This is a genomic window from Pseudomonas viridiflava (assembly GCF_001642795.1).
Taxonomy (GTDB): domain Bacteria; phylum Pseudomonadota; class Gammaproteobacteria; order Pseudomonadales; family Pseudomonadaceae; genus Aquipseudomonas; species Aquipseudomonas viridiflava.
Map to the genome: position 1 here is coordinate 379,769 of NZ_LKEH01000026.1, position 51,483 is coordinate 431,251.

The following is a 51,483-nucleotide window of genomic DNA, read 5'->3' on the forward strand; positions in this document are numbered from 1 at the left end:
CTGATCTTGTCGACAGAATCCACCGCGACGATAAAGCAGTCGAAGACCTGCTCGATATCATTAGCGAAGAGGCGTAGTTCCTCCCAACTGAACACCCATCCTTTTTCGAGGACCCGCAGCTGCTCCTCAAAGTCAGGCATAGCCAACCCTGCCGGAGCGATGCCGACACCATAAAACTCAAGCACTGCCCAGATCCATTTGTTTTCGGGTACAAGCGCTGTGACATCCTTGAGATTGGCTATACACCTCAGTCCTGGCGATGCCGATATCTGTAGCGATTTCAAAACAGATTCTTCCTATGCCCAGTTTTACGCCGTCCATTCCTACGAAAAACTAGCGCCGGCATAAAGTCACCCATACCTCATCCAGATCATCTTCCAGCAGAAGTATGGCTTCTGAGCCGGACGCTGGAAACTGCTGGTCAAGCTTATCATTCCAGCACTTACATATTACCGCACCTATTTCAGCCGCATCTTCATAACTGATATCACCCAACAAACTGGCAATCTCAACCATGTTGATCCAGTAAGAAACATCAGGGGCATCCACACCACTTTGCAGAAACTCCTGATACTTTAACTCCGTATAATTTTCCCCAACAAAATAACCTCCCTCCTTATAAAACAGCGTGGGATTAAACAAGGCAGCGAAGCTGACGATGAAGTCACTGCGTAGATCCTTCTTTTCTCTGACCATATAGAAATAGTCAAACCGGGAAAGACTTTCATCATTAACAGCTAGATAATCTGAATAACAATCTTTGGGCGCGGAGCCACTCATTTCGAACACTCGTGGCTGCCCTCCAAGCAGAGAGCGTATCTCGAGCTTTTCCGCATAAAGCGTACGTGGCGGCTGATTTTCCCAGGTGTGTTCGGGTGGCCGTGGCTCCGGCGGGGGTTTGGCAGGTCCGTTCGGCCGGCAAACACCCGGCGTCGGCGAATAGTTGCCTCTGGTGTCGTAAACACCCATGGCGGTGAACTCCTTGTATCAATGATCACGCGTCCATGCGCTGGGGCGGTGCAGTTCAGTCGGTCGTGAAACCCTGGCTGAACGTAAGCAGATGAAAAACAGCCGGCGAGTTTAAGCGCTGGCGCAAGGTCGTCCAGCGTCAAAAAGTATCGGGAAATTTCGGAAGCGAAAGCTGAAACGTATTCAGCAAAATGCCGCCCATGAATAGCGGCATCTGTCAGCAGAGCGTGTCAAAACGTATCGAAAAATGAATCAGCGGACCGCTTCGAACTCATGCCCACAGGCCAGACAGTGGCTCAGCCATTCGCCCAGAAACAGATTGAGCTGGGCCTTTTCGTCCGGCTGGTGCATGTCGGCGTTGGGATACGGATAGATCCCCCGGAAGCGACGGGCGTGTTCGGCGCCGATGACTTCGGCCATGCGTGCGTCGTGGTAGACCTGTACTTCCAGACTGGGTATCGGCAGCCATGGCAGGCTGTGTTCCTGGCGCACCTGCAGGGTGGTGGTGTACGGGCAGTCGAGCAGAACCTCGACTGCCAGCACGCCCAGCATCTGGTCACCCTGGGTCACCGCAACGCGCCGTGAGCGCTGTTCGTTGCGCATGTCCGGCAACAAACGCATCAAGCGCGCGTAGTTGGCCTCGCAGGCAGCCTGCAGCCCGGCAAGATCAACACGGTAGCGCTCGCGCAGTAGATTCACGACCATAACCCCCTTATTTCAGCGCGGTTCAACGCCAGCCATTGCAAGGCGATGATCGTTGCCGCGTTCATGATTCTTCCATCAGCCACGGCCTGCATCGCATCGTCGAACGACCAGACTGTCACGCGGATGTCTTCGCCTTCGGATTCAAGCCCGTGCAGGCCGCCCGCCCCCTGACTGTCGCACTGCCCCATGAACAGGTGAACGAATTCGTCACTGCCGCCCGGCGAAGGAAAGTATTTGGTGATCGGCCATAGCGCGCCGAACACAAGCCCAGCTTCCTCTTCTGCCTCACGATGAGCAACTTCTTCCGGGTGCTCGTCCTTGTCGATCAGGCCGGCCACCAGTTCGATCAGCCAGGGGTTGCCAGTCTTCTCGACGGCACCTACGCGAAACTGCTCGATCAACACCACTTCGTCACGTTTGGCGTCATAAGGCAGCACGCAGACAGCGTCGTGGCGAACGAACAGCTCGCGGCTGATTTCTTTGCTGGTGCCGCCATCGAACAGCTCGTGTTGCAGGTACAGTTTGTCCAGTCTGTAAAAACCTTTGAAGCAGTTTTCCCGCCGGGTAATCTCGAAAGCCGTCGGTACTGATCGGGTGGTCTGAGTCATGGGTTTCTCGCTTGCGGCTATCTTGAACTTCCAACCATCCTAACGCGCATCGACCACTGGATGCAGCCCCCTTAAATAAGCAGGGTAGACGGCCGCTACGTAAAACAATTCTAATCCGCCCAGCGGCGAACCGAACCGGGCCTTTGCAGTCCAACCTGCCTGCATACGCACAACACGACCGCCTTTACTGACTCTGCCAAGGATCAACATGTCGTTACTGAGGATCACTTCACTGGCCTGCCTGGCTCTTTTGCTGGGCGCCTGCCAAAGCCTCTTCACGCCCAACATGCGCGCACCGCTGCAGGTTCAGCGTGATGCTTCCGAGCTGATAAAGCCAGGTTGCACCACTGCCGACTGCCCGCTGGTGAACATCGATACCGTGCATTTTCCTGACGAGCCAAAGCTGGACGCCATCGTCCAGAAGACGCTGCTGCAACTCACTGTCGCTGACAGCAGCACGCCGCCGCCCGCGTCGATCAAGGCTTATCAGGAGCAGTTCCTGAACCGTGCCCAGGGCCGCAACAGCAGCTACCTGCAAGCCAAGGTACGCGAGCAGCATGACGGTATCGTGGTCGTCGAGCTGTCCAGTTACCTGGATAACGGCGGCGCTCATGGCAACCCTGGCCGGGCATTCATCAATTATTCACGCCAACAGCAGAAGGTGCTGACGCTGGCCGACATGGTAATTCCAGGCAAGGAGCAGGAGTTCTGGCAGAAAGCCGAACTGGCTCATCAGGGCTGGCTGGTGTCGAGCAAGATGAACGAAGACGCTGCATTCGTGCAGACCTGGCCGTTCAAGCGCACGCCGCACATTGCCCTGACCTACGGCGCTGTGATCCTCAAGTATCCGGTGGAAACCATCGCGCCCTACTCCATGGGCCACATCGAGCTGAAGATTCCTTACCCTCAGCTCAATGGCATCATCAAGTCGGAACTGTTTCCCGGCCGCGGCTGATCGCACGACCGATCAACAGTTGCAGCACGCCAGCGACGATGAGCGCTGGCAGTGTTGCGCCGACATCCGGATACAGGTTTGCCAACAGGTGGTACGTGCTGATACCGCCCAGCCAGGCCAGCAGACTCATCCAGCGCAAGCCACTCGCCGCGACCTGACCGCCGCGACGACGCAGGATGAAGTGATCCACCAGCACCACGCCGAACAGCGGCGCGAACACCGAACCGATCAATAACAGAAAATTCTGGTACTGCGCCAACGGTGCGAGACACGCGATCAGCGTGCAGACGATGCCGATGAACAGCGCCAGATGCTCGACCGTGATCCGAGTCAGCAACGCGGTGGACACCGCCGCCGAGTGAATATCGGCAAAAGCGTTTTCCGACTCGTCCAGCAGAATCAACAGCAACGGAATCCCCAGACCCGCGCCGGCCAGTGCCAGCAGCAGCGCATTCGTTTCGCCGCTCGGCGCGAACGCCAGGGTGTAGGCGACGCCCAGCCCCATCAGCCAGAAGTTGCCGATAAAGAAGCCCACAGCGGTGCCACCGAACACGTTGCGTGCACGCTGGCCGAATCGGGAGTAGTCGGCGATCAGCGGCAGCCAGGAAAGCGGCATGGCGATGGCGATGTCGAAACCCACGGCAAACGGCATCGACCCGTCACCGGTGCGCTCCCAGAGTGCGGCGAGGTCAGCCTTGGTCAACAGGTTCCAGGTCAGCCACAGGCAGGCGGCAAGTAACAGCCAGATACCCCAGCGGCGCAGGATCTGACGCACAAAGGTCAACGGCCCGCCGACGGCCAGCAGGGTCGCCAACGCACCGAAGAACAACGTCCAGAGCAGCGGATTGGCCCACAGGCTGCCTTCGGCAAAGGCACGTGCGCCCAGCAGGCTGGCGGCATCGCGCATGACGATGATCTCAAACGAACCCCAGCCGATCAGTTGGAGCAGGTTCAGCACGGCAGGCAACGACGCCCCCTTGCTGCCGAGGCTGAGTTTGAGCGCGGCCATGGACGACAGGCCTGTGTCCGTGCCGATCACCGCCACGCTGGCCAGCAGCAGGACGCCGACCAGGGTGCCGAAAAGTATCGCCAGCAATGCGCCGGACATGCCCAGCCCCGGCGCCAGCAAGGCACCGGTCTGCAGCACCATCAGGCCAATGCCCAACGAGAACCACAGGGAAAACAGATCGCGCCCGCCGAATACCCGCTGACTGGCAGCGATGGGTGTGTCGGGGGAATAAGTGCCGGGTGTATTCACGGTTCTGGCTCGTTAGGAAATGAGTGATGTATCGTCTTGCGGTTCGGACGCGGAGCGTCCTGAGCGGCATTCCCACGCAGGAGTGAAGTGGGAATGATCGCCTCAACACTGATCCTGCCCATGCTCCGCGTGGGCATGCCGCCCGTGACGCTCCGTGTCACATCACGGAGCGCACACTGACAGCAGGCGTGTCAGACCTTTTTATAGAGCTGACTGCCTTCCTGTTTGAAACGCTCGGCCTGCTCCGCCAACCCTTGGGCGACGTCTACATCGACGGCCTCGATCCGCTGATTGGCTGCGTACTCGCGCACTTCCTGGGTGATTTTCATCGAACAGAATTTCGGGCCGCACATGGAGCAGAAGTGCGCGACCTTGGCCGAATCCTTGGGCAGGGTTTCGTCGTGATACGAGCGCGCGGTGTCCGGGTCCAGGCCCAGGTTGAACTGGTCTTCCCAGCGGAATTCGAAGCGGGCCTTGCTCAAGGCGTTGTCGCGAATCTGCGCGCCCGGATGCCCTTTGGCGAGATCCGCTGCGTGAGCGGCGATCTTGTAGGTGATGATCCCGGTTTTCACGTCATCCTTGTTCGGCAGACCCAAATGCTCTTTCGGCGTGACGTAGCAGAGCATGGCGCAACCGAACCAGCCGATCATCGCCGCGCCGATGCCCGAGGTGATGTGGTCGTAACCCGGCGCGATATCCGTGGTCAGCGGGCCAAGGGTGTAGAACGGTGCTTCGTCACAGCACTCCAGCTGCTTGTCCATGTTCTCCTTGATCAACTGCATCGGCACATGGCCCGGGCCTTCGATCATGGTCTGCACGTCGTGCTTCCAGGCGATCTTGGTCAACTCACCCAGAGTCTCCAGCTCGCCGAACTGGGCCGCGTCGTTGGCGTCGGCAATCGAGCCCGGACGCAGGCCATCGCCCAGCGAGAAGCTGACGTCGTAGGCCTTCATGATTTCGCAGATGTCTTCGAAATGGGTGTAGAGGAAGTTCTCCTTGTGATGCGCCAGGCACCACTTGGCCATGATCGAACCGCCACGACTGACGATGCCGGTCACGCGCTTGGCCGTCAGGGGCACGTAGCGCAGCAGCACTCCGGCGTGGATGGTGAAGTAATCGACGCCCTGCTCGGCCTGTTCGATCAGCGTGTCGCGGAACAACTCCCAGGTCAGGTCCTCGGCCGCACCGCCGACCTTTTCCAGCGCCTGATAGATCGGCACCGTGCCGATAGGGACCGGCGAGTTGCGGATGATCCACTCCCGGGTTTCATGAATATGCTTGCCGGTGGACAGGTCCATGACCGTGTCCGACCCCCAGCGAATGCCCCACGTCAGCTTGGCGACTTCTTCTTCGATGGAAGAACCCAGCGCACTGTTGCCGATGTTGCCGTTGATCTTCACCAGGAAGTTGCGACCGATGATCATCGGCTCCAACTCGACATGGTTGATGTTGGCCGGAATGATCGCGCGACCGCGGGCGATCTCTTCGCGCACGAACTCGGCAGTGATTTCTTTCGGGATGCTCGCGCCGAAGCTGTGCCCGGCGTGCTGCTGAGTCAGCAGGCCGGCGGCACGCGCTTCCTGAAGCTTCATGTTTTCGCGGATGGCGACGTATTCCATCTCGGCGGTGATGATGCCCTGACGCGCATAGTGCATCTGGCTGACGTTCGCGCCTGCCTTGGCCCGGCGCGGATTGCGCACGTGGGCAAAGCGCAGCGCGGTCAGCTCGGCGTCGCTCAGGCGCTGCTGGCCGAAGTTCGAGCTCAGGCCCGGCAGACGCTCGGTGTCGTTACGTGAGTCGATCCACGGCGAACGCACATCGGCCAGGCCTTTGCGCACGTCGATGATCACGTTGGGGTCGGTATAGGGACCGGAAGTGTCGTAGACCGTGACCGGGGCGTTGATCTCGCCACCGAAGTCGGTCGGTGTGATATCCAGAGTGACCTCGCGCATGGGCACGCGAATGTCCGGCCGCGAGCCCTGGACGTAGATCTTCTGCGAACGGGTAAACGGCTGTACCGATCCGGAATCGACCTGCGCCGACTCGCTCAAGTGGGGTGCGTTTTTTGGTTTTATGCTCATCACGGTCTCTCCAGACATCCACTGTGGATTTATTGTCGGAGTAACCTGATCGGGACGGACGGGTGCACTGAAGAAGTGCTGAGTATCGAGAGAGGCGCGCTGTTCATTGATTGAACGATCGACCCCGGACGACACTCAAGAGGACTCGCCGGGTGACGAGAAATCTTGTTCCCTACGCAGGCGCTAACCTGATCAGGTTCAACGGGATCCGGTTTAACCGATCTCAGCCTCACAGCAAGGCACCCCGACAAGAACGGCATCAGTCTATGCCGCGTCGAGGCTGTAAAGCCAGCGCAATTGCGTGGGCATCGATAAATGGCTGAAATGGCCGATTGTTGCGTTCTGCGTCTGGCTCTACACTCGCTATCCCGGTTTTTTCCATCGAACCGTGACTATTTTCTTCATGAACAGGGAACGCCTCATGTTGCGCAAACTTTCGTTGGTCGTGGCTGTTTCATTTGCGTCCAACGGACTGAGCTGGGCAGCCGATATGCCGCTGCCGACCAAGACGGGTCTGGTGAACGTCTATGAGCAGGCGGTGGACAACAACGCCGATCTGGCCGCTGCACGCGCCGATTACGCTGCGCGCAAGGAGGCCGTGCCTCAGGCGCGTGCCGGTCTGCTGCCCAATCTTTCCGGCAGCGCTCAGGCCAACAACACCCGCACCAGCATTGATCAGCCCAGCAGAATTGCAACCCGCAGTGGTACGGTCTATCAGGCGACCCTGAGCCAGCCGATCTTTCGTGCCGACCGCTGGTTCCAGCTCCAGGCCGCCGAAGCGGTCAACGAACAGGCCGCGCTCGAGCTGTCGGCCACTGAACAGAACCTGATCCTGCAATCGGCGCAGAGCTACTTCAGTGTGCTGCGTGCCCAGGACAGTCTGGCAGCGACCAAGGCCGAGGAATCGGCATTCAGGCGCCAGCTGGATCAGGCCAGGGAGCGCTTCGATGTCGGTCTTTCAGACAAAACCGACGTGCTGCAGGCGCAGGCCAGCTATGACACCTCGCGCGCCAGCCGCATTCTCGCCCAGCGTCAGGTAGACGATGCGTTTCAGGCGCTGGTAACCCTGACCAATCGCGAATACAACTCCATCGAAGGCATCGTCCACACCCTGCCGGTGCTGGCGCCGACGCCAAACGATGCCAAGGCCTGGGTCGACACCGCAGCCCAGCAGAACCTCAACCTGCTGGCCAGCAACTACGCAGTCAACGCCGCCGAAGAAACCCTGCGTCAACGCAAGGCCGGACACGCGCCGACGCTGGATGCCGTCGCAACCTATCAGCGCGGCGACAACGATGCGCTGGGTTTCAACAACCCCAACTACACCGGGCAGAACTACGGCAGTGATGTCGAGCAACGCACGATTGGTGTTCAGCTGAATATCCCGATCTACAGTGGCGGGCTGGTCAATTCGCAGGTGCGCGAAGCCTATTCAAGGCTGAGCCAGAGTGAACAGCGCCGCGAAGGCCTGCGTCGTCAGGTGGTGGAAAACACCCGTAACCTGCACCGTGCGGTGAACACCGACGTGGAGCAGGTTCAGGCGCGCAAGCAGTCGATCATCTCCAATCAGAGCGCGCTGGAAGCCACGGAAATCGGTTATCAGGTGGGGACGCGCAACATCGTCGACGTGCTGGATGCGCAGCGTCAGCTATACGCCTCGGTGCGCGACTACAACAACACGCGCTATGACTACATCCTCGACAACCTGCGCCTGAAACAGGCCGCTGGCACGCTGAATCCGGGCGACCTGCAGGACCTGTCGCGCTATCTGAAATCCGACTACAACCCGGACAAGGATTTCCTGCCACCGGATCTGGCAGCGGCGGCACGCAAGAACTTCGAAAGACCGGCCCAGCGCTGAGCGCGCCAGCCTCGACACTGATCGTGCCCACCGCTCCGCGTCAGATTCGAGAGCGGACGCGGAGCGTCCTGAGAGGCGTTACCACGCAGAGCGTGGGAACGATCCTAGGCCTTAAGCACACTGATCGTGCCCATCGCTCTGCGTGGGCTGCAGGCCGTGACGCTCCGCGTCACATTCTCTGCATCAACCGCCCGATTCCATCCAGCAAACGCTGCAGTGCGCCCTGATTGGCCTTCATCACACCCAGACCCGCTTCAGCCATGGTGGCTGCCAGCTTCGGCTGATCGAACAGGCGCTGCACGGCGACCGCCAGTGCGGCTGAATCGCTCACCTCTTCCAGCGCTCCAGCACTGCGCAGCAGGGCGGCGATTTCGAGGAAGTTGAACAGGTGCGGGCCGCTCAGCACCGGCTTGGCCAGTGCTGCAGGTTCCAGCAGGTTATGGCCGCCATTGGGCACCAGACTGCCGCCCACGAACGCGTTGTCCGCCAGCGCATACAGAAACAGCAGCTCGCCCATGGTGTCGCCCAGCAGTACAGACACGTCTGGCGTAACGGCCTGCGCGCTTGAACGCCGGACCGTCTTGAAACCCTGCTGCTGACACAACCCATGCACGCTGTCGAAACGCTCGGGATGGCGCGGCACCAGAATCAGCAAGGCATCGGGATGGCTCGCCAGCAACGTGCGATGCGCCGCCAGCACGCTTTCGTCCTCGCCCGCATGAGTGCTCGCCGCGATCCACACCGGGCGTTGCGTGGCCTGCCATTGTCCGCGCAATTCGGCGGCACGCTCCAGCAAGGCGGGGTCGATGCTCAGGTCGAACTTGATCGAGCCGGTCACCGTCACGTACTCAGGCCGCGCGCCCAGATCACGGAAACGCTGGGCCTCGACTTCAGTCTGCACAGCGAACCAGGCCATTTCGGCGAGCATCGGCCTTGTCAGTTTCGCAAAACGGCCATAACCCCGCGCCGAACGCTCCGACAGCCGAGCGTTGGCCAACACCACCGGAATACCGCGCTTGCTGCATTGATGAATATGATTGGGCCACAGCTCGGTTTCCATGATGATGCCCAGGCGCGGCTGCACATGATCGAGAAAGCGCCCGGCCGCCCATGGCAGGTCATAAGGCAGGTAACAATGTTGAATGCGCGGCTCGTTGGCAAACATCGCCTTGATTCGCTCCGAACCTGTGGGCGTCATGCAAGTCACAGTGATCGGCAGTTCGGGATACTGCGCCAGCAAGGCGCGGATCATGGGCGCGGCAGCAATGCTTTCGCCGACCGACACCGCATGCACCCAGAGACCGCCACGCTGCATCGGCGGCAGGCCCATGGCGAAGCGCTCGCCGATGCGCTGGCGATACGCAGGCGCCTTGCGAGCGCGCAACCACAACCGCAGGGCAACCAGCGGCAGGCCCAGATGAAACAGGAAGGTGTAGAGGGTTCTATTCATGGGCGCGGAGTTTATCAGCCCGCCTGCGCAATGCCACAACGACATGAAGACGCAGACACGATGGCGGGCGGCGTGTGAATCATCAGGTCGGTCACCACCGTCCTTTAGAATGCGCTGTCTCATACAAGGAAAAGATCATGAATCCGTATTACCTGCTGGGCGTCGCAATCTGCGCCGAAGTCATCGCCACCACCTCGATGAAAGCGGTGAAAGGCTTCAACACACCGCTGCCCCTGCTGCTGGTCATTGGCGGCTATGCGATTGCGTTCTGGATGTTGATTCTGGTGATGCGCACCATTCCCGTCGGCATCACCTATGCCATCTGGTCGGGCATGGGCATTGTCATGGTGAGTATCGCGGCATTCCTGGTCTACGGTCAGAAGCTCGACCTGCCCGCGCTGCTGGGCATGGGAATGATCGTGGCGGGTGTGGTGGTCATTCAGGTGTTCTCGAAAACCGCCGGGCATTGAAAGTCCGTTCCCTTATAATGGCCGCAATCTTTACTCACTGAGGTGCCCATGCCATCTGTTATTTCCACTGACGTCCTGATTGTCGGGGCTGGCGTTGCCGGCCTCTGGCTCAATGCCCGGTTGCGTCGTCAAGGGTTCTCGACAGTGCTGGTAGAAAGCGCAAGCCTGGGTGGCGGACAGAGCCTGAAGTCTCAAGGGATCATCCACGGCGGCGCCAAGTACGCGCTGCACGGCGCCCTGTCGGGAGCCTCGGAAGCCATAGCCGATATGCCGCGCCGCTGGCGTGAAGCCCTGGACGGCAAAGGCGAGCTGGACCTTTCAGGCGTGCGCCTGTTGTCGGACGCCCATTACCTCTGGTCGCCGGGCACGATCGCGGGCAATCTGACCAGCTTCTTCGCCAGCAAGGCCGTGCGCGGGCGCGTGGATCAGGTCAAGGGCGAGCAATTGCCGCCCGCACTGCAGCATCCGAAATTCAAGGGCAAGGTCTATCGGCTGGCAGAGCTGGTGGTCGATGTACCGAGCCTGATCAATCGTCTCGCAGAACTGGCCGGTGACTCGCTGCTCGCCGGAAAACAGATAGAGCCGCTGTACGAGGGCGACGAACTGGTCGGCCTGCGGGTCGATGGCACGGATATACATGCACAGCGCATCGTACTCAGCGCAGGCGGCGGCAATGCCGATCTGCTGAAGGCGGTCGGTATCTCGCAACCCCAGATGCAGCGTCGTCCGCTGCACATGGTGCTGGTCAAAGGGCCGACCCTCAAACCGCTGTATGCCCACTGCCTGGGGGGCGGTACCAAACCGCGCATCACCGTGACCACGCATCCTGCGGCCGACGGCCAGTGGGTCTGGTACCTGGGCGGCGATCTCGCCGAGGCTGATGGCGTAGCGCGCGAGCCGGAGGCGCAGATCGCCGTCGCCCGCAAGGAACTCGAAGCGCTGCTGCCATGGGTCGACCTGAGCCAGGCGCAGTGGGCGACCTTGCGCGTCGACCGTGCAGAACCTGCGCAATCGGGTCTGGTGCGTCCCGACAACGCCTTCCTGGACGGTCAGAAACGCCTGATGGTGGGCTGGCCGACCAAGCTTGCGCTGGCGCCGGACTTCGCCGACCGCGTATTGTCAGTCCTGTCCAGGGAAGGCATCCACCCGACGCCACAACCGGCGCTGGCGAATGTGCCGAAGCCACCCATTGCCGTTCCTGTCTGGGATCAACTGCTGCCATGAGCCTGAAAACCCTGCACGACCTGCATCGCCCGTTCGGCAGCACCGGCCTGAGCGTCTCGCCGCTGGGTCTGGGCACCGTGAAGCTGGGACGCGATCAAGGCGTGAAATACCCGAGCGGCTTCAAGATCCCGGATGACCAGCAGGCCGCGATGCTGCTCAGGATGGCCCGCGACATGGGGATCAACCTGATCGATACCGCGCCCGCCTATGGCACCAGCGAGGAACGCCTTGGCCCGCTGCTGCGCGGCCAGCGTCAGGACTGGGTTATCGTCAGCAAGGTAGGCGAAGAGTTCGTGGACGGACAGTCGAGCCACGATTTCAGCGCCGAGCACACCCGGCTGTCAGTCGAGCGCAGCTTGAAACGTCTTGAAACCGACTTTCTTGATCTGGTGCTGGTCCACTCGGACGGCAACGATCTGGCGATCCTCAACGAAACGGCGGTGTACGAAACCCTTGCGGCGCTCAAAAGCGAGGGCAAGATCCGGGGCTTCGGCTTTTCCGGCAAGACCGTCGAAGGCGGCCTGCTTGCCCTGCGCGACGGGGACTGCGCGATGGTCACCTATAATCTTAATGAACAGGGTGAGAAACCGGTTCTGGATTACGCGGCTGCCCACAGCAAAGGCATTCTGGTCAAGAAGGCGTTGGCCAGCGGTCATGTGTGCCTGACGCCCGGGATGGACCCGGTCCAGGCCAGCTTCCAGTTACTGTTTGAACATCCGGGCGTCGCCAGTGCTATTGTCGGGACCATCAACCCCATGCACCTGGCACACAACGTTGCCACCGCTGCTGCCGTGATTTGCCGTCAAGCCTGATTTGGGCGGCCGACCCCAACGCAAGAAGGAGCCGATATGCCGCGAACATTGATTCGGAAGAATCCCAGCAACTTCAAGACCCTGCCGCTGTTCGTCGAAGCCACTCCTGAAAGCCTGAGTTATCAGAGTGTCGGCATGCCGATGAACTTTACGCAGACCTTGCAGCGACGCCGCAAGGTCGAGGTGCCGGACCCTGAGCGATTCGCCACCGAGCTGGCCAACCTCGGGGTGTCGATCCGCCTGACCATCAGGTGGCAGAACCGGGATTACTGGGTGCTGGTCCGACAACGCCGTCAGGACCGTGGCGACGTGGTGCTCAAACTGATTTCAGGCTATGTCCCGGCGCACGAGCTGACGCTACCGCTGCACACCGCCATTCAGGAAGTCGCTGAAGAGTGCCTTATCGAAACGCCGCAGGGCTGGCTGAGCGGAATGTTCAAGGACACCTGGCTGCCCGCTCCCTACGCAGCGGCATTGCATTACCGGGAGGCAATGCCCTTCACCCTCAGCCCGCTCTCGGGTGCTGCCAGACCGGTACGGGCTGGCAACCTGACGCTGCTGGAACGCCCCCGCGCCTATGTCCACCTGCCCACTGCGTCGCTGCAGCTGATCTATGACATGCGCCTGGAAATCCCCAAGGAAGCCCGCCCGATCAGCCTGTTCCACGTCGATGAGGTGCTGGAAAACGATCAGTTGGTCGCCCGCCTCAACCGAAGCAAGCCCGACCTCTACCTGATGCCGCTGGAAAACGGCTCGCCACTGCCAGAGCTTTACACCCTCAAGCGCGACAAGCTGACCCCGGCGGGCACGCGCGGTCTGTACCTGGCAGAGAGCTTTGCGGCACAGGATGGCTGGGTGGTGCGTGAGGAAAGGATTCGCTGGAAAGACTGGCTGCGCCAGCAAGGCATGACACCACCGCCAAAGAAGACGGGGCTGAAGCGTCTGACCAGCAAGGCCAGAGAGCTTCTGGGACTGGCACGCGGCAGCTTGAGCAAATAACCGGTTTGCCCGGAATGCTCCGGGCAAACCTGATCCACTCACTGTCCGCGAATTTTCTCGACGATGGCCGTGGTCGAGCTGTTTTCAACCAGCCCCAACACCTTCACTTGGCCGCCGTAGGCCTGCACGATATCGGCACCGACCACCTGATCGATCCCATAGTCGCCGCCCTTGACCAGCACATCGGGCTTGACGTGGGTCAGCAGGTTTTCAGGTGTGCCTTCAGGGAAACTGATCACCCAGTCCACAGCGCCCAGACCGGCCAGAACGGCCATGCGGCGGTCGACGCTATTGATCGGACGACCAGGGCCTTTGAGACGGCTCACGGAGGCATCGTCGTTGACCGCCACGATCAGACGATCACCTTGCGCGCGCGCCTGCTCCAGGTAGGTCACGTGCCCGGCATGCAGGATGTCGAAGCAGCCGTTGGTGAAAACGATCCTTTCCTTGTGTGCCCGCGCGTCATCGACGGCGAGCAGCAACTGCTCCAGCCCCAGAACACCACGCTCCGAGCCCTCTTCGCGCTGAATGGCACGACGCAGTTCAGGCGCGCTGATGGCCGCCGTACCCAGCTTGCCGACCACGATGCCTGCCGCCAGATTGGCCAGCGCAACCGCATGTGGCAGTTCCTCGCCAGCCGCAATCGCCGCCGCCAGGGTTGAAATGACCGTATCACCGGCACCGGTGACGTCAAAGACTTCACGGGCACGCGCGGGCAAGTGCAGCGCCTGTTGATCGGGGCGCAGCAAGGTCATGCCGTGCTCGCCACGGGTCACCAGCAACGCGCCCAGATCCAGCTCGCTCATCAGCTGCGCGCCCTTGGCAACCAGCTCGGCTTCGTCGACGCAATGGCCAACGATGGCTTCAAATTCGCTGAGATTCGGCGTGATCAGACTCGCGCCGCGGTAGATCGCGAAGTCCTTGCCCTTGGGATCGGCCAGCACCGGAATGCCGCGCTCGCGGGCTGCCCGGATCAGTGTCTGATGGTTTTTCAACGCACCTTTGCCGTAATCCGACAGCACCAGCACTTTGACCCCATCCAGCAGGTTTTCGACTTCTGCGCTCAGGGCCTGTGCATCGGTGGCGAAGGGTTCTTCGAAGTCGATACGCAGCAGTTGCTGGTGTCGGCTCATCACCCGCAGTTTGACGATGGTCGGCTGGTCTGCAATGCGTTGAAAACGAGCCAGAACACCGGCTGCCTTGAGGCTGTTGCTCAGGCTTTCTGCCGCTTCGTCTTCACCGGTCACGCCCACCAGCGAGGCAGGTGCACCCAATGCCGCGATGTTCAATGCCACGTTGGCGGCACCGCCGGGACGGTCCTCGATCTGGTCGACCTTGACGACAGGCACAGGCGCTTCAGGGGAAATACGCGAGGTACCACCATGCCAGTATCTGTCGAGCATGACATCGCCAACCACCAGGACAGGGGCCTGATCAAAGCGCGGCATGGATAACTTCATCGAACAACCCGTACTAGAAAAATGGACAGGGGCGGAATCTTAGCACAGGGGGTTTGAACAGACAGGCTGTTCATAACCTGATTCCTGACGCTGACAAAAGACGATTCCAGCGGGGGAAAAGATGCGTGTAGTGATGCGGTGAAAAGCCGCTGCGCCATGTCGAAAACACAGCGCAGCCAGGCTTGATCAGATCGCGCCGACAGGCGCTGGCTCGTCCAGGCCCATGGCGTGCAGGCGGGCGTAATAGCCGTTCTTTGCCAGCAGCTCGGCGTGGGTGCCGCGCTCGACAATCTGACCGGCGTCCATGACCAGAATCAGGTCGGCTTTCTCGATGGTGGAAAGACGGTGCGCGATCACCAGCGTGGTGCGTCCTTTCATGACCTGATCCAGCGCGGCCTGAATGTGACGCTCCGACTCGGTATCCAGCGCAGAGGTCGCTTCGTCGAGGATCAGCACCGGGGCATTCTTGAGCAGCGCACGGGCAATCGCCAGACGTTGACGCTGGCCACCGGACAACAGCACGCCGTTCTCGCCCACCGGGGTGTCGAAACCTTGCGGCAACTGGTCGATGAATTCCTTGGCGTAGGCATCGGCGGCGGCCGCCTCGATGTCGGCACGCGGCGCACCCGCCAGATCACCGTAGGCGATGTTATTGGCGATGGTGTCGTTGAATAGCGTGACATTCTGGTTGACCTGCGCGATGTGGGTACGCAGGTTACGCAGGCGATAATCATTGATCTCGACGTCATCCAGCAGGATCTGACCCAGTTCATGGGTGTAGAACCGCGGTATAAGATTGGCCAGCGTCGACTTGCCGCTGCCCGAACGTCCTACCAATGCAATCATCTGCCCCGGTGCTGCCGAGAAACTGATGTCGTTGAGGACCTGACGCTCGGTCTCGGGATAGAAGAAGCTGAGATTCTTCACTTCCAGACGGCCCGAAACACGCTCGCGCTCAAGGGTGCCGGTATCGATTTCCTGCTCTACATCCAGCTGTTCGAAGATGCTCTCGGCACCCGCCACACCCTTTTGAATGGTCGAACTGACTTCCGACAGCTGACGAATCGGCTTGGGCAGCAGGCCGGCGGCGGTGATGTACGCCACCAGATCGCCTGCCGTCGCATCGCCACGCAGGAACAGCACCAGGAACATCAGCACCGCCATGGCGGTATAGATGACCAGTTGCAGCATCGGCGTATAGATCGCGCCGGTCTTGGTCATGCGCAACTGCTTTTTGGTGTTGCTGTTGCTGGCACGCGCAAAACGATCCTGCTCGTAGGTTTCGCCGCCGAAGCTGCGCACCACGCGATAACCCTGAATGGTTTCGGACGCAACGTGGGTCACGTCGCCCATCGCCACCTGGATCTTCTTGCTCTGCTTGCGGAATTTCTTGCTGGCGGTGCCGACCATGATGGCGATCACCGGCAGGATGGCGAGCATGACCAGCGTCAGCTGCCAGTTCATCCACAGCAGGTAGATGAACAGGAACACCACGGTCAGGCCTTCACGGATCACCACCTTGATGGCATCCGTTGCAGCCCCCGTCACCATGGTGACGTTGAAGGTGATGCGCGAGATCAGATGACCCGAATTGGTGGTGTCGAAGTAGCGATTGGGCAGTACCAGCAGCTTGTTGAACAGTTCGACGCGCAGGTCATGCACCAGCCCCAGCGATACCTTGGCCAGGAAGTAGTTGCCGAGAAACGAACCCAGACCCTGCCAGGCGGCGATCAGCACGATCAGCAGCGGCACGGCCTGCAGCAATTGCAGGTCCCTGAGGTAGGGAACATTGGGGAACAGCACCGCTTCCGGATTGCTCAGCCCATCGACGAAATATTTCAGGATCCCCGCCAGCATCGGCTGAGTGGATGCAAAGATCACGAAACCGAGGATGCTGAGCAGGAAAATGCCCACATACGGACGCACATAGGACAACAGGCGGAAGTAGATTTTCACGCTGGAAGTGGCGGACGATTCGGAGGTTGTCATGAGTATCCGTCGTGTTAAAAAGAAGCGGAATTGTATCACAAGCCGTTTTCGCAACAGCCTGCTGCGGTAACATAGGCGGCCCGTACAGCCCTTGGGGCGCAGAATCCGGAGTATCGATGCAAGCGCTCGACCACGCCCACTACCTTGCCCTGGTTCAAGGTGCCGAAGTGCTTGAAGCCGACGGCACGGGCGATAAAGTACTACGTCTGAATGACGGTTCAATGTTGAAACTGTTTCGACGCAAGCGGCTGATCAGTTCCGCCGCCTGGTATCCCTATGCCAAACGCTTCGCTGACAACTGCCTGACCCTGGCCAAACGCGCCATCCCCTGCCCGCATGTTCGCACTGTTTACAGAATCGCCGACATCGCCCGCGACGCGGTGCATTACGACCCGCTGGCCGGTCACACCCTGCGTCAACTGCTGGGCAAGGCCGCCAGCGATGATGACCTGCGCATGCAACTGGGGCGCTTCATCGCCAACCTGCATGAAAAAGGCGTCTATTTCCGCTCAGCGCACCTGGGCAATGTGATTCTTACCCCGGAAGGCACGCTGGGCCTCATCGACATTGCCGACCTGAAAACCTACCGCCGCCCACTGCGCAAAAACCTGCGATTGCGCAACTTCAAGCACATGCTGCGCTATCTGGAAGACCGGCAATGGCTACTGGGCGACGGTAATCCAGCCTTCCTCAATGGCTACCTGAGCGGCCAGAGCGTCTGCGCTGCAGCGGAACTGACCCAGGCCATGAACTAAAAAATGGCCGCTTGCAGGCGGCCATTTCAGCGCTCGGCACTCAGTGCCTTAGCCGATGTTCCTGAACTACCCTTCCCAGCACCATCGCCGCAGGCAGCAGCACCAGCACCCAAAGCTCATCCGGGTTGCCGACCAGCTTCGCGCCGTCGAAATTGAGCATCACCAGTGCGCACGCCAGGTAAAGCCCCCACGCGTCGCGCAGGCGCAATGCGTGCCACAGCGTCATGGCCATCACGATCAGGAATAGCACCAGCGACACCGCGCCGGTGTACAACCCCATCGAGACGTAGATGTTGTGCGGATGCTGAATCGCCATACCGCCTGTCAGCGTCTTGGTTGTATAGAAATCAACGCCACAGCCCATCATCCATCCGCAATTACGCCATTCGCCGGTCATGATTTCGAACAGCTCGATGCGGTAGGAATCGCCGCGCACCATCAGCAGTTTGATCCACTCCTCATCCCTGACCACCCAGAACAAGGCCGCGCAGATGAGTACCAGCACCAGCAAAGTGATGAGACTGCGCTTCGGAAAGCGATACACCGAATACAGCGTACAAGCCGCAATAAGGAACGCCGCACCCACCAGCGCGGTGCGGGTCTGCACGATGAAGGCAGCAACGACAAGGGTCAGCACAATACCCGCAACGGCTTCGATCCAGCGCTGCTCTTTCAGCCAGACCGGCAACGCCAGGGCCAGGCAACAGACCAGCCAGGCACTGGCGTAAATCACGTTAGCCATGCGCGCAGGCAATATCTCGACACGCTTGCCGAACGCGAACTGCCCGGTCACCCAGCTATGAATGCTGGCCACCAGAATATAAGCGCATATCGCCCAGAAAAAGCTGCGTATGAACCTGCCTTGATGGAAGAATCGATTGTCCGTCAGACCGGCCACAACAAAGACGAACAGGCTGACGTACGCCACATGTTTATAGAACTGGAAATCCTGTCCGTAGAAGGCTGGCACCAGAAACCAGACCATGAACACTGCCCAGGCCACACCCAGCGGCTGCGCGAACACGCCGACGCCACGGTATTTGATCAGGAAAAACAGGCCCGGCAATGCGGTCAGGGCGTAGAACAGATTATTGGTCGTCTTGGCTGAAGAGTTCAGGATGAAACTCAGCAGAAAGACGACCAGCACAGCACCAAAATAGATTTGTGCCTTGCTTGAAGGCATACCGGCACGATCAACTGACATTATTAAGCAACCAACCTGCTACCAGTCCAATGACTACCGCGACAATCAATTTGACGCGATCACGACGTTTGCGACGCTTTTTGTCGAGGCGCTCCTGCGGCACCACCACATGCTCACCAAAGCCGGTGTGCAATACAGCATCGTTTTCCAGAATCAGAGCGTATCGGTTTTCCGACGCGAACAACTGTGAAAGTTTCTTCTCTCCGCCATGGCCAGCATACGGCGCGTGCTGCTTGTAATCGGCCAGACGGCGCAATCCGGGATTGAAGGAAAAACCCTGCCACTCCGGCTTGTGCGAACCCAGCTTGTAGAAAGGAATGCCCTGAACCACTTCGCGCTCGTTCAAATAGATGTAGGGGCTGTGAATCTGCAGATCATGATGGAAGCTGCGCAACCACACCTGCAGCGCCTGCGGGTCGTTCTCCAGCAGGATCATCGACTCTTCGATGAAGTGCGGGCGGTAGAAATCCCAGTCATCTTCGCAATGAAACACCCAGGACGTCTCGATCAGCGCATAAGCGGCGTCCACCGAGCGCATCTGTCCCAACTTGGGATTGTTGATGAGGAAGCGGGTGTGTGCGCGCCAGTGCTCAGGAATACAGGCCTCGACCTGAACGTCTCCTGAATCTTCAGTGATCAGCACATGGCGGATGGCGGCGGTGTTGTAACGATCAAAGGTTTCCAGGGTGCGCTTCAACAGATCGAATCGCCCGCAACTGGTCACCACCAGCGTGATGTCGCTATTTTCGCTGAATACCATCATCTGTTCCCAATCATTGAAAGTTCAAGAAGCATTACCATGCCCAACGCGAGCGCAGACGGTCGACCCAGCTCGCAGCCGGCATCGGCCGCAGCGGTGGACGCATGTGTTCGACAATGGCTTTGCCCAAAGCGTGAAACGTATAGCGTTCCTCGACGAGCGCCTGTCCGTTACGGGATATTTCATCGGCCAGTGCCGGGGCCGCGCGCAGTTGCGCCAGCTTTTCACGAAGCTGGGGAATATCGCGGTACAGCACAATGTTGTGCATATCCACGAAGCCCAGCGCGCGATTTTCTTCAGCGCCCTGATCGAAGGCAAGCAGCACGCAGCCGCAGGCCATGGCCTCGAAGTTTTTAATCATGTATTCGCCCATGCCGACATCGGCACTGACGAAAAAGCGGATGCGGTTCAGCGTGTCGCAGTATTCCTCGCCCGACTTGGTCCGCGTGACCAGCAGATTCTCATGCTGCCCCAACTCGTCGAGCAGCGCCTTGCGGCCGCTGTAGGCGACGCTGTTGGTGCTGCCGACGAACGCCAACTCGATGTCACGCTCGCGGTTCTGCGCCTGCAACAGCGTCTGATCGTAGCCCTTGGGCACGAACACCGCGTCGAAGCCTTCCTCACGCAGCCGCTCGCTGACCATGAAGCCCGAGCACAGCACCCGGACCCAGGGCAGCTTGCGATAGTGTGCGCTGAACTTGCCGGTGTACTTGCAGGCAATGTAGTTCTGGTAGGCGTCGTGCTCGAGAATGACCAGATTCGGAATCGTTCGGATGAAGGCCACCTGACGCACTTCCTGCTTGAAGCGCAGAAAGAACACGATCCGGTCGTAGCGGCTCACATCGATTTCACGCCGGAAATAGCTGCGCAGGTTGCGCTGGTCATTGGAATCCAGCCAGCGCACGTCGCAGTCGCAGCTCGACGCGATGCCGTCGTAAAGACGATCCAGAATCGCACGCTGCTCTTTCTGAACCAGAAGTAGGACTTTCATTGTTTTCCTTGCAGTACTGCGCCTGCTGAATCAGAAATCACGGCTGCGCCAGAACAACTCGTGTCGTCGCACAGCCTTTCGGAAAAATTCGTTTTCACCTTCAGCCGGCCAGCGGCGCCCGGCGAGCAACTGCTGCAGCCAGCGGCGCACTCGACGTTTGCCCGGCATCGGTGGTTGCAGGTCATGCATCATGCCCAGCGCCATGGCTTTGTCGCGCTGTGTCGGCACCGACAGCTCAAGGCTGTAGGGCTCAAGCTTCAATTCGGCATCGAAGACGGGCGGCAGGCTGATGCCGGTGTAGGCATCGCCCATGGGCCAGCGGTCGTTGTCGTGCAAGTGATTGGCGTAACCCAAGATCACCTCAGGCTGCCATTCAAGCCCGGCCAGCGCCTCACGCACAGCGGCCTGCGCACAAATGTGGTCAGGATGCGGGTCGATGGCCGGGTGCGGCATCACGATGACCTGCGGCCTTGCCTTGAGGATCAGCGCGCGCAGATCGGCCAGCAGGTTATTCCAGGTCGGCTGGCCGTCGTCGCCCGGCAGCGGCAAGGTGTTGAACTGGCGAAACAGACGCGTATCGAGCAGATCCGCTTCGCGAGAGCCGACCGGCATATCCGGTGCGGCCTGCATGGCAGGCAGTTGCAGGCAGAAATAGCCCAGTTGCACACACTGTGCCTCCGCGACTCCGCCCCAGCGCGCCACGGCAATGCTGTCCCAGGCCCGCAGCCGCCCCTTCATGCGAGCCGCCTCGGCCTTGTCCAGGCCCATCTGCCGATAGTGATCGGCTTCGATTTCACCGGCGGTCAGGGTCACGATCCACGCATCACTGGCCTGGCTGTACAGACCAAAAGCGGCAAGTTCCGCGTCATCAGCGTGCGGCGCGATCACCATCACCCGCTGCTGGCGTGCATCAGGTTGACGGAACACCCACAAACGCGGCTGTCCGCCCAGTCGGCAAAAACGTCCACGCAGGGTTAACGCGCCTGCCGCCAACGGTTCACCGAGCCCGGTCAGGTTCAGATAGCGCACGGCGTCGGCACCGCGCTCGAAGGCTTGCCGATCGACGAGACCTGAACCTTGCAACTCGACGACAGGGTCCAGAAAACGTCCCAGCCAGTTACTTTTGATGTTCAGGGCCAGTACCAGCGTTTCGCCGCCAGTCAGCGTCAGAGGTTCGGCGAATGTGAGTCGGCCATTTTCCAGGCGCACACCCGAGACCTCGTTTTCGGCGGCGAAGTTGTACTGATAGTCATCGGCAGGCGAATAGAACAGATGATCGGCGAACCAGGCCTCGTGAGCGATCCAGGCGCTGATCGCCAGCACCGGTATCAACCACCACGCTACCGCCACGCCGAGGGCAATCAACAGCAACAGGCCACCCAGCAACGCCAGCCGCTTGTTACGACGATGGCGTTTGAGCAACTCCTGCTTGCGGCTCAAATCTGGAACACCGGCACGGGGTTGCACCAACGATCCTTGTATTCGCGGTCGGCGCGGCCGAACGAGAAGCGCAGCGATTTACCCAGCGCACGCGCATCTTCCCAGGCGCTCTGCGTGTTGACGAAACTGAGCACGCTGCCAGGGCTGAAATCACGGGTTTCGGGGTCGACACCGCCGTTGACGTATTCGATGCTGACCCATTCGGGCGCTTCGACGCGGTACACCAGTTGAATGGCAATCGGCGCATCGTTGAGAAACACCACCGAGCCGATCAGCAGGTCACGCAGCAGCTCGATCACTTCAGCCTTGTGCGCAGCACCGGTCGCTTCAAAGCCCCAGCGGCGCTGGAACAGCTCGCAATACATGCGTGCCAGCTCTGCGCTGCTGAAATCGCTGACAGGCCGGACCGTGCCGCCCGCCTCTTCCAGCAGACGCAACTCGCGACGCTGGTTGTAGCGAAACTTTTTGGACAGCTCTTCAGGTGTGCGCGCCATGGCCAGTGACTCGGCCTGCGGCTTGAGGGTGCTGACCCGGCCTTCGTTCAACGACGAGATGTAACGCCCGCGATGACGTACAGGCACCTCGATGTCCTGCGCCACCGGCAGAATCAGCTCGGCGTTGCCCAGATCGAAAAGACCTTTCTTGCCATGACGTTTGAGCTCGTCCTTGGACAGCGCCAGCGAGCGGCCCCAGGTGGCAATCGCTGCCTTGATGTCGCCGCCCTGCTCCCAGCCCAGATAGCGCACGGGAATGTCAGCGAACACGGAAAGACGTTCGACGACCTGCGGGTGGGTGGCCACGCTACCGCCAAACCGGTGCCACGCCTGCGTATAGGCAGCGGCATCGATTTCGGTCCAGCCACGTTCACGCACGCCTTGAAATCGGTTGAGCATCAGGACTCCGCAACCAGGCGGGTAACCTGCGGCAGGCGCCAGAACACGTTGCGTACCGCGTGGTCGGAAAAGCGCTCGCGCAGACGCAGAAGCATGCGTTCGGCGCAATCCTGACGCTGATCCGCATCCAGCCCGGCCATGTGCATCAGGCCTTGAGCCAGACGCTGCTCGTCGCCCAACGGGAACAGCAGACCGACGTCTTCGACCACTTCACGCGCACCGCCGCAGGACGTCGCAACGACCGGCACGCCTGCCACCATGGCTTCCAGCAGCACCATGCCGAACGGTTCGTGATCCGAACTCAGGGCGAAGACATCGAACGCCTTGAAATAACGACGTGCGTCCGCGACCTGGCCCATGAACATTACATTCGCGCCAATGCCCAGTTCACGGGCAAGCTCCTTGAGGGACTCTTCCAGCCGACCCTTGCCAAGAATCACCAACTGACTGTTCTCGGGCAGGCTCGGCAGAGCAAGCGCGAAGCCGCGCAGCAGGGTCGCCTGATCCTTGTCAGGATGCAGACGTCCGACATTGCCGACGATCCAGGCCGAAGGTGAAAGCCCCAGTTCGACGCGCGCGTCTTCGGCAGAAAACTGGCTGCCTTGCAGTTGCTCGACATCGATGCGGTTGTACAGGGTCTCGATGCGCTCGGCCGGCCATGCAGGCAGGCTTTTGCGCATGTCGTCGCGCACCGAATCCGAAACGCCCAGCAGGCTCAGGCGTTTGCGAAACAGGTTGGCGAACAGCTTGCGACTGCGGCGCTGGTAGTCGCCAAACGCATGATGAACGCCGATTACCGGCAAACGTGTCGCCAACAGCGCGATATAGACCGGCTTGAATCGATGTGCGATGCAGAAGCTGAAATGACGTGAAGCCACGATGCTGCGCAATTCGCGAATGGCACCCAGCTTGAGGCCACGAATGGCCTTCGAGCTGAATTCCATGAACAGCACTTCGTCCGAACCACAGTCGGCGACCACATCAGGGTCGGCGGCACCGGTCAGAAACACCGTGGTCACCCGATAGCCCTTGCCTGCGAACAGGCTGGCGTATTGGCGGGCGCAGTCCAGAAACGGCCCGTCATAGCCGTGACAGAACTGCAGCACGTGACGTTCAGCCGAGCGTGTCATAAGCCTCGACGCCCTCTTTGACCACCAGAATGTCTTCCATGATCAGGTACTCGAGGTCGGAGCCAAAGAACATGTTCAAGGCATCGGTCGGCGAGCAGATCATCGGTTCGCCACGGCGGTTCAGCGAGGTGTTCAGCGACACGCCGTTGCCGGTCAGGTTTTCCAGCGCCTTCATCATGTCGTAGTAGCGCGGGTTGTATTCGCGCTTGAGCACCTGGGCACGGGAAGTGCCGTCTTCATGGACGACTTCCGGCACGCGGGTCTTCCACTCTTCCGCCACTTCGAAGGTGAAGGTCATGAACGGCGCTGGGTGATCGATCTTGATCATCTGTGGTGCGACGGTGTCGAGCATCGACGGGCAGAAAGGCCTCCAGCGCTCGCGGAACTTGATCTGGTGGTTGATGCGGTCGGCGACGCCGGCCACGCTCGGGCAACCGATGATCGAACGACCGCCCAGCGCACGTGGACCGAACTCCATGCGGCCCTGGAACCAGGCCACCGGGTTGCCCTTGACCATGATCTCGGCGATCCGCTCAGGGGTGTTTTCAATCTGGCGCCATACCGGTTTGCTCGGATGACGGGCACACGCGGCGATCACATCTTCGTTGCTGTAAGCGGGGCCGAGGTAGACGTGTTCCATCTTCTCGACCGGCACGCCGCGCGCGTGAGACACGTAGGCCGCCGCGCCCACCGCCGTTCCGGCATCGCCGGACGCAGGCTGGACGAACAGTTCCTTGACCTCGGGACGGGCAATGATGCGCTGGTTCAGTTTGACGTTCAGCGCACAGCCACCGGCGAACGCGATCTTGCCGGTTTCCTTGAGGATGTCACCCAGATAGTGGTCCATCATCTGCAGCGCGAGCTTTTCGAACAGCGCCTGCATGCTGGCCGCATAGTGAATGTACGGTTCGTCCGCCACATCGCCAACGCGCTTGGGGCCGAGCCATTCGATCAGTTTCGGCGAGAAGTAGAAGCCCTTGCCGTTCTCTTTGTAGCGACGCAGGCCGATGACGTTGGCCAGTTCGGTGTTGATGACCAGCTCGCCGTTCTCGAACGTGGCCAGACGCGAAAAGTCGTACTTGCTGGCGTCGCCGTACGGCGCCATGCCCATGACCTTGAACTCGCCGTCCAGCATCTCGAAACCAAGAAATTCGGTGATGGCGCCATACAAGCCACCCAGCGAGTCCGGATCGAAGAATTCCTTGATCTTGTGGATCTTGCCGTTTTCGCCGTAGCCGAAGAAGGTCGTGGCGTACTCACCCTTGCCGTCGATGCCCATGATCGCGGTTTTCTCGGTGAAACCGGAGCAGTGATACGCGCTGGAAGCGTGGGCCAGGTGGTGCTCGACCGGCTCGATCTTGATCTTTTTCGGATCGAAGCCCAGTTGCTCGAGGCACCAGACAATTTTGTTGCGATAACGCTTGTAACGGCGATTGCCCATCAGCAGCGCATCGAGCGCGCGGTCCGGTGCGTACCAGTAACGCTTGGCGTAGTGCCAGCGGGCCTTGCCGAACAGGCTGATCGGCGCAAACGGAATCGCGACCACGTCGACATCGGAAGGCTTGATGCCTGCCTGTTCCAGACAGAACTTCGCCGACTCGTAGGGCATGCGGTTCTTTGCGTGCTTGTCGCGAACGAAGCGCTCTTCTTCGGCCGCTGCGATCAGCTTGCCGTCGATGTAGAGCGCCGCGGAAGGATCATGGCTAAGGGCGCCGGACAGGCCAAGGATCGTCAATGCCACTAGGGTCTAGCCTCTTTAGTCTGCGTACAGGCGCAGCGCGCCCGAGAAAATGTGTGCCCCCGCACAGCGGGCTGAGGGCAGCTAAAGGGCGGGATTATAGCGTAATGACCAAGGATTTGGCTCGGGGGCTGAGAGGGTTTAAACAAACAGATGACATCACGTCCTTCAGGACGCATCCGAAGAATCTCACCCACTCGCTGTCACCCAATAACTATCTACGCTCCCGGCCCGCCGAATTCTGATTGATTGAAGGCCATGAATCACGGGCTCACAGCCCTCAATCAACCCGCGCACCTTGCGCTTGTCAGAACCGGAAAAACCATGCAAACACTGACACCCGTGTCATCCAAACCCGCCGACACCTTTATTGAAGCGACGACGGCTCTCAAAAGACTCAATCAACTGGGCTCTCGACTGAGCGAAGCGCTCAAGCTGCTGCCAACACCTGATGACGCCTTGCTGGATGCACCCGCAGACGAGGCGTCCATTGCTCGCCTGCTGTCGCAGCTCGACGATTACTGGCATGCGGCCCTGGCGCCCGGCGATAGCCGTCATGACCAATTCCTGTCCGCCATGCAGCAGGCGCTGCGCGATGAGTTCTGCGTCAAGCTGCACGAGGGTGAGCTTTCGGCAGTTCATGCAGCCTGCCTGCCCGTTTCAGCCTTGTCCTCCACAGAAACCAGGGCGCCAGACGCGTTCTCGCTGCATATGCAGCTTGATGACGAGATTCAGGCTGAAGTCAACGGTGCCGTAGTGCTGTCCCAGGCGCAGGGACCGACCTTGCTGGTATTGCCGGGCCTGGGCATCAAGGCGTTCGCGTCCCAGGAGCAGATGCGCGAGGCGCTCACCCAATGGCTCAATTCGCCCGTTCTGAAAGGCGCTCTGATCCAGAGCCTCGAACAAGACCATCAGGACCGGTCGTCACTCATCGACTCGGACCCCGACCTGTACGCCGAACCGTTCCTTGCCATCGATGTGCAGCTGCATGCCATCACCACGGAGCCTTTGGCCCACGCCTTGAAACGCCTGCAGGAAAAACAGCGCGTTGATGTGCGCTACGCCTGCACCCGATCCGGTATTGATGATCGTGAAGCACGCCGCTCGCTGATTCAGCAGGCGATTGACCAGAAAGGCCTGTTCGGCCCGCAGGCCATGCTGGAGTTGCGCGAAATGGCACTGCGCGAATCGCGCTACCAGCGCAGCCTGCCGGACTGGATCAAGCTTGCAAACCCCAGGGACATGAGCGCCTATATCGAGCGCCTTGATCACTACGAGCAGGCTCGCGCAGCAACCCTCAGCGCGCTGGGCACGGCGGCGTCCGCAAAACAGTTTGCCAGGGCGCACTTGCAGGCACGCCTGGCGGACGATCTGGGCTACGCACTGGATCCGGCACTGATCTCGGTCAGTACGCAACGAACGCTTCCCGTGACAGGCGAGACCTATACCGTTACGCGCTCGTGGGTGGAACTGGCGCTTTATGGCCTGCACCCCGGCGACCGCCTCCAGACGTCGGCGTTTCTGAACCGAACCGCGCTGAGCCATGACGGCATGCCGCTGACATCCGACTTCAAGCATCTGGATGCCGCCTACATTGCACGCGTCGTTGAAGAACTGGATTTGCGGGTACGCTTCGGCACTCATCAGAAAGCGGCTTATCAGCACCCGCATAACCAGTCCCTGATGCGCACCCTGACCCGCACGCAGATCAACGCCCTCGCCTGCGCCGCCAAAATGCAGGGCCATATTCGCCCTGAAGATTTCGCCATCGTCGAGGCCATCTCGCACGCAAAACCTGACCCGGCACTGAGCACTCGCCACATCAGGCTGAACGCGAAAAACGCCATGGGCAAACTGCTGGTGTTTCGCAAGCAAAACGCACAAGGCGAGCTGGAGCGTCTTGTCATGTTCAGCCAGGACGCGCCTGATCAGCATTTTTTCCGGGCATTCGACAATGAAATCCAGTTGGCACATGAACTGGTCGGTTGGACCGCATCGGACGAACACCGGGATTACCTGCTCCAGCAGATAGACGTCTCCGCCCGACCTGAACTAGAAACGCAGCTGGCCGCCCTCAGACTCAAACCTCATCCCGACGAGGATTTCGTCCAGCTTATCGCGCTGCCGGACTACGACGCAGGCCTGGAGTTTTTCGCGAACGGCCACATTGAAGTCGCGCTGTCCGAACAGGACTTGCACACGCCTCGGTGGTACGTGAACGCCACCCTCGACAAGCGTCAGGAGCTGGTTGCGCTGGAGGATGCAGCCACCGGCGCACAGCGCAATTACGAGGCGAAACCCCATACCCGCGTTCAACCGTTCGAGCAGTATGCTCACCAGCAAGCCAGCCAGCAGATCAACACGTTGCTGGGTGTGCCAGAAGGCACGGTGGATCCCGACCTTATCGTGATCACCACTGAACGGGAAACCGTCACCTACACCCAGCTGCTACGCAATGGCTATGACGACAGCATCAATCCACTGCGTGCCACTGCCGACACGGTGGCCACCTTCAAAGGCCCCGAGGGTGTGGACCTCAGCGTCCTGTCACCGGCCAGTGTGGCTGGCTCGGTGCGCGGAAACTGGGTGGCCGACCGCTACATCGCAGAGGTCAGGCGCACCCTGCTCAACCCGCAGGACGAAGGCTATGACTACCGCCGCAAGACAGCCGCGCTGACGACCCAGTTGCAAATGAAAGCCGCCGCGCTGCGCAGCTATCTGAAAGGCCACATTGATGGCATTCAATACGCCTGGCTGAAAAGCTCGCTGGATCGCGCGCACTCAAGCGATGCGGCAACACGCGAGCAATACCCGCTCTACCCGTTGCAACTGCATGTCGACAAGCCGTTCATTGCCTCCAACCTCAAGGTCGTGGACCAACTGGTATTCCCCGATTCGCTGCTGACGCATACCGAGACCGTGCAGGGCTGCGTGGCGGTGCTCTCGACGCAGACCCGCCAGACCGCCCTGCTCTACACGCCTCAGGCGCCCGACGGGATCGAGTTCCGCCTGTTCAGCAGCTTCATGTCCTCGCTGGATACGCCGGGCATGATCGATTACTACAAGGACCGCTGCCGCTTCAACGCACGCCGGCTGCTGTCGTTCTCCCTGCGTGACATGCAACAGGGCGGCGCGAACAAGGCGCCTTTTCTGCCCAAGGCATTCATCACCGACTTTGCCGACACCTGCTTCAACCAGCCTGTCGAACGCAGATTGCTGGATATCGAACAGACCACGACAGGCCGTAGCGACATGCTGTCGAAAATGGCCTGGGTCAGCGTCGAACTCATCGCTACGGCACTTACCCTGCCGTTCCCGCCTGCCAGCTTCGCAGTCGGCAGCCTGTTGTCATTACACGACAGCGTCCGCGCCGTACAGGCGCTGGTTGATGGCGATCATGAAGCTGCAGGCGGCCATGTGATATCGGCCTTGCTCAACAGCCTGGGCGCTGCGGGCGATCTGCATTCAGGCCTCAAGGGCTTCGGCGGTATCGTGCACCGACTGGAGCGCGGCGCTCCGATGAGGTCGGTGCACTCGGTAAGTCCTGCGAACTCGATGGATTCGGTGACCTCGGCATTGCGCCCCCTGTCACGCCAGTCGTCACTGCCACGCTATGAGGATCTTTTCCCCATCGACCTGCAGGAACGAACCGTTTGGGTCGGCAAGAAAAACGCCAACGGCCACGCTCCGCTTTACCAGCAGGTCGATCCTTTGTCTTCGCAGGTCAGCGCCACCGGCCAGTTCGTCGGCCGCAGGAACGGCGAGACGTGGCTGCCGCTGAGTTCGCCCCTGGACGCAAAACCCGACCTGTCCATCGACCGTCCCCTGCACAATGTGCCGCGCATCAAGGACGGCCACGCCAAAGGCGTCTGTCTGGTGGATGGCCAATACTGTATCGGCATGTCCGGAAAGACTTACGTCGTGCAATTCGACGCCGGGCTGCGCTGCTGGCAGATCATCGACACTGCCAACCCGTTCGCATTCTTCGGCAAACAACCCGTGCGCCTGGACAGCCAGGGCCTGTGGCAAAAAATCGACCGTCAGCAGTTACGCGGCGGCGGGCTCGAGGATCAGGCCAGTTGGCGGCCACTGCCGGAAGAAGGGGTTGAGCCTGGCAAGACTGTCGCCCTTACGAGTGATTATGAAATGCCGGTCGCCATGAGGCCGGGTATTTACACCGTCATGCACCGGAACATTCCAGACCCGACCCATATGGGCCTGGAGCTGTATTTCGAAAACTACTTCGCCAACATGCGTCAGACCCTGGGGGCGCTTCAAGACAAGCTCTATCACGACGCCAAAGCCTTCTTCACAAAACCATTCCTGCCAGCGCGCCCCACGATTCCGACGCTCCCCCCTCGCGCGGACGTCGATACGCTCGTTGAAAACATCTTCAACCACAGCAATGGCCTGGTCATCAGCGAAGCTGCCCAATCGGTTGCCAGCAAGCGTCTGCTCATTCTCAACATGCCGCTGCTGGCAGAGCGAAAAGTAGAGGTCTTGTACATCCAGCATCTGTTCACCGACAAGCACCTCGAAAAGCTGGCCACCTATCGCCAGTTGGCGGCAAGAAGTCGATCCGGCTCTCATGAACTCAAACGGCACCTGAAATACCTGAACAATGGCGCGCTGAACAATCACGCTTCCGAGTACGACTACTATCACCTGATCAAGGAGGCGCACAAACACGGCATAGAGGTCCGCCCGTTCAGCGCGTGCGCCAGCTACCCCCTGACCGAGAATCCGGCTGCCGCTGCCGCACACGACCTGAGCGCTGCTCAAAAAATGAGCAACTTCTTTGGTCATACGTTGATCAGTGAAGACGTGGCCAGCCAGCCATCACGACGCTGGGTGGCATTGCTCGACCAGAAACTGGCCACCACCCATGACAGCGTTCCGGGCATCACCGAGCTGCAGGGTGCAATCAGCGTTCACGTTCAAGATGTTCCTGCAGGCCGTACGACTCGTGTACGCAAGAACAGCTTCCCGCCAGCAGTCGAATCGCCCGCCGATTTCACGGTCGAGTTTTCCAACCCGTTGCTGCCTGCGTCCGTCCCGCAATTGCCACCCGGCACCCAACTGGATGCGGTGTTGATGAACCGTATGGTGGAACGGGAAAGCATGGAGTCCGGAGAGCGCTGGGCAGGCGATTATGTTTTCCGTTGGGATGCCGAAAAAGGCTGGCTGCGCGGCGATCCCGAGAGCAGTCCCCGGTCGGTGACAGCCATCCAGCAGTCTCTGGCAGACGCCACTTACGACGCCCCTGTCGAACACAGAGACGCTTTGCACACACTGGCGAACTTCGAACACCGGGGTCTTGATGAGCGCTACTTCCTGTTCGATCCAGAACTGATGGGGCCGAGGGAGGATTTTTTCAGGCTGCGAAAACAGCTGCAACTGGACTCTGAAGCGATTCATACAACAGAACTGCCCGTCAGGCCCCTGCTGCCGTCAGTACCGTCGACGGCGTCACCGGCAGACTTCCTTGAGCGACTCTATCAGCACACCTCAGGCGTGGTGGTGGGTGAGTCGCACGCCAGCATCGCCAGCAAGAAACTGATCATCGATAACCTGCCAATGCTGGCGGAACAGAACGTCAAGACACTCTATCTGGAGCATCTGCTGAGCGACCTGCATCAAGCTGACCTGGATGACTTCCTTGATACTGGCCAGATGAGCAAGCGGCTGCTGCATGACCTGCAGGCGCTGGACATAGGCCATCAGACGGATCCGAAGGGGATCTACACGTTCGAGAAACTGGTGATCAAGGCGCAGCAGCAGGGTATCGAGATTCGTGCCATCGATTGCCTGGCCAGCTATCACCTCAAAGGCCTGGCGAACGAAACGTCTACGACCCGCCAACAGATGATGAATTTCTTTGCTTCACGCATCGTTCGCAGGCATCAGGATGTGATGGGGTTTCACAAGTGGATTGCGCTGGTCGGCAACAGCCACTCCAACACCTTCATGGACGCGGTGCCGGGTCTGGCGGAACTGGAAGGCGGCATCGGTTTGCGGGTCAAGGATGTCTTGCCCGGAGCATCACATGGCATCGTGCGCGACCCTGGCGAAGCGTTGCCCCTGGATCTCGGAAAGGCAAAGGTTCACATCCAGGGCGACTATCGGGTCGAGATCGAGATCCCAAGATCCCGCCCTGTCACGCGCCCCCGCTCCATCGAAAAGCGACTCGCCAAGCCGGGCATGTTCCTGATCGAACAGAACGATGATGGCTTGCAGATCATCGTGCATCGGTCACGAGACAGTCAGATCTATCGCACCCCTGTGAACAGGGATGCACAGGGCAAGCTGTCCGTTGATCGTCCGAGCTGGGTGCCGGTGCACCTGAAGACCTACGACGACATGAACGCCCTGACCGTCGCACTCAGGGACATGAACCTCAGTCGCGTGGAATAACGCGAATCATCCGAAGGGCGGGACGACTCAGGCCGTCTCGCCCTTCGGCAAGCGCTGCTCCAGCTTCTGGTGCAGCGCACTTTGCTCCGGCCAGTTGCGCATGAAGCGTGCGCGATCACGGGCAAAAGCTGCAGCAAACGACGCCTGAGAGCTGTGCTGCTGCATGGCATCCAGGTCGATCAGCGCCCAGCGGTCTTCCTGCCAGAACACGTTATGACCCTTGAAATCACCATGACTGATGCGCTCGCGAATCAATTGCGCGAACAGCGTATCGAGCGCCTGCAACTCGCTTTCGGGCACATCACCGGTTTCCACGTAGGGCGCAAAACGCTCAATGATGTCCGGACCCGGCAGGAACTCGGTAATCAGATAGGCTTTACTGCGCATACCCAGCACGCGCTCTTCGCGCACCGCCAGAGGTTTGGGCGTCGCGATGCCCAGAAACGCCAGCCGATTGGCTTCGCGCCATGAATGCCAGGCCCGGCTCGGGCGCCAGAAGCGCTTGAGCCAGTGGCTGAAATTCTTGATGTTGTAGCGTTTGATGACCAGTGCACGGCCGCCAACTTCGACACGCCCGACACTGGCGGCGCCGCCGGTCTTGTACAGATGCCCGTCATCGAGCAAGGCATCGGCCTGATCCAGTACCGGCAGCATTGCCGCCTCTTCTTCACGACGAATCGCCTGAAACACCGAAGCACTGTCCTTGACGCTGAACAGACTGCAATCGCGACCGGTCTTGTCGAGAAAGTCCTTCAGACGCCAGTTGCGAATCTTGTCGATCTGTTTCTGCAGCGCCTCCATCGGCAAACCATGCTCGGCGTTGCTCAACAGGTAATGCACCAGTAACTCTTCGGTGAACGGCTCGAAAGCCCGGGGCAACTGGGCAAAGAATACGCCGAGGTTTTCCAGCACTTTCTGGCGCGACAACGGCTGTCCGGCCTGCTCGGCACGAATGCCTGCGCCGTCGATCATGTACAGCTTGCCGTCATGGCGCAGCAGGTTGTCCAGATGCAGGTCTTCCTGCCACAGACCTTTGGCGTGCAGCAGGGCAATCGCCGAGAGCGCTTCGCCAAGCACGGTCTGTTGCTCATCGGTCAGCGGCGGTTGGTGCTGCACGGCATTCCAGGCGTCGCCCAGGCTTGGCGCGTTCTCAAGAAACTCGAACAACAGCCAGCCGCCCTCGCCTTCCTGCAGACCGTCGGCCAGCAGCAAAGGCGTCGTCACGCCCTGCTCGGCCAACAGCCGTACGCCGCTCAGTTCACGCTGAAAATGCCGGGCGGCCTTGCTGCCGACCAGCAGTTTGGCCAGCACTGTGCGACCACGCCAGACACCCGCACCCACGTAGCGCTGACCGGGCAATACACGCAGCAGGGTCAGCAGTTGCAGTTCGGCGCTGCCTGCGGCATCGGCCAGGGTCAGGCTCATCGGCAGCTCAGGCTTGCGCCCGGCGTTCTTGAGATCGGACAAACGCATCAACGGGTCTCTTTCTGGTCACGGTGTTGAAGGTCACGCTTGTGCTGGCCTCGATGCCCGAGGCGCGCACGCCAGGCATTGACCTGCTCGCTGTCGGGACCGGCCTGCAGGTAGGCGGCCAGCAGTTCGCGCTGATCGACTTCTGTCCACATACGCGCACGGCGCAACAGCGGTTCCAGATCCTTGACCCGGTCACGCCGGCCAAAGATCACCGGCCGGGTCTTTTCCAGATCGATCAGTTGCGCCTGACAGCCCGCCTGATCGGTCCGCAGAAAAATATGCTTGGGATAAAAGCAGCCATGGATCTGCCCCGCGCCGTGCAGCGTGCGCGCCAACAGCCCACAAGCCTTGAGAATAGCTGATCGCGCGGCGCCGCCCAGTTCCGTCCAGCCCTGTAGCAGTTCATCCAGATCGGTCCAGCCGTCCAGCGCGCGCGTCATCAGAATCGCCCGACGTTCGCCATCGACCCTGCTCTCGCCGTAAACCGCCGCCTGCAAGGCCGGGATACCCAGCTTCTGATAACGGCTGATGTTACGAAACTCGCGGGAAAACGACGGCTCGCCAAACGGATGATGCAACGTGTGGGTCAGGTAATTGCTCTGGCGCTTGAGGTAAAAACCCTGGCCGTCCAGATCCAGCCGGAACACGCTGCTCCAGCCGCCTCGTCCGGTATTGGGCTCATCGACTGCGTCCAGCTTCAGCTTCCACAGCGACTCGAAATCGGTCAGGCCGTGGCGCTCCAGCAGGGGCCGGTCGGCACTGGCAATAAACACGCTCATTCGCGCCCCTCGAAAAAGCTGACGACATGACGGATACGTTTTTTGTCGGAGGCGTTCAGACGCGCACGCTGACGGTATTGCAGGTAAAAGCGCAGCCGCTGGGTGGCGGACAGATGGTACTTGGCGACCTTGTCCAGGCACGCCAGGTCCTTGGTGATCCGGTAGCGCAGCATGAAACTCCACCAGAAGGCCCCGTTGGGGCAATCGATGAAGAACAGCCGGGCCTGATCGTCCACCAGCAGGTTGCGCCACTTCAGGTCGTTATGGGTGAAGTGATGGTCGTGCATGATCCGTGTGTAGGACGCAAGTTGACGGCTGATACCATCCACCCACTGCCTGTCGGACAACAGCGGATCCTTGCGCAGCGCCAGGGCAGACATGTCTTCGGTATTGGGCAGTTCGCGGGTGATCAACGCACCACGGTCATAGGCTGCGCCGTTGCGCTCGAGCCCCCAGGCCACCACTTCAGCCGTAGGAATGCCCCACTTGGCGAAACGCTTGAGGTTCTGCCACTCGGACTTGACCCGAGGCCGCCCCAGATAACGTCGCAGGCCTTTGCCTGCGCCCACATAGCGCTTGACGTAATAATTGACCCCGGCGCGCTGAACCCGAATCACCTCGGACAGCGGGTCACGGGTCAGGCGTTCGCCCTGCAAGGCAAACACAGCGTCCAGGTCGCCGAAGTCTTCAGCCAGAAACGCGTACGCAGGCTCCAGGTTCCAACCCGCCATCAGAGCGCATCCCCGTATCGCAATTTACGCTGATAAAGCTTGTCGGCCTTTGTCTCCAGCCAGCCGAGCAGCTTCGCTTCCCTGACCAGTATTTCCCGCAACGGCTTCTGAAAGTAGCCGTTGAGAAAGCGCAGTTTGTCGCGACGCGTCAGACCGATGTCCAGCGCCGAGAAATACAGCGCCGCCAGGTCCTTGTTGCGCCAGCGCGGGGTGATCGCCCGACGGGTCTGCGCGCGGTGCAGGTCGATGACCGACAGCCTGAAGTCGTCGGCCGTGACGGGCTTGTCGGTGTGCAACAGAAAATGGCAGATGTAACAGTCGCGGTGGTTGACCCCGGCGCGGTGCATCATCCCGACCAGTCGCGCGACCTCGGCGATGTACGCCCGCTTGAGGCGCGGCTCGGGCGGCTCGTTGCGCCAATTGATGCTGACGTCTTCAAGGCTGGTGGTGGGTGCCAGCTCTTCGGTGACGATGAACGAGTGCTGCGCGGCCGGGTTGTTGCCGCGTTCGCCATAGGCCACGGCGGTCATGGTCGGTACGCCGACTTCATGCAGCCGCTCGATGGCGTCCCACTCCTTGCCTGCGCCCAGCACCGGCAACTTGGCGGTCACCAGGTTCTTGGCGATTTCGCCCCAGCCGATACCGCGATGGATCTTCACGAAATAGCCGCGCCCGTCGACTTCGGTGCGCAGTGTCCGGCGACCTTCGAGTTCGCGATACACCTCACCGCTCAAGGCCTCAACCTCGGCGAACGCATCGCGCCCGGCCCACAGGCTTTTGAACGGTTCAGCAAGGAACAGCTTCATCAATAGTGCTCCGCCAGAATCACATCGGCAGCGTGCTGCGGCATGCTGTAAAGGTCCGCCGTGTCAGCGAACGCCAAGCCGTTACGGCCCCAGTTGCTGCGCGCCGTATCGTCCTTGAGCATGTCTGCCAGATAACGATTGAGCTGCGCCTGTTCGAACGGCTCATCCAGCACCAGACCGCAGTCGGCTTCGGCGATGTAATGGGCATAGCCACACACGGCGCTGACCAGAACGGGCAAACCCGCCACCAGCGCTTCAAGCAGCACGGTGCCGGTGTTCTCGTTGTAGGCCGGATGAATCAGAACGTCAGCGCCCATCAGGAAACGTGGAATGTCACTGCGACCTTTCATGAAGGTCACTTGATCGCCCAGTCCCAATGCAGCGCTTTGCAGTTGGAATACCTTGGGGTCGTCCTGGCCGATTACAAACAGCCGCGTGCGTTTCTTCAGGTCGGTCGGCAGTGCCGCCAGGGCTTTGAGGCTGCGATCTACGCCTTTCGTCTTGAAACCTGAGCCGATCTGCACCAATAACAGGTCATTTTCAGCAAGACCGAACTCCTGCCTGAAGCCTGAACGAATCTCCGGTGCTTCAGGGGGCGCCCGCCGATCCGGGGAAATGCCGGGCGGCAACAGATGGAAACGTGACAGCGGCGTGTCGTAATGCTTGATGAACAGCGGCTGCTGAACCTCGGAAATCATAAGGACCTGAGTCTTCGCGTCCCTGGCGAAAACAGCACGCTCATAGTCGGAAAAGTGGCGGTAGCGACCCCACTTGCGATACAGCGGACTGCGCAGGTTCTGCGCCTTGTCCTCGAAGCAGCCATCTGCCGCGTAGTAAACGTCCAGACCTGGCATCTTGTTGAAGCCGATCAGGCGGTCCACCGGGCGTTTGGCCAGATCCGCCTCCATCCACGCGCTGAGCTTTTGATTGCGGCGATGGTTGAAAAAGGCTTTGACCGGCGCAACCAGCACCTCGAAGCCGGGCGGCACGTCGCCTTCCCAGATCAGGGTGTAGACGCGAATCTGATGACCGCGCTTCTGGCACTCCAGCGCGATGCGCATGAAGTCGCGTTGCAGTCCGCCGAACGGAAAGTATTTGTACAGGACGAAAGCCAGTTGCATCAGCCAGGTTCCTTTGCCAGCAACAGCGTGCCCAGTTGGCTCGCTACTCGCTCGGGATTCAGGCGAGTGAAGCACGGTGGCCACTCGCGTTTAAGGTCAAACCGGCGCTGATCGTCAGCGGTCGGCTGGTACGTGCATTTTTTTTGCAGGCACGGCGCGCAGCTCGGGTAATCGGAGGCCAGATGCACCTGCGATTTGCCGTAGGCTCCGGTCAGCACCGGGTTGGTTGGTCCGAACAGTGAAACGGTCGGCACATCCAGCGCGGCGGCCAGATGACCGATACCGGTGTCCACCGCCACGCAGGCTTGCGCCTGAGCCAGCACCCGCGCCACGCCTGCCAGATTCAATTTGGGCAGCACCTGCGCCGCGTCCAGCCCGTCGGCGATACGCTCGGCACGGGCCTTTTCAGCCGGACTGCCCCACGGCAGGCGCACTTGCAGGCCTTGAGCGGCCATCCGCTCCGCCAGCTGTCGCCAGTACAGTTCGGGCCAATGCTTGGTGTCCCAGGTGGTGCCGTGCAGAAACAGCACGAAGGGTGCCTGCGGCGCGTCATCCTGAGCGGTCGGTTTATTCAGCCCGTAGTCACCGATGCCGACCGGCACGCTGTAGCCCAGCGCCTGCGCGAACAGCTGGCGCAAACGCTCGACCGCGTGCTGTCCGCGTGCCACCGGGTAGCGCTTGTCATAGAAACGGCTGGCGACCGGCTCGCGTGCGGAGTCCCGGTCGAGACCGGCAACCGGCGCATCGACATAGCGGGTCAGCCAGGCGCTTTTGAACAGCCCCTGAGCGTCGATCACCAGGTCATAACGCTGCTCGCGCAAACGGGCCTTGAAGCCACGCCACTCACCGTTTCTGAAGGTCTGCCACAGGTTCTTGCGCCAGCGGCGGATCGCCACCGGGATCACCGTATCGACAGCCGGATGCCAGGCCGGAATCTCGGCAAAGCCTTCTTCCACAACCCAGTCGAAGCGGATGCCCGGCAGCGCACGGGCCGCGTCGGTCAGCGCGGGCAAGGCATGGATCACATCACCCAGCGAAGACGTCTTGATCAGCAATACCCGCAACGTCAGACAACCTCTACTGGAGTGCTGTCCAGGCGGCCCAGCGCCTGGATCACTGCGCCCGGCTCAAGCAGGCGCATGCAGTTGTAATGGCCGAAACGGCAAGTGCGGTCAAAGCAGGGGCTGCACTCGATGCCCAACTGGACAACCTCGACCTCGTCGGCCAGCGGCGGAGTAAACGCTGGCGATGTCGAGCCATAAACGGCCACCAGCGGACGATTCAGCGCTGCCGCAACGTGCATCAGACCCGAATCGTTGGAGACGACCGAGTCGGCACACGACAGCAGATCGATGGCTTCGGCCAGCGAGGTCTGCCCGCTCAGGTTGACGGACTCTTCACGCAGACCGGGAATCAGGTTCTCACGGATGGTCTCGCCGACCGGATGATCCTTCTGCGAGCCAAACAGCCAGACCTGCCAGCCTTCGCGGATTCGCGCATCGGCGACCTGCGCATAGTGCTCTGCGGGCCAGCGCTTGGACTCGCCGAACTCGGCACCAGGGCACAGCGCCAGCACCGGGCGGTCCAGCGTCAGCCCGAACTTGGCCAGCGCCGCATCGCGGGTTGCCGAGTCAATCTGCAGGCTTGGCTTGGGGTAAGGCCGGGGCAATTCCGCGTTCTTGTCGTAGGCAAGCGCCATGAAGCGCTCGATCATCAGCGGATAACGTTCTTTATCCAGAGTGCGTACATCGTTGAGCAGCCCGTAGCGGAACTCGCCACGCCAGCCGGTGCGCTGCTTGATGCCTGCGAAAAAAGGCACCAGCGCGGATTTCAGCGAATTGGGCAACAGAATCGCCTGATCGTACTGACCGGCCAGGGACTTTCCGATGCGACGGCGCGTGGCCAGTTCCAGGGCACCATGGCCGAGGGGAAAGCTGAGCGCAGCGCGCACTTCGGGCATGCGCTCCAGCAGCGGACGACTCCACTCAGGTGCCAGCACATCGATCTGGCACTCGGGATGACGCTGTTTCAGGCACTGGAACAGCGTTTGCGCCATCACCATGTCACCGACCCAGCTAGGCCCAACGATCAGAATATTCATGTTTCATCCAAAAACGACCGGAAACGATCAGGGAGGCCGATCAGACTGCGTGACGTTCCCACACAACCTGTCGCCTCCCTGTCATAGCTTTATATAGTCTTGTTGTGAACGAACGGCATGTCGTCCGTTCAGCTCAACCCCATCTGCGCCCAGATCCGCATCACTTCACGCCGTTCGCAATGAAACTGATCGCCGCTGACCACACCCGCTTGCTTCTGCAACGCCTGACGGTGCGCCGCCGAACGGTACGCCTTGTAGGCTTCGCGCAACAGGCTGGCATCGGCATCGGGTAACAACCCGGCCTCTTCCAGCCCTTCGAGAATACGAATGTTATCGGTGTATTGCAGCAGCCCCGGATGCTCTCTGGACCACGCCAAGGCCGCGTATTGCACCATAAATTCGATATCGACGATACCTCCGGCATCCTGCTTGAGGTCGAACGGCATGGAGGACTCGAAGGCATTGGCTCCCCTGCCCGCCGCCGTCAGACGGCTGCCGAGGTTGTCACGCATCTTCGCGCGCATCTCGCTGACTTCGGCGCGCAGCTTGTCCAGATCGCGCTCGCGACCCAGCACGTCGGCGCGCACCTTCTCGACTTCGCGGCCCACATCGGGACTGCCGGTCAATACACGCGCGCGGACCAGCGCCTGATGCTCCCAGGTCCAGGCTTCCTTGTCCTGATAACGCGCGAAAGCGCCCAGCGAACTGACCAGCAGCCCCGAGGCACCGGACGGACGCAGCCGCATGTCGACGTCATACAACTGGCCGGAGTTGGTCTGAGTGGTCAGCAGGTGAATGATCCGTTGCCCCAGCCGGGTAAAGAACTGCGCGCTGTCGATCGGTCTGGCGCCGTCGGTTTCGGTCTGCGGGTCGCCGTCATGAATGAACACCAGATCGAGATCGGACCCATGGCCCAGCTCGATGCCACCCACCTTGCCGTACCCGACAATCACGAAACCCGGATCGCATAACGTGCCGTCAGGCCGAGACGGCGTGCCGTGTCGCGCCACACTGTGACGCCAGGCCAGCGCCAGCACCTGTTCAAGTATCGCCTCAGCCAGCCAGGTCAGGTAGTCGCTGACCTTCATCAACGGTAGGCTGCCGGTGATTTCCGACGCCGCCACCCGCAGACTGTGGGCCAGCTTGAAGTGCCGCAGCGCTTCCATCTGCTGTTCAAGGTCATCCTCGGGAATGCGGATCAACCGTTCGCGCAGCTCGGCGGCCAGTTCGGGCGCCAATGGCGGATTGAACAGACGGCCCTCATTGAGCAGCTCATCGAGCAGCAACGGGAAGCGGGCAATCTGCTCGGCGATCCACGGACTGGCGGCGCACAGGGTCAGCAGACGGCGCAGTGCATCGGGGTTCTCGGTGAGCAGCACCAGATAGGCCGACCGCCGGGCCACGGCTTCCACCAGCGGCAATACGCGCTCAAGTACGAGATCAGGTTTGTCGTGCTCCACCGCCTGTGCCAGCAGACGTGGAATAAAGGCGTCCAGACGCTCGCGACTGAGGCGCTGCATGGAGCGCAGATGCGGACTGCTGCGCAGGCTCGCCAGATGTTTGATCGCTGTCTCGGCGTTGACGAAACCGGCCTGGGAAAGCTGGCGACTGGCGGCCTCTTCGTCCTGGGATTCTTCCCACAATGGCAGCCATTCGCCGCCGACGATGACTTCGCTGTCGTCTTCCTGCTCTTCATCAGGGTCGGAATCGGGATCGGCGATGACCTGACGGAAGTGCCACGACACCCGGCCGCGCCAGTACATCAGTCGTTCGTGAAAGCTCGCCCAGTCCGAAAAGCCCATCATCAGCGCGATGCGCGCCTGATCCTGCTCGTTGTCCGGCAGCATCTGGGTCTGCCGGTCGGCAATCGCCTGAATCGCATGTTCGGTGTAGCGCAGGAATTCATAACCCTCGCGCAATTCTTCGGTCACGGCGCTGGGCAGATAGCCTTGGCCTTCGAGGGTCTTCAGGACCTTGAACAACGGGCGTTGCTGAAGGCTCAGGTCGCGACCGCCATGGATCAGTTGAAAGGCCTGGGCGATGAACTCGACTTCACGAATGCCGCCCGCGCCGAGCTTGATGTTCTCCGCCATGCCCTTGCGCTTCACTTCCTGCTGAATGAGCTGCTTCATGGTGCGCAGCGCTTCGATGGCCGAGAAATCCAGATAACGGCGATAGACGAACGGGCGCAGCATTTCCAGCAGCTCGGCGCCCGCCTTCTGATCGCCGCCCACCACACGGGCCTTGATCATCGCGTAACGCTCCCAGTCGCGGCCCTGATCCTGGTAATACTGCTCCAGCGCATTGAAACTGAGCACCAGCGCCCCGGAAGAACCATAAGGCCGCAGGCGCATGTCGACGCGAAACACAAAGCCATCGACGGTCACAGGGTCCAGCGCCTTGATCAGCCGCTGCCCCAGACGAATGAAGAACTCCTGATTGTCGAGCGGGCGTTTGACGCCGACCGTTTCGCCGCCTTCCGGGTAGCCGAAGATCAGATCGATGTCGGACGACAGGTTCAGTTCGACCGCGCCCAGCTTGCCCATGCCCAGAATCACCATCTGCTGCGGCAGCCCCGTGCGACGCCCGGTGGGCGTACCGAACTGCTGGCAGAGACGCTCGTGCAGCCAGTGACAGGCCAGGTCGATGCAGGCATCGGCCATGTCCGACAGGTCGCGGCAGGTCTCGATCAGGTCTGCCTGGCGTGTCAGGTCCCGCCAGATAATCCGCACTTGATGCCGCATGCGTTGGCGACGTAGATTACGCCCCAACTCATCGTCAGTGGTCGCGGTGCTCAATGCGTCGGCGATTTGCCCGCGCAACTCGCCTGCCGAGAAGCTACGCTCCAGTTCGCCTGAATCGGCCATGTCCAGCAGCATGCGCGGATCGCGGCAGATCTGCTCGGTGACGAAGTCGCTGGCTGCGCAGACCCGGTCGAACGCCAGGCGGCGCGACTCGGGCCAGGCCTCGAAAGAAGCCAATGCATCGGCAGATAAATCAGCGAGCGCTGTACGAAATGTCTGTTGTGCACGGGTAATCAATGGCAGCAGGATGGCCGGAAAATCGGCCAGTAAAGGTAGGCTCATGGTCTATCCTTGATCGGCGTGCAACGGGCTACCTGCCATGACTGCGAGATTGACCTGCCACTGCCGCTTGTCGAACAAAGGTTATAAATTGCTGGAAAAATCGTTTTAGAAGCATAAAATTCCGACTTTTTACCGCAACACATTCGAAACACATCAACAGTAACGTTTTATCTCACAACACAACAGGAGCGATTTGGTCGCTTCTCTGTAGTTTTACTACTGGCTACGTAACTCGGAGGGCTGAAATAGTCGTCGATTTGTAGTAAAACTACACGCCGCCGGGCCAACCTCCGGTAATCCAAGAATTTATGTCGTCTGCCCACAAGGCCAGTCGCAAACTCAGGCAACCGATTCTGGAAGCCTTTCCGCCCTGGAGCAAGCCATGCAAGACCTCGATCCCGTCGAAACCCAGGAATGGCTGGACGCCCTGGAATCGGTTCTCGACAAAGAAGGCGAAGACCGTGCTCATTACCTGATGACCCGTCTGGGCGAACTCGCCACCCGCAGTGGTTCGCAGCTGCCTTACGCCATCACCACGCCTTACCGCAACACGATTCCTGTCACCCACGAAGCACGCATGCCTGGCGACCTGTTCATGGAACGCCGCATTCGCTCGCTGGTGCGCTGGAACGCGTTGGCCATGGTTGTCAAAACCAACCTGAACGACCCGGATCTGGGCGGTCACATTTCGAGCTTCGCCTCCAGTGCCACGCTGTATGACATCGGCTTCAACTACTTCTTCCAGGCCCCGACCGACGAACACGGCGGCGACCTGATCTACTTCCAGGGTCACGCATCGCCAGGCGTCTACGCCCGTGCGTTCATGGAAGGCCGCATCACCGAAGAGCAGATGAACAATTTCCGTCAGGAAGTCGACGGCAATGGCCTTTCGTCTTACCCACACCCGTGGCTGATGAAAGATTTCTGGCAGTTCCCGACTGTATCCATGGGCCTTGGCCCGATCCAGGCGATCTACCAGGCACGCTTCATGAAGTACCTGGAACACCGCGGCTTCATCCCGGAAGGCAAGCAGAAAGTCTGGTGCTTCCTGGGCGACGGCGAGACCGACGAGCCGGAATCCCTGGGCGCCATCGCCCTGGCCGGTCGCGAGAAGCTGGACAACCTGATCTTCGTCGTGAACTGCAACCTGCAGCGTCTGGACGGTCCGGTTCGCGGCAACGCCAAGATCATCCAGGAACTGGAAGGCGTGTTCCGTGGTGCTCAGTGGAACGTCACCAAAGTCATCTGGGGCCGTTTCTGGGACCCACTGCTGGCCAAGGACGTCGACGGCATCCTGCAACGTCGTATGGACGAAGTCATCGACGGCGAATACCAGAACTACAAGGCCAAGGACGGCGCGTTCGTCCGTGAGCACTTCTTCAACTCGCCTGAACTCAAGGCGATGGTTGCCGATCTGTCCGACGACGAGATCTGGAAACTCAATCGTGGTGGTCACGACCCGTACAAGGTCTACGCGGCCTATCACGAAGCCGTCAACCACAAGGGTCAACCGACCGTGGTTCTGGCCAAGACCATCAAGGGTTATGGCACCGGCGCCGGTGAAGCGAAAAACACCGCGCACAACACCAAGAAGGTCGATGTCGACAGCCTGCGTCACTTCCGTGACCGTTTCGACATCCCGGTCAAGGACTCCGAACTCGAAGCCCTGCCGTTCTACAAGCCGGAAGAAGGCAGCGCCGAAGCCCGTTACCTGAGCGAGCGCCGTGCCGCACTGGGCGGTTTCGTGCCACAGCGTCGCGCACAGAGCTTCAACCTGCCGACGCCGCCGCTGGAAACCCTCAAGGCCATCCTTGACGGTTCGGGCGACCGCGAAATCTCCACCACCATGGCGTTCGTGCGCATCCTGACCCAACTGGTCAAGGACAAGGAAATCGGCCAGCGCATCGTGCCGATCATCCCGGACGAAGCCCGTACCTTCGGTATGGAAGGCATGTTCCGCCAGCTGGGCATCTACTCCTCCGTCGGCCAGCTCTACGAGCCAGTCGATAAAGAGCAGGTGATGTTCTACCGCGAGGACAAGAAGGGTCAGATCCTCGAGGAAGGCATCAACGAAGCGGGCGCCATGTCCTCCTTCATCGCGGCGGGTACTTCGTACAGCAGCCATAACCAGCCGATGATTCCGTTCTACATCTTCTACTCGATGTTCGGTTTCCAGCGTATCGGCGACCTGGCCTGGGCCGCTGGCGACAGCCGCACCCGTGGCTTCCTGGTCGGCGGCACCGCCGGTCGTACCACGCTGAACGGCGAAGGCCTGCAGCACGAAGACGGTCACAGCCACATCCTGGCGTCGACCATCCCGAACTGCCGCACCTTCGACCCGACCTACGGTTACGAGCTGGCTGTCATCATTCGTGAAGGCATGCGCCTGATGTTCGAAGAACAGCAGGACGTTTTCTACTACCTGACCGTGATGAACGAGTCCTACACCCAGCCAGCCATGCCGGCCGGCGTGGAAGACGGCATCATCAAGGGCATGTACCTGCTCGAAGAAGACACCAAGGAAGCGGCGCACCACGTCCAGTTGCTGGGCTCGGGCACCATCCTGCGTGAAGTTCGCGAAGCGGCGAAGATCCTGCGTGACGAGTTCAACATCGGCGCTGACGTCTGGAGCGTAACCAGCTTCAACGAACTGCGTCGCGACGGTCTGGCGGTAGAGCGCAACAACCGCCTGCATCCGGGCCAGAAGCCTGAGCTGAGCTACGTCGAGCAGTGCCTGAACGGTCGCAAGGGTCCGGTCATCGCATCGACCGACTACATGAAGCTGTTCGCTGACCAGATTCGTCAGTGGGTTCCAACCAAGGAATACAAAGTACTGGGCACCGACGGTTTCGGCCGTAGCGACAGCCGCAAGAAGCTGCGTCACTTCTTTGAAGTCGACCGTCACTTCGTTGTGCTGGCAGCCCTGGAAGCCTTGGCTGATCGCGGCGATATCGAACCTAAAGTCGTGGCTGAAGCCATTGCAAAGTTCGGCATCGATCCAGAAAAACGCAATCCACTGGACTGCTAAGAGTCTGCTTCGAGAGCGCTGATCAGGGCGTGAACAGCCGAAGATGCGGAATTTACCTCGCGTAAATGAGCATCCAAGGCTGTTTTGCTGTAACTGAACCAGCGTATTCGTGAGTGAACAGGTTCTCCCAAGGAGATACAGAGTGAGTGAGCTAATTCGCGTACCCGACATCGGCAACGGTGAAGGTGAAGTCATTGAATTGATGGTCAAGGTCGGTGATCGCATCGAAGCTGACCAGAGCGTTCTGACGCTTGAGTCCGACAAGGCAAGCATGGAAATCCCGGCGCCCAAGGCGGGCGTGATTAAGGCCATGAAGGTCAAGCTGGGCGACCGCCTGAAAGAAGGCGACGAGTTGTTCGAGCTGGAAATCGAAGGCGAAGCGGCTGCCGCGCCGGCCGACGCCGCACCTGCTGCAGCTCCGGCTGCTGCCGAGAAACCTGCTGAAGCTGCACCGGCTCCCGCCGCAGCACCAGCGCCTGCCGCTGCCGCTTCGGTACAGGACATCCACGTGCCGGACATCGGCTCGTCGGGCAAGGCCAAGATCATCGAACTGATGGTCAAGGTCGGCGACAGCATCCAGGCCGATCAATCGCTGATCACCCTGGAATCCGATAAAGCCAGCATGGAGATTCCTTCTCCAGCCGCGGGCGTTGTCGAAAGCATCGAAGTCAAACTGGACCAGGAAGTCGGCACCGGCGACCTGATCCTCAAGCTGAAAGTCGAAGGCGCAGCCCCTGCCGCCGCTCCTGCTCCGGCAGCCAGCGCACCGGCGGCCGCACCGGCCAAGACTGAAGCCGCACCGGCTCCGGCCGCAGCACCTGCTCCCAAGGCAGAAGCCGCGCCTGCACCGGCCAAAGACGGCGCCAAGGTCCATGCAGGCCCGGCGGTTCGTCAACTGGCCCGCGAATTCGGCGTCGAGCTGAACGCCGTCAGCGCCACCGGCCCACACGGCCGCGTGCTGAAGGAAGACGTTCAGGCTTACGTCAAGGCCATGATGCAAAAGGCCAAGGACGCACCAGCCGGCGGCGCAAGCGGCGGCATGGGCATCCAGCCGATCCCGGAAGTCGATTTCAGCCGTTTCGGCGAAATCGAAGAAGTGCCGATGACTCGCCTGATGCAACTGGGCGCAACCGGTCTGCACCGCAGCTGGCTGAACATCCCGCACGTCACGCAATTCGACCAGGCCGACATCACCGAACTGGAAGCTTTCCGCGTCGCGCAAAAAGGCGCTGCCGAGAAGGCGGGCGTCAAGCTGACCGTTCTGCCTCTGCTGCTCAAGTCCTGCGCCCACCTGCTCAAGGAGCTGCCGGACTTCAACGCCTCGCTGGCACCAAGCGGCAAGGCTGTGATCCGCAAGAAGTACGTGCACATCGGTTTCGCCGTGGACACCCCGGACGGCCTGCTGGTCCCGGTCATCCGCGACGTCGACCAGAAGAGCCTGCTGCAACTGGCTGCCGAAGCCGCTGCACTGGCCGAGAAAGCACGCACCAAGAAGCTGACCGCCAACGACATGCAGGGCGCCTGCTTCACCATCTCCAGCCTCGGTCACATTGGCGGCACTGGCTTCACGCCAATCGTCAACGCGCCGGAAGTGGCGATCCTGGGTGTTTCCAAGGCTACTATCCAGCCTGTCTGGGACGGCAAAGCCTTCCAGCCAAAGCTGATGCTGCCTCTGTCGCTGTCCTACGATCACCGCGTGATCAACGGCGCGGCCGCTGCCCGCTTCACCAAGCGCTTGAGCGAATTGCTGGCGGACATCCGCACAATCCTGCTGTAAGCCCGAGCAGGCCCGCCTGACAGCGGGCCCTGCCGCACGTGTTTACGAGCTGCCACGCTCGAACCTCAACCCCGCCTTCAAGCGGGGCTTTTTTTGCCTGCAGATTGGTTGTCACCGGTGACATGCGACGGTTGTTGTGCACAATCGCGCCCATGCTCTGCGCGCATCGTTATACACAAGTCTGTAGGACGCGCGAAACGGGGCGAAAAAGGAAAGTGTCTGGCTGAATGCATACCTTGTGGGAGGCGGCTTGCCGGCGATGGCGTCAGTTCAGTCACTGATAGGTCGCTTCAGAAAAGCATCGCCGGCAAGCCGCCTCCCACAGTCCGTAGTTGCAGCAAGACTTGGGTATAACTCGGAGGCGTGCTTGAGATCACGCTGATCGTTCCTACGCTCCGCGTGGGAATGCCGCTCAGGACGCTCCGCGTCCGNACTTGAATGTGGCGCAGATGCGTGGCCAAGCTCCAGCGTTACCCACGTCATGCGCTCGGCTAACTGAGTCCGCAATCTGTGCCATTTGTGACGCGGAGCGTCACGGGAGGCATGCCCACGCGGAGCGATGGGCNGGGTGAAGCAGACTTGTGTATAACGATGAGCGCTATGTAGGCATGCCCCAACAGAAACACTCTTTTTCCGCTCAAAACTGAATCGTTTCGCCTATCCGACCATTTGCGCTGAAGAACTGGCGCTTGCGGCCGACACTTTTATAGCACTAAGCCACCGTGGTCTCTTGTAAGCATTGCCCGCATGATGCAACCTTGCCATACGCGGAAACAGGCCTTTGGCCCAACGCAATCAGTATTCCGGAAGCGAATTTGTTGATGAAGAGCCAGACCGATGCTGCCGGTAGATCCGCAGCCGAGGTAGTGACGCAATTGCCTGTGCCTTCGCGCCTGGGCATGCTGCGTTTCGAGCGGCTTAACGAAGCCAATTGGGCGCTGTTGTACCTCGATGCTAACTGTGAAAAACAGTTCGGCCTGCCTGCCGTGGATCTCTGCGCCCTGATCGGCTCCCCCTACGCCAGCCTGATGGAGCCCGAAGCGCGCTATCAGTTGCATGACGAGGTGCAATTGCAGCTGGCGACATCCAACAATTACAGCATTCGCTACACACTGCACACGCCCAGAGGCCCGCTTGGCCTTCTGGAAATCGGTGAGGCCTACAAGCAGCACAATCGCCATCTGTTGCGCGGTTATTTCCTCATCGTCGAAGACGCCCTTGCGGAAGGCGAAGTGGCGGTCGACAGTGACCTGGAAACCCGCAACTCACGCCTGCAGATCGCTCTGGAACTGAACCAGCGCGCGCAGCGTGATCAGTACGCTCACCTGGAGCGCGTCCGCGCCCAGCAAGACCTGATCCTGCGCCTGACGCGGCATCGCTACACCACCACCAATACCCTGCTGGAAGCTGCAGAGCTGATCACCAAAAGCGCCTGCGTCATCTACGATGTGGACCGCGCCAGCATCTGGAACCTCAATGACAAGTGCATGGAGCCGATCGCCGATTACCACCGGCTGACCGGCGACTACCGGTCTCGTGCAGTCATTGATGTCAGCCCGTACCCCAGCTACCTGCAGGCACTGCACACCAGCCGGGCGATTGATGCGTTCAACATTCAGTCCGATCCGCGCACGCGTGAGCTGGCCGAGAGCCTCCGTCCTCAGCAAACCAACGCCACCCTGGACGCCAGTATCCGCATCGACGGCCAGGTGGTGGGCGTGCTGTGCCTTGAGCAGACCGGCTCGACGCGTGAATGGCAGTCCGATGAGATCGCCTTTGCCGGTGAGCTGGCCGACCAGTTCGCGCAGGTCATCAACAACCTCAACCGCCGCGCCGCGACCAATGCATTGCACTTGTTCCAGCGCGCGGTCGAGCAGAGTGCCAATGCCTTTCTGTTGGTCAACTGCGACGGCGTGGTCGAGTACGTCAACCCAAGCTTCACGGCCATCACCCAATACAGCTCCGAAGAGGTCGCAGGCCGCAAGCTTTCTGAATTGCCTGCGCTGGAAAACCTCAACGAATTGCTGCTGGAAGCCAATTCCAGCCTGACCACCAGCAACAGCTGGCAGGGCGAGTTCAAGAGCCGACGCAAGAATCTGGAACCCTACTGGAGCCAGCTGTCGATCTCCAAGGTCTACGGCGACAACCGCGAGCTGACGCATTACATCGGCATTTACGAAGACATCACCCAGAGCAAGCTGGCCCAGCAGCGCATCGAGCGCCTGGCCTACACCGACAACCTGACCAACCTGGGCAACCGGCCTGCGTTCATCCGCAATCTGGACGAACGCTTCGACCGTGACACCGATACGCCCATGAGCCTGCTGCTGGTCGATATCGACAACTTCAAGCGCATCAACGACAGCCTCGGCCACCAGACCGGCGACAAGCTGCTCATCAGCCTTGCACGCCGCCTGCGTAACACCTTGAGTCCGACGGACGTCCTGGCGCGTTTTGCCAGTAACGAGTTTGCCGTGCTGCTCGATAACACCGATCAGGAAGCGGGTCAGAACATCGCCAGCGAGGTACTGGCGACGCTGGACAAGCCGATGTTCGTCGACAATCAGCTGATCAGCGTCACCGGCTCCGTGGGCCTGGCCTGCGCGCCACTGCATGGTCGTGATCCGCAAACCCTGATGAAGAACGCGGGCCTGGCGCTGCACAAAGCCAAGGCCAACGGCAAACATCAGGTACAGGTGTTCACTGAAGCACTCAACGCCGAGGCCAGCTATAAGCTGTTCGTCGAGAACAACCTGCGCCGTGCCCTGACGCAGAACGAGCTGGAAGTGTTCTATCAGCCCAAGCTGTGCCTGTTGTCCGGCAGGCTGATCGGTATGGAAGCGCTGCTGCGCTGGAACCATCCTGAAAAAGGCATGATTCGTCCCGACCAGTTCATCAGCGTGGCGGAAGAAACCGGTCTGATCATTCCGATCGGCAAGTGGGTCGCGCGCCAGTCCTGCCGCATGAGCAAGGACCTGACCGCAGCGGGCTTCGGCAATCTGCAAGTGGCCATCAACGTTTCGCCCAAACAGTTCTCCGACCCGGAGCTGGTGTCCTCGATTGCCTCGATCCTCAAGGAGGAAGAGCTGGACGCCTCGCTGCTGGAACTGGAGCTGACCGAAGGCCTGTTGCTGGAAGCCACCGAAGACACGCGCCAGCAGCTGGACTCGCTTAAGAAGCTGGGCCTGTCGCTGGCCATGGATGACTTCGGCACCGGCTATTCGTCGTTCAGTTATCTGAAGAAATTCCCCATCGACGTGATCAAGATCGATCGCAGCTTCATCCGCGATATTCCGGATGACGAAGACGACATGGAAATCACGTCGGCGGTCATCGCCATGGCGCACAACCTCAAGCTCAAGGTGGTCGCCGAAGGCATTGAAACCGCCGCCCAGCTGGCCTTCCTGCGCCGTCATCGCTGCGACGTCGGACAGGGTTATCTGTTCGACAGACCGATCCCGGGCGAAGCGCTGATCGAGAAGCTGCAGCGTTACCCGCGCCGACCGTCGGCCTGATCCCTCTTCCTGCACCCAGCCCAGTCGGGCACACTGTCGTTCTGTTTTTACACGGCAGCACTTGTTTCTACGTGTAACGGGACCTATGTAATTGCATTCATCTGTCCTGGCCCCTGCTGCCTGTCTCTAAACGAGAGGATATGGTTCATGACTCTGCGCTCGGAAATTCTAGTGAACAAGAACGTACTGCCTACCAAAGAACAAGCACTGCCGGGCCGCGAAACACCCATGGCGCTGCCTGAAACCCATTACGTCAACGGCAACCCGCTGCTCGGGCCGTTCTCCAACAACGTGGAATTCGCCATCTTCGGCATGGGTTGCTTCTGGGGCGCAGAACGTCGCCTATGGCAACAGGAAGGTGTCGTGAGCACCGTGGTTGGCTACGCGGGCGGACACACGCCGAACCCGACTTACGAAGAAGTCTGCTCCGGCCTCACCGGCCACACCGAAGTGGTGCTGGTGGTCTACGAACCTGAAAAGATCAGCTATGAGTCGCTGCTTAAAGTGTTCTGGGAAGCGCACAACCCGACCCAGGGCATGCGTCAGGGCAACGACATCGGCACGCAATACCGCTCGGTGATCTACTGCACCACACCTGAACAGCTCGATACAGCCAAGACCAGTGCCGAAATTTTCCAGGCAGAACTGAGCAAGGCCGGTCTGGGCGGGATCACCACAGAAATCGAAGAAGCACCGACCGTGTTCTTCGCCGAGGCTTATCACCAGCAGTACCTGGCCAAGAATCCGCAGGGCTATTGCGGCCTGGGCGGTACCGGGGTTTGTCTGCCGGCCTGATGGCTGACTGATCGTGCCCACTCCGCGCTCATCGCCGCCTCGACACTGATCGTGCCCATCGCTCCGCGTGGGCATGCCTCCCGTGACGCTCCGCGTCACAAATGG

Annotated in this window: 36 protein-coding genes and 1 riboswitch (1 of these 37 running past the window's edge); of the genes, 12 read left to right on the plus strand and 24 right to left on the minus strand. The window is 60.3% G+C overall.

What is annotated here, in order from left to right; genetic code table 11:
* From AO065_RS14585 to AO065_RS14600, 4 genes are all read right to left on the minus strand, one after another.
* Positions 1-185, minus strand: partial view of a hypothetical protein gene (locus tag AO065_RS14585; protein WP_004883500.1) — the 5' portion only. The gene continues 139 nt to the left of window position 1, outside the view; the window shows 185 of its 324 coding nt (coding positions 1-185); it begins with the start codon at positions 183-185; its stop codon lies beyond the left edge, outside the window.
* A gap of 148 nt (positions 186-333) precedes the next feature.
* Positions 334-969 carry a hypothetical protein gene (locus tag AO065_RS14590; RefSeq protein WP_235811625.1) on the minus strand — a complete coding sequence of 212 codons (636 nt, stop codon included), beginning with the start codon at positions 967-969 and terminating at the stop codon, positions 334-336.
* A 252-nt stretch (positions 970-1,221) separates the two neighbouring features.
* Positions 1,222-1,674 (minus strand): DUF1249 domain-containing protein, encoded by a 453-nt coding sequence (locus tag AO065_RS14595; RefSeq protein ID WP_004883494.1) that lies wholly within the window; start codon positions 1,672-1,674, stop codon positions 1,222-1,224.
* Positions 1,665-2,282, minus strand: a complete 618-nt coding sequence (locus AO065_RS14600; RefSeq protein ID WP_004883493.1) for an NUDIX domain-containing protein — start codon at positions 2,280-2,282, stop codon at positions 1,665-1,667. Before AO065_RS14600 ends, AO065_RS14595 begins: the two co-directional genes overlap by 10 nt.
* A 208-nt stretch (positions 2,283-2,490) precedes the next feature.
* Here AO065_RS14600 and AO065_RS14605 point away from each other — a divergent pair, with 208 nt between their 5' ends.
* Positions 2,491-3,237 (plus strand): RsiV family protein, encoded by a 747-nt coding sequence (locus AO065_RS14605; RefSeq protein ID WP_004883490.1) that lies wholly within the window; start codon positions 2,491-2,493, stop codon positions 3,235-3,237.
* On the opposite strand, the gene cytX is transcribed toward AO065_RS14605, so the two are convergent.
* Both cytX and thiC read right to left on the minus strand, forming a co-directional pair.
* Complete coding sequence (gene cytX / locus AO065_RS14610) at positions 3,206-4,495, minus strand: putative hydroxymethylpyrimidine transporter CytX (protein WP_004883486.1); 1,290 nt, start codon at positions 4,493-4,495, stop codon at positions 3,206-3,208. The genes AO065_RS14605 and cytX overlap by 32 nt on opposite strands.
* Positions 4,496-4,686: 191 nt before the next feature.
* Positions 4,687-6,576 (minus strand): phosphomethylpyrimidine synthase ThiC, encoded by a 1,890-nt coding sequence (gene thiC / locus AO065_RS14615; protein WP_004883483.1) that lies wholly within the window; start codon positions 6,574-6,576, stop codon positions 4,687-4,689.
* A 152-nt stretch (positions 6,577-6,728) separates the two neighbouring features.
* Positions 6,729-6,833: riboswitch (TPP riboswitch) on the minus strand.
* A 164-nt stretch (positions 6,834-6,997) separates the two neighbouring features.
* Between thiC and AO065_RS14620 the strand changes: the two genes are divergently transcribed.
* Entirely contained in the window at positions 6,998-8,437 is a 1,440-nt protein-coding gene (locus tag AO065_RS14620) for a TolC family outer membrane protein (RefSeq protein WP_004883481.1), read from the plus strand.
* 169 nt (positions 8,438-8,606) lie between these two features.
* On the opposite strand, the gene waaA is transcribed toward AO065_RS14620, so the two are convergent.
* Positions 8,607-9,887: a lipid IV(A) 3-deoxy-D-manno-octulosonic acid transferase gene (gene waaA / locus AO065_RS14625; RefSeq protein WP_004883466.1), complete on the minus strand. Its 1,281-nt coding sequence runs from the start codon at positions 9,885-9,887 to the stop codon at positions 8,607-8,609.
* A gap of 137 nt (positions 9,888-10,024) precedes the next feature.
* On the opposite strand from waaA, the gene AO065_RS14630 reads away from it, so the two are divergent.
* Genes AO065_RS14630 through AO065_RS14645 form a run of 4 tightly spaced genes read left to right on the plus strand, consistent with a single transcriptional unit; the run spans position 10,025 to position 13,392 of the window.
* Positions 10,025-10,357, plus strand: coding sequence for an SMR family transporter (locus AO065_RS14630; protein WP_004883465.1), 333 nt, complete (start codon positions 10,025-10,027; stop codon positions 10,355-10,357).
* A 48-nt stretch (positions 10,358-10,405) separates the two neighbouring features.
* Entirely contained in the window at positions 10,406-11,581 is a 1,176-nt protein-coding gene (locus AO065_RS14635; protein ID WP_004883464.1) for an NAD(P)/FAD-dependent oxidoreductase, read from the plus strand.
* Positions 11,578-12,393 (plus strand): aldo/keto reductase, encoded by an 816-nt coding sequence (locus AO065_RS14640; protein WP_004883461.1) that lies wholly within the window; start codon positions 11,578-11,580, stop codon positions 12,391-12,393. Before AO065_RS14635 ends, AO065_RS14640 begins: the two co-directional genes overlap by 4 nt.
* A 36-nt stretch (positions 12,394-12,429) precedes the next feature.
* Positions 12,430-13,392: a hypothetical protein gene (locus tag AO065_RS14645; protein ID WP_004883459.1), complete on the plus strand. Its 963-nt coding sequence runs from the start codon at positions 12,430-12,432 to the stop codon at positions 13,390-13,392.
* Between the two features lie 38 nt (positions 13,393-13,430).
* Here AO065_RS14645 and hldE read toward each other — a convergent pair whose 3' ends face one another.
* On the minus strand, positions 13,431-14,852 hold the full coding sequence (gene hldE / locus AO065_RS14650; RefSeq protein ID WP_004883456.1) for a bifunctional D-glycero-beta-D-manno-heptose-7-phosphate kinase/D-glycero-beta-D-manno-heptose 1-phosphate adenylyltransferase HldE: 1,422 nt from the start codon (positions 14,850-14,852) through the stop codon (positions 13,431-13,433).
* A gap of 186 nt (positions 14,853-15,038) precedes the next feature.
* Positions 15,039-16,841 carry a lipid A export permease/ATP-binding protein MsbA gene (gene msbA, locus AO065_RS14655; RefSeq protein WP_004883453.1) on the minus strand — a complete coding sequence of 601 codons (1,803 nt, stop codon included), beginning with the start codon at positions 16,839-16,841 and terminating at the stop codon, positions 15,039-15,041.
* A gap of 116 nt (positions 16,842-16,957) precedes the next feature.
* Here msbA and AO065_RS14660 point away from each other — a divergent pair, with 116 nt between their 5' ends.
* On the plus strand, positions 16,958-17,596 hold the full coding sequence (locus AO065_RS14660; protein ID WP_004883449.1) for a BUD32 family EKC/KEOPS complex subunit: 639 nt from the start codon (positions 16,958-16,960) through the stop codon (positions 17,594-17,596).
* A 40-nt stretch (positions 17,597-17,636) separates the two neighbouring features.
* Here AO065_RS14660 and AO065_RS14665 read toward each other — a convergent pair whose 3' ends face one another.
* The 7 genes from AO065_RS14665 to AO065_RS14695 are packed head-to-tail and all read right to left on the minus strand — an operon-like array spanning position 17,637 to position 25,755.
* Positions 17,637-18,800, minus strand: a complete 1,164-nt coding sequence (locus tag AO065_RS14665; RefSeq protein WP_004883446.1) for a hypothetical protein — start codon at positions 18,798-18,800, stop codon at positions 17,637-17,639.
* A complete protein-coding gene (locus AO065_RS14670) occupies positions 18,790-19,563 on the minus strand; it encodes a glycosyltransferase family 2 protein (protein ID WP_004883443.1) in 774 nt (257 codons plus the stop codon). Before AO065_RS14670 ends, AO065_RS14665 begins: the two co-directional genes overlap by 11 nt.
* Positions 19,564-19,594: 31 nt before the next feature.
* Positions 19,595-20,551, minus strand: a complete 957-nt coding sequence (locus tag AO065_RS14675) for a glycosyltransferase family protein (protein ID WP_004883439.1) — start codon at positions 20,549-20,551, stop codon at positions 19,595-19,597.
* A gap of 30 nt (positions 20,552-20,581) precedes the next feature.
* Positions 20,582-21,991: a PIG-L deacetylase family protein gene (locus tag AO065_RS14680; protein WP_004883435.1), complete on the minus strand. Its 1,410-nt coding sequence runs from the start codon at positions 21,989-21,991 to the stop codon at positions 20,582-20,584.
* On the minus strand, positions 21,988-22,884 hold the full coding sequence (locus AO065_RS14685; RefSeq protein WP_004883434.1) for an antimicrobial resistance protein Mig-14: 897 nt from the start codon (positions 22,882-22,884) through the stop codon (positions 21,988-21,990). The genes AO065_RS14680 and AO065_RS14685 overlap by 4 nt, the downstream gene beginning before the upstream one ends.
* Positions 22,884-24,014, minus strand: a complete 1,131-nt coding sequence (locus tag AO065_RS14690) for a glycosyltransferase (RefSeq protein WP_004883432.1) — start codon at positions 24,012-24,014, stop codon at positions 22,884-22,886. The genes AO065_RS14685 and AO065_RS14690 overlap by 1 nt, the downstream gene beginning before the upstream one ends.
* Positions 23,998-25,755, minus strand: a complete 1,758-nt coding sequence (locus tag AO065_RS14695) for a carbamoyltransferase family protein (RefSeq protein ID WP_004883428.1) — start codon at positions 25,753-25,755, stop codon at positions 23,998-24,000. The genes AO065_RS14690 and AO065_RS14695 overlap by 17 nt, the downstream gene beginning before the upstream one ends.
* A 321-nt stretch (positions 25,756-26,076) precedes the next feature.
* On the opposite strand from AO065_RS14695, the gene AO065_RS14700 reads away from it, so the two are divergent.
* Positions 26,077-32,166, plus strand: coding sequence for a membrane-targeted effector domain-containing toxin (locus AO065_RS14700; protein ID WP_004883426.1), 6,090 nt, complete (start codon positions 26,077-26,079; stop codon positions 32,164-32,166).
* 27 nt (positions 32,167-32,193) lie between these two features.
* Here AO065_RS14700 and AO065_RS14705 read toward each other — a convergent pair whose 3' ends face one another.
* The 8 genes from AO065_RS14705 to glnE all read right to left on the minus strand — a co-directional run bounded on the left by AO065_RS14705 (position 32,194) and on the right by glnE (position 42,263).
* Positions 32,194-33,639, minus strand: a complete 1,446-nt coding sequence (locus AO065_RS14705; RefSeq protein ID WP_004883425.1) for a lipopolysaccharide kinase InaA family protein — start codon at positions 33,637-33,639, stop codon at positions 32,194-32,196.
* Positions 33,639-34,418 carry a lipopolysaccharide kinase InaA family protein gene (locus AO065_RS14710; protein WP_004883422.1) on the minus strand — a complete coding sequence of 260 codons (780 nt, stop codon included), beginning with the start codon at positions 34,416-34,418 and terminating at the stop codon, positions 33,639-33,641. Before AO065_RS14710 ends, AO065_RS14705 begins: the two co-directional genes overlap by 1 nt.
* Positions 34,415-35,149 (minus strand): lipopolysaccharide kinase InaA family protein, encoded by a 735-nt coding sequence (locus AO065_RS14715; protein WP_004883421.1) that lies wholly within the window; start codon positions 35,147-35,149, stop codon positions 34,415-34,417. Before AO065_RS14715 ends, AO065_RS14710 begins: the two co-directional genes overlap by 4 nt.
* The gene (rfaP, locus tag AO065_RS14720) at positions 35,149-35,955 is read right to left on the minus strand and encodes a lipopolysaccharide core heptose(I) kinase RfaP (protein ID WP_004883418.1); all 807 of its coding nucleotides are present in this window, start codon (positions 35,953-35,955) and stop codon (positions 35,149-35,151) included. The genes AO065_RS14715 and rfaP overlap by 1 nt, the downstream gene beginning before the upstream one ends.
* Positions 35,955-37,076 (minus strand): glycosyltransferase family 4 protein, encoded by a 1,122-nt coding sequence (locus AO065_RS14725; RefSeq protein ID WP_004883414.1) that lies wholly within the window; start codon positions 37,074-37,076, stop codon positions 35,955-35,957. The genes rfaP and AO065_RS14725 overlap by 1 nt, the downstream gene beginning before the upstream one ends.
* Positions 37,076-38,140 carry a lipopolysaccharide heptosyltransferase I gene (gene waaC / locus AO065_RS14730; protein WP_004883412.1) on the minus strand — a complete coding sequence of 355 codons (1,065 nt, stop codon included), beginning with the start codon at positions 38,138-38,140 and terminating at the stop codon, positions 37,076-37,078. The genes AO065_RS14725 and waaC overlap by 1 nt, the downstream gene beginning before the upstream one ends.
* A 2-nt stretch (positions 38,141-38,142) precedes the next feature.
* Positions 38,143-39,177 (minus strand): lipopolysaccharide heptosyltransferase II, encoded by a 1,035-nt coding sequence (gene waaF, locus AO065_RS14735; RefSeq protein WP_004883410.1) that lies wholly within the window; start codon positions 39,175-39,177, stop codon positions 38,143-38,145.
* A gap of 128 nt (positions 39,178-39,305) precedes the next feature.
* Positions 39,306-42,263 (minus strand): bifunctional [glutamate--ammonia ligase]-adenylyl-L-tyrosine phosphorylase/[glutamate--ammonia-ligase] adenylyltransferase, encoded by a 2,958-nt coding sequence (gene glnE, locus AO065_RS14740; RefSeq protein ID WP_004883407.1) that lies wholly within the window; start codon positions 42,261-42,263, stop codon positions 39,306-39,308.
* Between the two features lie 382 nt (positions 42,264-42,645).
* Between glnE and aceE the strand changes: the two genes are divergently transcribed.
* From aceE to msrA, 4 genes are all read left to right on the plus strand, one after another.
* Positions 42,646-45,291, plus strand: coding sequence for a pyruvate dehydrogenase (acetyl-transferring), homodimeric type (gene aceE, locus AO065_RS14745; RefSeq protein WP_054540906.1), 2,646 nt, complete (start codon positions 42,646-42,648; stop codon positions 45,289-45,291).
* Positions 45,292-45,433: 142 nt separating this feature from the next.
* A complete protein-coding gene (aceF, locus tag AO065_RS14750) occupies positions 45,434-47,068 on the plus strand; it encodes a dihydrolipoyllysine-residue acetyltransferase (RefSeq protein WP_004883391.1) in 1,635 nt (544 codons plus the stop codon).
* An 821-nt stretch (positions 47,069-47,889) separates the two neighbouring features.
* Entirely contained in the window at positions 47,890-50,583 is a 2,694-nt protein-coding gene (locus AO065_RS14755) for a putative bifunctional diguanylate cyclase/phosphodiesterase (protein ID WP_004888419.1), read from the plus strand.
* 147 nt (positions 50,584-50,730) lie between these two features.
* Positions 50,731-51,378: a peptide-methionine (S)-S-oxide reductase MsrA gene (msrA, locus tag AO065_RS14760; protein ID WP_004888416.1), complete on the plus strand. Its 648-nt coding sequence runs from the start codon at positions 50,731-50,733 to the stop codon at positions 51,376-51,378.
* The last annotated feature ends 105 nt before the right edge of the window (positions 51,379-51,483 follow it).

Bases quoted from the DNA above. Each gene is read 5' to 3' on its own strand.
- AO065_RS14605 (WP_004883490.1), top strand. From the start codon at position 2,491: ATGTCGTTACTGAGGATCACTTCACTGGCCTGCCTGGCTCTTTTGCTG.
- AO065_RS14725 (WP_004883414.1), bottom strand. From the start codon at position 37,076: ATGCAACTGGCTTTCGTCCTGTACAAATACTTTCCGTTCGGCGGACTG.
- AO065_RS14715 (WP_004883421.1), bottom strand. From the start codon at position 35,149: ATGGCGGGTTGGAACCTGGAGCCTGCGTACGCGTTTCTGGCTGAAGAC.
- AO065_RS14600 (WP_004883493.1), bottom strand. From the start codon at position 2,282: ATGACTCAGACCACCCGATCAGTACCGACGGCTTTCGAGATTACCCGG.
- waaA (WP_004883466.1), bottom strand. From the start codon at position 9,887: ATGAATAGAACCCTCTACACCTTCCTGTTTCATCTGGGCCTGCCGCTG.
- glnE (WP_004883407.1), bottom strand. From the start codon at position 42,263: ATGAGCCTACCTTTACTGGCCGATTTTCCGGCCATCCTGCTGCCATTG.
- hldE (WP_004883456.1), bottom strand. From the start codon at position 14,852: ATGAAGTTATCCATGCCGCGCTTTGATCAGGCCCCTGTCCTGGTGGTT.
- AO065_RS14700 (WP_004883426.1), top strand. From the start codon at position 26,077: ATGCAAACACTGACACCCGTGTCATCCAAACCCGCCGACACCTTTATT.
- AO065_RS14675 (WP_004883439.1), bottom strand. From the start codon at position 20,551: ATGAAAGTCCTACTTCTGGTTCAGAAAGAGCAGCGTGCGATTCTGGAT.
- AO065_RS14665 (WP_004883446.1), bottom strand. From the start codon at position 18,800: ATGTCAGTTGATCGTGCCGGTATGCCTTCAAGCAAGGCACAAATCTAT.
- AO065_RS14590 (WP_235811625.1), bottom strand. From the start codon at position 969: ATGGGTGTTTACGACACCAGAGGCAACTATTCGCCGACGCCGGGTGTT.
- aceE (WP_054540906.1), top strand. From the start codon at position 42,646: ATGCAAGACCTCGATCCCGTCGAAACCCAGGAATGGCTGGACGCCCTG.
- msrA (WP_004888416.1), top strand. From the start codon at position 50,731: ATGACTCTGCGCTCGGAAATTCTAGTGAACAAGAACGTACTGCCTACC.
- msbA (WP_004883453.1), bottom strand. From the start codon at position 16,841: ATGACAACCTCCGAATCGTCCGCCACTTCCAGCGTGAAAATCTACTTC.
- AO065_RS14705 (WP_004883425.1), bottom strand. From the start codon at position 33,639: ATGCGTTTGTCCGATCTCAAGAACGCCGGGCGCAAGCCTGAGCTGCCG.
- AO065_RS14630 (WP_004883465.1), top strand. From the start codon at position 10,025: ATGAATCCGTATTACCTGCTGGGCGTCGCAATCTGCGCCGAAGTCATC.
- AO065_RS14620 (WP_004883481.1), top strand. From the start codon at position 6,998: ATGTTGCGCAAACTTTCGTTGGTCGTGGCTGTTTCATTTGCGTCCAAC.
- AO065_RS14595 (WP_004883494.1), bottom strand. From the start codon at position 1,674: ATGGTCGTGAATCTACTGCGCGAGCGCTACCGTGTTGATCTTGCCGGG.
- AO065_RS14635 (WP_004883464.1), top strand. From the start codon at position 10,406: ATGCCATCTGTTATTTCCACTGACGTCCTGATTGTCGGGGCTGGCGTT.
- rfaP (WP_004883418.1), bottom strand. From the start codon at position 35,955: ATGAAGCTGTTCCTTGCTGAACCGTTCAAAAGCCTGTGGGCCGGGCGC.
- AO065_RS14670 (WP_004883443.1), bottom strand. From the start codon at position 19,563: ATGATGGTATTCAGCGAAAATAGCGACATCACGCTGGTGGTGACCAGT.
- AO065_RS14690 (WP_004883432.1), bottom strand. From the start codon at position 24,014: ATGACACGCTCGGCTGAACGTCACGTGCTGCAGTTCTGTCACGGCTAT.
- AO065_RS14640 (WP_004883461.1), top strand. From the start codon at position 11,578: ATGAGCCTGAAAACCCTGCACGACCTGCATCGCCCGTTCGGCAGCACC.
- AO065_RS14645 (WP_004883459.1), top strand. From the start codon at position 12,430: ATGCCGCGAACATTGATTCGGAAGAATCCCAGCAACTTCAAGACCCTG.
- AO065_RS14710 (WP_004883422.1), bottom strand. From the start codon at position 34,418: ATGAGCGTGTTTATTGCCAGTGCCGACCGGCCCCTGCTGGAGCGCCAC.
- AO065_RS14660 (WP_004883449.1), top strand. From the start codon at position 16,958: ATGCAAGCGCTCGACCACGCCCACTACCTTGCCCTGGTTCAAGGTGCC.
- AO065_RS14685 (WP_004883434.1), bottom strand. From the start codon at position 22,884: ATGCTCAACCGATTTCAAGGCGTGCGTGAACGTGGCTGGACCGAAATC.
- thiC (WP_004883483.1), bottom strand. From the start codon at position 6,576: ATGAGCATAAAACCAAAAAACGCACCCCACTTGAGCGAGTCGGCGCAG.
- AO065_RS14755 (WP_004888419.1), top strand. From the start codon at position 47,890: ATGAAGAGCCAGACCGATGCTGCCGGTAGATCCGCAGCCGAGGTAGTG.
- waaF (WP_004883410.1), bottom strand. From the start codon at position 39,177: ATGAATATTCTGATCGTTGGGCCTAGCTGGGTCGGTGACATGGTGATG.